Annotated in this window: 52 protein-coding genes (2 of these 52 running past the window's edge); 24 read left to right on the top strand and 28 right to left on the bottom strand. The window is 69.3% G+C overall.

What is annotated here, in order from left to right; translation table 11 throughout:
• Window positions 1–412: the 5' portion of an ABC transporter ATP-binding protein gene (locus ACFSKW_RS33430; protein WP_379576612.1), read on the bottom strand. Its footprint begins 320 nt before the window's first position; only the first 412 of its 732 coding nucleotides appear in the window; the start codon lies at window positions 410–412; its stop codon lies off the left edge, out of view.
• A gap of 98 nt (window positions 413–510) precedes the next feature.
• Between ACFSKW_RS33430 and ACFSKW_RS33435 the strand changes: the two genes are divergently transcribed.
• On the top strand, window positions 511–1119 hold the full coding sequence (locus ACFSKW_RS33435) for a response regulator transcription factor (RefSeq protein ID WP_379576614.1): 609 nt from the start codon (window positions 511–513) through the stop codon (window positions 1117–1119).
• Between the two features lie 3 nt (window positions 1120–1122).
• Here ACFSKW_RS33435 and ACFSKW_RS33440 read toward each other — a convergent pair whose 3' ends face one another.
• Window positions 1123–3129 (bottom strand): sensor histidine kinase, encoded by a 2007-nt coding sequence (locus tag ACFSKW_RS33440; protein ID WP_379576615.1) that lies wholly within the window; start codon window positions 3127–3129, stop codon window positions 1123–1125.
• Window positions 3130–3138: 9 nt separating this feature from the next.
• Complete coding sequence (locus ACFSKW_RS33445) at window positions 3139–3936, bottom strand: universal stress protein (RefSeq protein ID WP_379576617.1); 798 nt, start codon at window positions 3934–3936, stop codon at window positions 3139–3141.
• 73 nt (window positions 3937–4009) lie between these two features.
• Here ACFSKW_RS33445 and ACFSKW_RS33450 point away from each other — a divergent pair, with 73 nt between their 5' ends.
• Window positions 4010–4327 carry a hypothetical protein gene (locus ACFSKW_RS33450; RefSeq protein ID WP_379576619.1) on the top strand — a complete coding sequence of 106 codons (318 nt, stop codon included), beginning with the start codon at window positions 4010–4012 and terminating at the stop codon, window positions 4325–4327.
• A gap of 87 nt (window positions 4328–4414) precedes the next feature.
• On the top strand, window positions 4415–4993 hold the full coding sequence (locus tag ACFSKW_RS33455; RefSeq protein ID WP_379576620.1) for a phosphatase PAP2 family protein: 579 nt from the start codon (window positions 4415–4417) through the stop codon (window positions 4991–4993).
• On the opposite strand, the gene pip is transcribed toward ACFSKW_RS33455, so the two are convergent.
• The gene (pip, locus tag ACFSKW_RS33460) at window positions 4917–5888 is read right to left on the bottom strand and encodes a prolyl aminopeptidase (RefSeq protein ID WP_379576622.1); all 972 of its coding nucleotides are present in this window, start codon (window positions 5886–5888) and stop codon (window positions 4917–4919) included. The genes ACFSKW_RS33455 and pip overlap by 77 nt on opposite strands.
• A gap of 103 nt (window positions 5889–5991) precedes the next feature.
• Here pip and ACFSKW_RS33465 point away from each other — a divergent pair, with 103 nt between their 5' ends.
• Entirely contained in the window at window positions 5992–6888 is an 897-nt protein-coding gene (locus ACFSKW_RS33465) for a threonine ammonia-lyase (protein WP_379576623.1), read from the top strand.
• On the opposite strand, the gene ACFSKW_RS33470 is transcribed toward ACFSKW_RS33465, so the two are convergent.
• The 5 genes from ACFSKW_RS33470 to ACFSKW_RS33490 form a co-directional block, all read right to left on the bottom strand.
• Window positions 6885–7472, bottom strand: coding sequence for a hypothetical protein (locus tag ACFSKW_RS33470; RefSeq protein ID WP_379576625.1), 588 nt, complete (start codon window positions 7470–7472; stop codon window positions 6885–6887). The two genes, ACFSKW_RS33465 and ACFSKW_RS33470, sit on opposite strands and share 4 nt — an antisense overlap.
• A gap of 31 nt (window positions 7473–7503) precedes the next feature.
• Window positions 7504–7926: a large conductance mechanosensitive channel protein MscL gene (gene mscL / locus ACFSKW_RS33475; protein ID WP_379576627.1), complete on the bottom strand. Its 423-nt coding sequence runs from the start codon at window positions 7924–7926 to the stop codon at window positions 7504–7506.
• 36 nt (window positions 7927–7962) lie between these two features.
• Window positions 7963–8151, bottom strand: coding sequence for a DUF397 domain-containing protein (locus ACFSKW_RS33480; RefSeq protein WP_379576629.1), 189 nt, complete (start codon window positions 8149–8151; stop codon window positions 7963–7965).
• Window positions 8152–8248: 97 nt separating this feature from the next.
• A complete protein-coding gene (locus tag ACFSKW_RS33485; RefSeq protein ID WP_379576631.1) occupies window positions 8249–8440 on the bottom strand; it encodes a DUF397 domain-containing protein in 192 nt (63 codons plus the stop codon).
• A 125-nt stretch (window positions 8441–8565) separates the two neighbouring features.
• Window positions 8566–9420 (bottom strand): helix-turn-helix domain-containing protein, encoded by an 855-nt coding sequence (locus ACFSKW_RS33490; protein ID WP_379576633.1) that lies wholly within the window; start codon window positions 9418–9420, stop codon window positions 8566–8568.
• Window positions 9421–9540: 120 nt separating this feature from the next.
• Here ACFSKW_RS33490 and ACFSKW_RS33495 point away from each other — a divergent pair, with 120 nt between their 5' ends.
• The 8 genes from ACFSKW_RS33495 (at window position 9541) to ACFSKW_RS33530 (ending at window position 21401) form a co-directional block, all read left to right on the top strand.
• Entirely contained in the window at window positions 9541–9819 is a 279-nt protein-coding gene (locus tag ACFSKW_RS33495) for a hypothetical protein (RefSeq protein ID WP_379576635.1), read from the top strand.
• 93 nt (window positions 9820–9912) lie between these two features.
• Complete coding sequence (glgX, locus tag ACFSKW_RS33500) at window positions 9913–11943, top strand: glycogen debranching protein GlgX (RefSeq protein ID WP_379576637.1); 2031 nt, start codon at window positions 9913–9915, stop codon at window positions 11941–11943.
• Entirely contained in the window at window positions 11936–13996 is a 2061-nt protein-coding gene (gene treY / locus ACFSKW_RS33505) for a malto-oligosyltrehalose synthase (RefSeq protein ID WP_379576639.1), read from the top strand. The genes glgX and treY overlap by 8 nt, the downstream gene beginning before the upstream one ends.
• The gene (gene treZ, locus ACFSKW_RS33510) at window positions 13986–15707 is read left to right on the top strand and encodes a malto-oligosyltrehalose trehalohydrolase (RefSeq protein ID WP_379576641.1); all 1722 of its coding nucleotides are present in this window, start codon (window positions 13986–13988) and stop codon (window positions 15705–15707) included. The genes treY and treZ overlap by 11 nt, the downstream gene beginning before the upstream one ends.
• Window positions 15708–15833: 126 nt before the next feature.
• Window positions 15834–16811 carry an ABC transporter permease gene (locus ACFSKW_RS33515; protein WP_379576643.1) on the top strand — a complete coding sequence of 326 codons (978 nt, stop codon included), beginning with the start codon at window positions 15834–15836 and terminating at the stop codon, window positions 16809–16811.
• A 2-nt stretch (window positions 16812–16813) separates the two neighbouring features.
• Complete coding sequence (locus ACFSKW_RS33520) at window positions 16814–17656, top strand: ABC transporter permease (RefSeq protein ID WP_379576645.1); 843 nt, start codon at window positions 16814–16816, stop codon at window positions 17654–17656.
• Entirely contained in the window at window positions 17653–19692 is a 2040-nt protein-coding gene (locus ACFSKW_RS33525; RefSeq protein WP_379576647.1) for an ABC transporter ATP-binding protein, read from the top strand. The genes ACFSKW_RS33520 and ACFSKW_RS33525 overlap by 4 nt, the downstream gene beginning before the upstream one ends.
• Window positions 19689–21401: an ABC transporter family substrate-binding protein gene (locus ACFSKW_RS33530; RefSeq protein ID WP_379576649.1), complete on the top strand. Its 1713-nt coding sequence runs from the start codon at window positions 19689–19691 to the stop codon at window positions 21399–21401. Before ACFSKW_RS33525 ends, ACFSKW_RS33530 begins: the two co-directional genes overlap by 4 nt.
• Window positions 21402–21568: 167 nt before the next feature.
• Here ACFSKW_RS33530 and ACFSKW_RS33535 read toward each other — a convergent pair whose 3' ends face one another.
• The 6 genes from ACFSKW_RS33535 to ACFSKW_RS33560 all read right to left on the bottom strand — a co-directional run bounded on the left by ACFSKW_RS33535 (window position 21569) and on the right by ACFSKW_RS33560 (window position 29533).
• Window positions 21569–22561, bottom strand: coding sequence for an ABC transporter ATP-binding protein (locus ACFSKW_RS33535; protein ID WP_379576651.1), 993 nt, complete (start codon window positions 22559–22561; stop codon window positions 21569–21571).
• Entirely contained in the window at window positions 22558–23631 is a 1074-nt protein-coding gene (locus tag ACFSKW_RS33540) for an ABC transporter ATP-binding protein (protein ID WP_379576653.1), read from the bottom strand. Before ACFSKW_RS33540 ends, ACFSKW_RS33535 begins: the two co-directional genes overlap by 4 nt.
• Window positions 23631–24605, bottom strand: a complete 975-nt coding sequence (locus ACFSKW_RS33545) for an ABC transporter permease (RefSeq protein ID WP_379576655.1) — start codon at window positions 24603–24605, stop codon at window positions 23631–23633. Before ACFSKW_RS33545 ends, ACFSKW_RS33540 begins: the two co-directional genes overlap by 1 nt.
• A gap of 14 nt (window positions 24606–24619) precedes the next feature.
• Entirely contained in the window at window positions 24620–26128 is a 1509-nt protein-coding gene (locus ACFSKW_RS33550; RefSeq protein ID WP_379576657.1) for an ABC transporter permease, read from the bottom strand.
• 196 nt (window positions 26129–26324) lie between these two features.
• Entirely contained in the window at window positions 26325–28073 is a 1749-nt protein-coding gene (locus ACFSKW_RS33555) for an ABC transporter family substrate-binding protein (protein ID WP_379576659.1), read from the bottom strand.
• Between the two features lie 1250 nt (window positions 28074–29323).
• Entirely contained in the window at window positions 29324–29533 is a 210-nt protein-coding gene (locus ACFSKW_RS33560) for a hypothetical protein (RefSeq protein WP_379576661.1), read from the bottom strand.
• A gap of 481 nt (window positions 29534–30014) precedes the next feature.
• On the opposite strand from ACFSKW_RS33560, the gene ACFSKW_RS33565 reads away from it, so the two are divergent.
• The 3 genes from ACFSKW_RS33565 to ACFSKW_RS33575 all read left to right on the top strand — a co-directional run bounded on the left by ACFSKW_RS33565 (window position 30015) and on the right by ACFSKW_RS33575 (window position 32395).
• A complete protein-coding gene (locus ACFSKW_RS33565; protein ID WP_379576663.1) occupies window positions 30015–30167 on the top strand; it encodes a hypothetical protein in 153 nt (50 codons plus the stop codon).
• A gap of 397 nt (window positions 30168–30564) precedes the next feature.
• Window positions 30565–31344, top strand: a complete 780-nt coding sequence (locus tag ACFSKW_RS33570; RefSeq protein ID WP_379576665.1) for an enoyl-CoA hydratase/isomerase family protein — start codon at window positions 30565–30567, stop codon at window positions 31342–31344.
• A gap of 106 nt (window positions 31345–31450) precedes the next feature.
• Window positions 31451–32395: a hypothetical protein gene (locus ACFSKW_RS33575; protein WP_379576666.1), complete on the top strand. Its 945-nt coding sequence runs from the start codon at window positions 31451–31453 to the stop codon at window positions 32393–32395.
• A gap of 365 nt (window positions 32396–32760) precedes the next feature.
• On the opposite strand, the gene ACFSKW_RS33580 is transcribed toward ACFSKW_RS33575, so the two are convergent.
• Window positions 32761–33633 carry a winged helix-turn-helix transcriptional regulator gene (locus ACFSKW_RS33580; RefSeq protein WP_379576668.1) on the bottom strand — a complete coding sequence of 291 codons (873 nt, stop codon included), beginning with the start codon at window positions 33631–33633 and terminating at the stop codon, window positions 32761–32763.
• Window positions 33634–33661: 28 nt separating this feature from the next.
• Window positions 33662–35227, bottom strand: a complete 1566-nt coding sequence (locus ACFSKW_RS33585; protein WP_379576670.1) for an FAD-dependent monooxygenase — start codon at window positions 35225–35227, stop codon at window positions 33662–33664.
• A gap of 118 nt (window positions 35228–35345) precedes the next feature.
• On the opposite strand from ACFSKW_RS33585, the gene ACFSKW_RS33590 reads away from it, so the two are divergent.
• Both ACFSKW_RS33590 and ACFSKW_RS33595 read left to right on the top strand, forming a co-directional pair.
• Complete coding sequence (locus tag ACFSKW_RS33590; RefSeq protein ID WP_379576672.1) at window positions 35346–36242, top strand: zinc-binding dehydrogenase; 897 nt, start codon at window positions 35346–35348, stop codon at window positions 36240–36242.
• Between the two features lie 79 nt (window positions 36243–36321).
• Window positions 36322–36675: a MerR family transcriptional regulator gene (locus tag ACFSKW_RS33595; RefSeq protein ID WP_379576674.1), complete on the top strand. Its 354-nt coding sequence runs from the start codon at window positions 36322–36324 to the stop codon at window positions 36673–36675.
• Window positions 36676–36806: 131 nt separating this feature from the next.
• On the opposite strand, the gene ACFSKW_RS33600 is transcribed toward ACFSKW_RS33595, so the two are convergent.
• Together ACFSKW_RS33600 and ACFSKW_RS33605 are read right to left on the bottom strand one after the other, a co-directional pair.
• On the bottom strand, window positions 36807–37100 hold the full coding sequence (locus ACFSKW_RS33600) for an MTH1187 family thiamine-binding protein (RefSeq protein WP_379576676.1): 294 nt from the start codon (window positions 37098–37100) through the stop codon (window positions 36807–36809).
• Window positions 37101–37118: 18 nt separating this feature from the next.
• A complete protein-coding gene (locus ACFSKW_RS33605; protein WP_379576678.1) occupies window positions 37119–37544 on the bottom strand; it encodes a MarR family winged helix-turn-helix transcriptional regulator in 426 nt (141 codons plus the stop codon).
• Window positions 37545–37610: 66 nt separating this feature from the next.
• Between ACFSKW_RS33605 and ACFSKW_RS33610 the strand changes: the two genes are divergently transcribed.
• Window positions 37611–38216 (top strand): NmrA family NAD(P)-binding protein, encoded by a 606-nt coding sequence (locus ACFSKW_RS33610; RefSeq protein WP_379576680.1) that lies wholly within the window; start codon window positions 37611–37613, stop codon window positions 38214–38216.
• A 38-nt stretch (window positions 38217–38254) separates the two neighbouring features.
• Here the strand turns inward: ACFSKW_RS33610 and ACFSKW_RS33615 are convergent, their stop codons facing one another.
• The 7 genes from ACFSKW_RS33615 to ACFSKW_RS33645 all read right to left on the bottom strand — a co-directional run bounded on the left by ACFSKW_RS33615 (window position 38255) and on the right by ACFSKW_RS33645 (window position 45708).
• Window positions 38255–38584, bottom strand: a complete 330-nt coding sequence (locus ACFSKW_RS33615; protein ID WP_358131482.1) for a hypothetical protein — start codon at window positions 38582–38584, stop codon at window positions 38255–38257.
• An 11-nt stretch (window positions 38585–38595) separates the two neighbouring features.
• Complete coding sequence (locus ACFSKW_RS33620; RefSeq protein ID WP_379576682.1) at window positions 38596–39273, bottom strand: uracil-DNA glycosylase; 678 nt, start codon at window positions 39271–39273, stop codon at window positions 38596–38598.
• A gap of 53 nt (window positions 39274–39326) precedes the next feature.
• Window positions 39327–40703 carry a M1 family metallopeptidase gene (locus ACFSKW_RS33625; RefSeq protein ID WP_379576684.1) on the bottom strand — a complete coding sequence of 459 codons (1377 nt, stop codon included), beginning with the start codon at window positions 40701–40703 and terminating at the stop codon, window positions 39327–39329.
• A 70-nt stretch (window positions 40704–40773) separates the two neighbouring features.
• Window positions 40774–41649 carry a carbohydrate ABC transporter permease gene (locus tag ACFSKW_RS33630; RefSeq protein WP_379576686.1) on the bottom strand — a complete coding sequence of 292 codons (876 nt, stop codon included), beginning with the start codon at window positions 41647–41649 and terminating at the stop codon, window positions 40774–40776.
• Window positions 41649–43166: an ABC transporter permease gene (locus ACFSKW_RS33635; protein ID WP_379576688.1), complete on the bottom strand. Its 1518-nt coding sequence runs from the start codon at window positions 43164–43166 to the stop codon at window positions 41649–41651. The genes ACFSKW_RS33630 and ACFSKW_RS33635 overlap by 1 nt, the downstream gene beginning before the upstream one ends.
• A 12-nt stretch (window positions 43167–43178) precedes the next feature.
• Window positions 43179–44495, bottom strand: coding sequence for an ABC transporter substrate-binding protein (locus tag ACFSKW_RS33640; protein WP_379576690.1), 1317 nt, complete (start codon window positions 44493–44495; stop codon window positions 43179–43181).
• 16 nt (window positions 44496–44511) lie between these two features.
• Entirely contained in the window at window positions 44512–45708 is a 1197-nt protein-coding gene (locus ACFSKW_RS33645; protein WP_379576692.1) for an ABC transporter substrate-binding protein, read from the bottom strand.
• Window positions 45709–45852: 144 nt separating this feature from the next.
• On the opposite strand from ACFSKW_RS33645, the gene ACFSKW_RS33650 reads away from it, so the two are divergent.
• From ACFSKW_RS33650 to ACFSKW_RS33660, 3 genes are read left to right on the top strand one after another with little or no spacing between them, the layout of a single operon-like run.
• On the top strand, window positions 45853–46359 hold the full coding sequence (locus tag ACFSKW_RS33650) for a PadR family transcriptional regulator (protein ID WP_379576694.1): 507 nt from the start codon (window positions 45853–45855) through the stop codon (window positions 46357–46359).
• The gene (locus ACFSKW_RS33655; protein WP_379576696.1) at window positions 46356–47090 is read left to right on the top strand and encodes an ABC transporter ATP-binding protein; all 735 of its coding nucleotides are present in this window, start codon (window positions 46356–46358) and stop codon (window positions 47088–47090) included. The genes ACFSKW_RS33650 and ACFSKW_RS33655 overlap by 4 nt, the downstream gene beginning before the upstream one ends.
• Window positions 47087–49348 carry an ABC transporter permease gene (locus ACFSKW_RS33660; RefSeq protein WP_379576698.1) on the top strand — a complete coding sequence of 754 codons (2262 nt, stop codon included), beginning with the start codon at window positions 47087–47089 and terminating at the stop codon, window positions 49346–49348. Before ACFSKW_RS33655 ends, ACFSKW_RS33660 begins: the two co-directional genes overlap by 4 nt.
• Window positions 49349–49403: 55 nt before the next feature.
• Here ACFSKW_RS33660 and treS read toward each other — a convergent pair whose 3' ends face one another.
• Both treS and ACFSKW_RS33670 read right to left on the bottom strand, forming a co-directional pair.
• A complete protein-coding gene (treS, locus tag ACFSKW_RS33665) occupies window positions 49404–51080 on the bottom strand; it encodes a maltose alpha-D-glucosyltransferase (RefSeq protein ID WP_379576700.1) in 1677 nt (558 codons plus the stop codon).
• Between the two features lie 343 nt (window positions 51081–51423).
• Window positions 51424–53067: an asparagine synthetase B family protein gene (locus ACFSKW_RS33670; protein ID WP_379576702.1), complete on the bottom strand. Its 1644-nt coding sequence runs from the start codon at window positions 53065–53067 to the stop codon at window positions 51424–51426.
• 70 nt (window positions 53068–53137) lie between these two features.
• On the opposite strand from ACFSKW_RS33670, the gene ACFSKW_RS33675 reads away from it, so the two are divergent.
• The 3 genes from ACFSKW_RS33675 to lysA form a co-directional block, all read left to right on the top strand.
• Window positions 53138–54982, top strand: a complete 1845-nt coding sequence (locus tag ACFSKW_RS33675) for a hypothetical protein (protein ID WP_379576704.1) — start codon at window positions 53138–53140, stop codon at window positions 54980–54982.
• 47 nt (window positions 54983–55029) lie between these two features.
• Window positions 55030–55653, top strand: coding sequence for an anticodon-binding protein (locus ACFSKW_RS33680; protein ID WP_379576706.1), 624 nt, complete (start codon window positions 55030–55032; stop codon window positions 55651–55653).
• A 127-nt stretch (window positions 55654–55780) separates the two neighbouring features.
• Window positions 55781–56584 carry the 5' portion of a diaminopimelate decarboxylase gene (gene lysA, locus ACFSKW_RS33685; protein WP_379576708.1) on the top strand. The gene runs 579 nt beyond the window's last position, so the window shows 804 of its 1383 coding nt (coding positions 1–804); the start codon lies at window positions 55781–55783; its stop codon lies off the right edge, out of view.

A 56584-nucleotide genomic window follows, 5' to 3' on the forward strand; every position in this document is an offset into this window, starting at 1 on the left:
GTCCCGTCCGGCCCTCGAGGCCGACCCGGCGCACGATCTCGGCGAGCCACGCCTGATCCGCCTTCACCCCCGCCAGGCGCAGCGGCAGCGTGATGTTCTCGATCACCGTGAGCGCCGAGACCAGGTTGAAGGACTGGAAGACGAAGCCGACGCGCTGCCTGCGCAGTTCGGTCAGCGCCGTCTCGTTCATGCGGGCCAGCTCGGTGTCGCCGAGCCGTACCGAACCGGAGGAGGGCACGTCCAGGCCCGCCGCGCAGTGCAGGAACGTGCTCTTGCCCGAGCCCGACGGGCCCATCACGGCGGTGAAGGTGCCGCGCGGGATACCCACCGACACCTCGCGCAGGGCCGCCACCGCTCCTTGCCCCCTGCCGTAGATCTTGCTCACCGCGTCCAACCGCACCACGTCTGTCATGGGGAACAGCCTGCTGACCTGAGGATTCATCGGCCAGAGACGCCGTCATGAGCCGGGTATGACGTCGTCATGATCCGGACACTGGTAGACATATCCCTGTGATTCGTGTGCTTTTGGCCGAGGACCAGCACGTCATCAGGGGCGCCCTGGTCGCGCTGCTCGGCCTCGAAGAGGACATCGAGGTCGTCGCCGCCGTCGAGTCGGGCGACGCCGTCCTCGCCGCCGCGCTGGCGCACCGGCCGGACGTCGCGGTCCTCGACATCGACATGCCCGGCACGATCGACGGCCTGGAGGCGGCGGGCGAGCTGCGCGCCAAGCTCCCCGCCTGCCGCACGCTCATGCTCACCGCGTACGGCAAGCCCGGCCACCTGCGGCGCGCGCTGGGCGCGCAGGTCGACGGGTTCGTGCTGAAGACCGCGCCGCCCGAGGAGCTGACCGCGGCGATCCGCAAGGTGGCAGGGGGACAGCGGGTGCTGGATCCCTCTCTCGCGGTCACCGCGTGGGACCTGGCCGACAACCCGCTCACCCCGCGCGAGGCCGACGTGCTGCGCATGGCGGCCGGCGGGGCGGAGGCGCCGGAGATCGCGGCCCAGCTGTACCTGAGCGCGGGAACCGTGCGCAACTACCTGACCACGATCGTCGCCAAGCTCAACGCCCGCAACCGCACCGACGCCGCGCGCATCGCCAGGGAGTCGGGCTGGATCTGACGGTCAGCCGGCCCTGACGGGAACCCACGCCAGGGTGGGCGCCTGCGCGACCAGCTCGAACCAGCCGTCCTCGTGGCAGGTGGTGAGGCGTCCGTCCAGCGCGGCCAGCCTCGTGGTGAGGTTGCCGAGCCCTGACGAGCCGCGCCGCCGCTCCGGCGACGCGGTCCGCACGCCGTCGTTGCGGACGCGCAGCCGTACGACGCCGTCCTCGTGGGCGGTCTCGATCAGGCACCGGCGGGCCGAGCTGTGCCTGAGCACGTTCGTCACCGACTCCCTGAGCGCGGTGCTCAGCACGGTCTCCACCTGCTCGCCGAGGTCGCCGTGGTCCAGGTCGAGGGTGACCTCGATGGCGGCGGCGGCCAGCACCGAGCGCGCCGACTCCGCCTCGGCCGCCAGCGACATCGTCAGGTCACCGCCGGAGACCGCCCGCAGGTCGGCCTCTGCCCGCTCGACCATCGTCAGCACGTCGTCGAGCTCGGCCCTGGCCCGCTCGGGGTCCAGACGGCGGGCCAGCTCGCACTTGAGCAGGATCGCCGCCAGGTTGTGGCCGAGCAGGTCGTGCAGGTCGCGGGCGGCCCTGAGGCGTTCCTCGACCACCGCGGCACGTGCCAGGCCGTGGCGCGAGTCCTGCAGCTCCTTGATCACCTGCGCCAGCCTGACCAGGCCGTAGACGACCAGGCCGGTGACCACCGTGCTCACCGCGTAGTTGACGGTCAGCGCCACGGGCAGGGCCAGCAGCACGCCCGCGACCGCGACGCTCGCCACCACGGCGGCCACCAGCGGCAGCGCCAGCGCCCACGGGAAGGCGAGCAGGACAGGCCCCGCGAGGAACCCGGCGACTCCCAGCCACGCCCTGCCGAAGAAGGGGATGGGCGCGTACGTCAGCAGCGCCATGACCCCGAGGGCGACCATGTGGCGGCCGGTCACCGAGCGCAGCTGCATGACGAAGATCACGGCGAGGATCGCGGCCGCCGCCCACACCGGCTCCGCCAGCAACAGCGCCTTCAGCGAGAACCCCGCGAGGACGGTGGCCAGCAGCGCGACGGACAGCGCGTACGCCCCCCTGTCGTGCTCCGGCTCGGCGGAAGGGCGCGTGTCCGGCAGCACGGCCTCGACGGTCAGCCTGCCTTCGGCGGTCAGCTCCGCGGTGAGCGTGCCGCCCGCCGTCTCCACCTGCGGCAGCAACGCGCCCATGCTCTCGTCGTCGGCGGTGCGTGCGCCGTCGTTGGTGACGCGCAGCCGTATCCTGCCCTCCTCGGCGGAGGTCTCGATGAGGCAGATGGTGGCGGCGCGCCGCCGGACGACCTCGGTCACGGCCTCGCGGAGCAGCGCCGCCAGCAGGGCGCCCGCGGGACCGAGCGGCTCGGTGTGCCCCATGCGGACCTCGACCGCCACTCCCTCCGCGGCCAGCATCGCCCTGGCGGTGGTGATCTCGGGCGTCAGCGACATCGCCCGGTAGCCGGACGCGGCCGACCTGGCGTCGGCCAGCGCCTTCCGTGCCGTGGCGACGTCGGGGCTGCCCGTGCGTGCGCCCGCGGCGATCACCGTCAGCGCCTTGCCCAGCCCCTCGTTCAGCTCGGCGGCGATGCGCAGCCGCTCCTCGGCGGTCGCGGACATCGCGAGGGCGAGCCTGGTGGCGTGGACCTCGTCGACCCGCTCGGTCAGCCGGGTCAGGCCGTAGATGACCAGCGAGATCAGCACCGCGCTGATCGTGGCGTCCGCCGTGCCGAGCGCGGCGGCGCTCACCGCGACACCGGCCGCCAGCGGCCACAGCGGCGTGAGCAGCAGCGAGCCGCCCACGAAGCCGAGGATGCCGACCGAGCTGCCCGCGACCAGCACCGAGGCGTAGGCCGCGACCGTCACGACGACCGGCTGCCACCACCCGCGCCGGACCGTGAAAAGCGCCTGCGCGCCGAACACCACCAGCGCCAGCGGGGAGCCGGCCACCAGGTAGATGCTCGCGAAGCTCCCGAGCACCACGAAGACGATCACTCGGGCTCTGTGCGGCACGCCAGCAGCTTAGGAGAAGCCCCTCGGCAGCACGGCGACGGGGCAGGCCGACGCCTTCAGCGCCTTCATCGCCACCTCGCCGAGGAACACCCTGTGCGGCTGGGCGTCCTCGCTGGCCGCGCAGATCAGGAGGTCGCCCGGCGGCCACTCCACGCTGGCCAGCGCGGCGGCCACATCGTGCCCCTCCGCCGTCTCGGCCTCCGCCTCGATGCCGGTGCTCTCCCATGCCAGCCGTACGGCCAGCGCCAGGTCGTCACGCAGCCGCCCCGCGTCCTCGGTGCGCAGGTCGAAGGTGATGAGCCGCATGGGCACGCCGAGCCGCAGCGCGGCCTGCGCCACCCGCTCGACCGCCTCGTCGGCCTGCGGCCTGTGCACGTAGGCCAGCGTCAGGCGGCTCGGCGCCTCCGGCGGTTCGTAGCCCGCGGGCGCGAGCATGACCGCCTCGGGCGCCAGGTGCAGGAGGTGGTCTCCCGTGCTGCCGATCGCGATGCGGCCGCGCTGCCCGCCCTGGGCCGAGCCCACCACGATCAGGTCCGCCCTGATCCTGCTGGCCAGCACCGACAGGCCCCTGCCCGAACCGCGGCTCTCGAAGGCCAGGTACTCGGCGGGGACCTCGCCGAGCGCCTCCGCCGCGTGCGCGAGATTGGCCTGGGCCTCGACGGCGAGCCCGGGACTGCCAGGGGGATAGATCGTGGCCACGGTCAGCTCCCCGCCGGTGACCCGCGTGATGGCGGCCCCGAGCGCGAGAGCGTCATGTCCACCCGGGTCGTTCGTGTATCCGACGACGACGTGCTCTCCGATCACCATGCGCCCGTACCCCGCTTGACCTGGGAATATTCGTGTTACGCCGGGGGTTGTGGGTAAGGGGGCTACTGAGAAGGTGAGGACGACGAAGATCACGCTTGACACCTGTTTCAACGGCGCTCTCGGCCCGGTCACGCTACGCGAGGCGGTGCGCAGGCTGAGAGCGAGAGAGCTGGCCTGCACCGTCGAACCCGAACTGGTCGAAGGCAAGGTCAACGTGTTCTGCGACTGCGTCGAGCGCGGTTTCACGCCGCTCCGCAGCGAGATCATGGCCGCCTACTACGTGGCGGAACGCGACGCGACGATCGAGGCCTACGACCGAGGCCTCATCACCGAAGGCGAGCTCAGGCAGAAATACCTCGATCTCGACCGTTTGGTGCTGACACGGGCCTGAGATCGACCGAAAGGTCGAGGCGAACCGGTCGTGATCCCTCTACGGTGACATGTTCATCGATCCTTCACCGATTGGACATGACGCCACGTGTACGGGGACATCGTCGGCTTCGCCATGAGCACGCCCGCATGGGTGCACGCCCTCGCCGAGACCGGCACGGACGCAGGTCTCCTGCTGTTCGCCGCGCTCTTCGCCCTGTCCGTCTGGCGGTCGAGAGCGGCTTCCGATCGCGACCTGGCCCTCACACTCGCGGGCCCCGTCGCGGTGGTCGGCGCCTACGCCCTCAGCGAGGGCGTCAAGCTCCTCATCAGGGAGGAACGGCCGTGCAGGGGAGGGATCGCCACCATCGCGGCATGCCCGCCTGTCGGTGACTGGTCCTTCCCCAGCAACCACTCCGTGATCGCCGCCGCCTCGGCGGGCGCGCTGGTCCTGGCCTGGCGGCGGCTGGCCTGGCTGGTGCTGCCGCTGGCCGCGTTGATGGCCTTCTCCCGGGTGTTCGTGGGGGTCCACTACCCCCACGACGTCGCGATCGGCTACCTGTTCGGCGTGCTCATGGCACCCCTCCTGGCGTTGATGACGGTCGGCGCCTTCACTCCTGTCGTACGGCGGGCCCGCGAAAGGAGTCCGTGGTTTCGACCAGCCGAGCCGCGATCCCGGGCTCGGTGAAGGCGTGTCCCGCGTCGTCGACGACGTGGAAGTCCGCCTCGGGCCACGCCTTGTGCAGGTCCCACGCGGTAGCCATCGGCGTGCAGGCGTCGTAGCGGCCCTGCACGATGACCGCGGGGATGTGCCTGATCTTGTCCACGTCGCGGATGAGCTGGCCCGGCTCGAAGAATCCGCCGTTGACGAAGTAGTGGTTCTCGATCCTGGCGAAGGAGACGGCCTTGGCCGGCTCCTCGAACTCGGCGACGTGCTCGGGATCGGGCAGCAGCGTGATCGTGGCCGCCTCCCACTGCGCCCAGGCGCGGGCGGCGGCCACCCGCACCTCGTCGTCGGCGCTGCCGAGCCGCCGCGAGAACGCGGCGATCAGGTCGCCACGCTCCTCCTCGGGAATGGGCGCCAGGTACGACTCCCACAGGTCGGGGAAGAGGAACGACGCGCCCTCCTGGTAGAACCAGCGCAGCTCGTGCTTCCTGAGCGTGAAGATGCCGCGCAGGATCAGCTCGCTCACCCTGTCGGGGTGGGTCTGCGCGTAGGCGAGCGCGAGCGCGCTGCCCCACGACCCGCCGAACACCTGCCACACGTCGATCCCGAGATGCTCGCGCAGCCGTTCGATGTCGCGCACGAGGTTCCAGGTGGTGTTGGCCGCCAGTGACACGCCGGGGTCGCTCGCGTGCGGCCTGCTGCGGCCGCAGTTGCGCTGGTCGAACAGCACGATCCGGTACGCCTCGGGGTCCCACTGGCGGCGGTGCTTGGCCGAGCAGCCGCTGCCGGGCCCGCCGTGGAGCATGACCGCGGGCTTGCCTTCGGGATTGCCGCAGACCTCCCAGTAGATCTCGTCGCCGTGGCCGACGTCGAGCATTCCGGAGTCGTAGGGCTCAATGGCTGGATAGAGGCTCATGGACTCCTGTCTTACCGGAACCGGCCGGTCGCGGCGAACGACCGCGTGATCTCGCCGCCGTCGCCGGGCGTCCCCTGGCGCGCGCGGCGAGGACAATGGGCTCATGGAGCTCGTCTCGATCGATGACATCCGAGCCGCCGCCGACCGCGTCGCGCCCCATGTGCTGCGCACCCCGCTCATCCAGGCCGACGACCTCTGGGTCAAGCCGGAGAGTCTCCAGCGCGTGGGCTCCTTCAAGATCCGGGGAGCGACCAACGCGGTCGCCGTCCTCGACCCCCAGGGCGTGGTCACCCACTCCTCCGGCAACCACGGGCAGGCCCTCGCCTACGCCGCCCGGCTCAAGGGCATCCCGTGCGTCGTGGTCGTCCCCGAGGGCGCCCCGAAGGTCAAGACCGACGCGATCTGGGCGTGGGGAGCCGAGCTGGTCGTCGTCCCCCCGGCACAGCGGGTGGTCGCGGCGGAGAAGCTCGCCGCCGAGCGCGGGCTGACGCTGGTCCCGCCGTACGACCATCCGGCGGTCATCGCGGGCCAGGGCACCATCGGGCTGGAGGTCATGGCGGACCTGCCCGGCGTCGAGGTCGTCCTCGTCCCGGTGAGCGGGGGCGGCCTGATCTCGGGGATCGCGTCGGCGGTCAAGGCCCTCGACCCCTCCGTGCGGGTGATCGGCGTCGAACCCGAGCTCGCCGCCGACGCGGCGGAGAGCGTGGCCGCGGGGCGGCGCGTCACGTGGGAGCCGGAGCGGACCTTTCGCACCATCGCCGACGGGCTTCGCGCGGACCTGTCCGAGCTGACGTTCGCGCACGTAAGGGCGCGGGTGGACGCCATCGTGACCGTCACGGAGGACGAGATCCGCGACGCGATGCGCTATCTGGCCGCCCGCGCGCGGCTGGTGGCCGAGCCGAGCGGGGCGGTCGCGACCGCGGCCTACCTGGCGGGCAGGACGGCACCCGGCCGTACGGTGGCCATCCTGTCGGGCGGCAACCTCGATCCGTCGGCCTAGTCGGAGGTCCACTCGAAGCGGTCGAGGAAGCCGCGCTCGCCCCTGGCGTACTCGTCGAAGGCCCGCCGCACCTCTTCCAGGCGGGTCACGAGCGTCGTGCGGAGCGTGCCCTCCTTGTACTCCAGCTCGTAACCCGGCGAGACCTGGATGAAGTGGTGGCCGAAGGTCACCAGGACGGCGAAGGGGTTCTGCGGGGACAGCGTGCCGAGCACGTCACGCACGAGCCCCAGGTCGGGGTTGACGACCATCATGCCGTCGCCGGTGTGCAGCTGGGTCGCGGGGTCGACGCCGAGCGGCGACAGGTTGTGCACGAGGTCGCGCTGGGGGTCGTAGCAGACCAGGCCGTGCTGCCTGGCCAGGGCGAACGCGGCGTTGGACACCTCGTCGAGCTCCTCGGGCGCCATGGTGATCAACGCGTGTCCCGGATAGGAGACGGCGTGGCCCGGCAACTCCTTGACCAGGGCCGCGACCTCGGCCACCTCGGACTCGGCAGGACGGTCGGCACGGGCCGCCCGGTAGGCGGCCGCGGCCTGCTCCCTGGTGATCGGCTCGCTCTCGCGCCAGACCATCAACTCCACGCTCATGCCCCTATCTTGCAGGGCCCGCCCGGTCGGCTCAGACCTGGGGCTTCTCGGAGTCGGGGACGAGCTCGACCGTGCAGTGCGCGCACCGCCTGGCCTCGGCGGGGATCTCGCTGAGGCATTCGGGGCACTGCTTCACCGTGGCCGCCTTGTCGCCCTCGAACAGGCCGATCAGCCTGGTCATCGGCATCACGATCAGCCAGTAGACCACCGCCGCGATGATCAGGAAGCTGATCAGGTGGTTGAGGAAGTCGCCGTACTTGAACTCGCTGCCGTTGACGGTGAAGGAGTACTGCGCGAAGTCGGGTTCCCTGCCGCCGGTGACGGCCCCGATCAACGGCGTGACGAGGTCGGCGACCAGCGCCTGCACGAGCCCGCTGAACGTCGCGCCGACGATGACGGCGACGGCGAGCTCGACGATGTTGCCCCGCAGTAAGAACTTCTTGAATCCACCCATGGCGGACGCACATTGCCATGGGGGAGCGACGCAAACCTAGATGCCGTCGAAACGGCCCTGTTTTACGGCGTCGCGGAAGCTCTCCCACTCCTGGAGCGAGAATCGCAGAACGGCCCCGTCGGCATCCTTGCCGTCGCGAATGAGGACCCTGTCGGCGTGCTTGGCCACCTGAACGCATTGACCGTTGTTGCAGGAATGCCAGGACAGATTCTGGGGGGAGCTCATGCGCTACCTCTCAGCGGTTGCCTGCAGGATGTCGTGCGCAGGGCAATCGTAACCCGGAGGTATCTCGCGAAGGGCGCGAGAGACGCACGTGTGGCGCTCAGTCGCGCTTGACGCGAATGACGAACTCGTGCCATTCCTGTGCGGAGAACCGCAGGACAGGGCCGTCGGCCTGCTTGTTGTCGCGCACGCCTATCTGCGCCCCGGGCAACGCGGCGACCTCGACGCAACTGCCGTTGTTGCAGTGCGGGGAGGACTTCCACCGGGGCTCGGCCTGGCGCGGTGACGTCATCTTGTCTCTCCTGGAGACTCGAAGTGGGACGGGTGAACCATCCGTCGTCACCTGCCAGGTGCGCGGTGTGGTTCCCGAATCGTAACTCGCTCTGGCACTTGCCGAAGGTAATTTCCGGCCCTAATTCATGGAGTGAAGTACCGAATGCCATCCTCTATCCGGATGGCGGAGTCCTGAGGGCTCAGTGCCACGGCGCGCAGATAGTTGAGCACCTCCCGGAACCGGTCGAGCTGGGCGGGCTTCTCGATGTAGAAGGTGCCGGCGAGCGTCTCCATGTAGACGGTGTCGCGGATCTCGGTGTCGTTGGCGAACTCCATGAGCCTGAAGGCGGCGTCGAATCCCATGTGCGCGCCCGCGCTGTACGGGATCACCTGGACCGTGAGGTTGGGCAGGTCGGCCCGCTCTCTCAGCCGGACCAGCTGTCCGCGCATGACCTCGCGCCCGCCCACGTGGCGGTGCAGGGCCGACTCGTCGAGCAGCACCCAGTAGCGGGGGGCCTGGGCCTTCGACAGGATCTCCTGGCGCTTCATCCTGACCCGAAGGCGCTCCTCCAGCACCTCGGGATCGATGAGCGGAAGGTAGCCGCGGATGACGGCGCGCGTGTAGTCGGGGGTCTGCAGCAGGCCGGGGACGGTCGTCGTCTCGTACTCGGAGATCGCGACGGCCTCGCTCTCCAGCCCGACCAGCGGGCGGAAGTCGACGTCCTCGGCCTTCAGCCACCACTCGTCCTGCCTGGACTCCCTGGCCAGGACCATGAGCCGCTCGACCTCGCCGGCGTCGGTCAGGCCGTACATGGCGCACAGGTCGCGCACGTCCCGCAGGCTCGCCCTGCGGCGCGCGGTCTCCAGCCTGCTGATCTTCGCGGGGGAGCAGAGCAGGCGCTCGGCGACGTCGGCGATGCTCAACCCCGACTCCTGGCGCAGCTCCCGCAGGCGCTTGGCCAGCTGCCGCTGGCGGAGGGTGGAGTTGGCGCTCTCCATGCGGTGATCGTACCTCCCGAGGAAGATTGCCGGAGGCACGTGAGATAGGTAAACGTCACCGGCATATTCCTTTGGCAATTGCCAAAGCGGGTAAATCCGCGACAAAGAACGGAGTGCCCGATGGAGATCAGCGATCTGAACCTCAGGGCGGCGATGACCTCGCCGTTCAGGAACCTGTTCGAACTGCTCGACATCTGGACGTTCGCCCGGTGGGACAGGAGGGCCGAGGCGCAGGGATGGACGGTGGTCAAGCCCCAGCCGCTGGTCCACGTCTACCGCCACTCCGGCTTCGCCTCCATGGTCACGTGCGGCGGCTGCGGCGGGGAAGGAGTCACCAGAAAGGGCGCGTGCCACACCTGCCTGGGTTCGGGCAGGCAGCGGCCCGAACCCGATCGATGACGGGCGCGGGGTTATCGGTGGCTTCTGAGCGGGCATCTAGGCAGCCGCTGCCTCCTGGGCGAACATGGGGGCCAGAGCGTAAGGGGAGCCTCGATGATCGAGATCTGGCCGGGAGACCCGTATCCTCTCGGTGCCACCTACGACGGCGCGGGCACCAACTTCGCGCTGTTCACCGAGGCGGCGGATCGCGTCGAGCTCTGCCTGTTCGACGAGGACGGCAAGGAGTCCAGGGTCCCCTTCACCGAATGCGAGGGGTTCATCTGGCACGGCTACCTGCCCGGCGTAGGCCCCGGCCAGCGGTACGGCTACCGCGTGCACGGACCCTACGACCCCGCGCGCGGCCTTCGCTGCAACCCCCACAAGCTCCTGCTCGACCCGTACGCCAAGGCGATCGAGGGCGGCGTCACCTGGAACAAGGCGCTCTACGACGGCGACATGCCCAACCTCGAGGACTCCGCCCCCTTCATGCCGCGCTCGATCGTCATCAACCCGTTCTTCGGCTGGGGGCACGACAGGCCGCCCGCCACGCCGTACCACGACACGGTGATCTACGAGGCGCACGTGCGCGGGCTGACGATCGCCAACCCCAAGATCCCTGAGCGCATCCGCGGCAGCTACGCCGCGCTCGGCCACCCGGAGATCATCGACCACCTCACCAAGCTCGGCGTGACCGCGCTGGAGCTGATGCCCGTCCACCAGTTCGTCACCGACCAGCACCTGGAGGAGAAGGGGCTGACCAACTACTGGGGCTACAACACCAGCGGCTACTTCGCCCCGCACAACCGCTACTCCAGCCAGGGGCAGCGAGGCGGGCAGGTGCTGGAGTTCAAGGCGATGGTCAGGAACCTGCACGAGGCGGGCATCGAGGTCATCCTCGACGTCGTCTACAACCACACCGCCGAGGGCAACCACCTGGGGCCGACGCTGGGCCTGAAGGGCATCGACAACCCGACCTACTACCGCCTGGTCGACGGCGACCCCCAGCACTACATGGACACCACGGGCACCGGCAACAGCCTGTTCATGCGCAGCCCCCAGGTCCTCCAGATGATCATGGACTCGCTGCGCTACTGGGTCATGGAGATGCACGTCGACGGCTTCCGCTTCGACCTGGCCGCCACCCTGGCTCGCGAGCTGCACGAGGTCGACCGGCTGTCGGCCTTCTTCGACCTGGTGCAGCAGGACCCCGTGCTGTCGCAGGTCAAGCTGATCGCCGAGCCGTGGGACGTCGGCCCCGGCGGTTACCAGGTCGGCAACTTCCCCGCCAGGTGGACCGAGTGGAACGGCAAGTACCGCGACACGATCAGGGACCTCTGGCGTGGCGAACCGGCCACGCTGCCCGAGTTCGGCTCCCGCTTCACCGGCTCGGGCGACCTCTACCAGAGCGACAGCCGCCGCCCCGTCGCCTCCGTCAACTTCGTGACCTGCCACGACGGCTTCACCCTGCACGACCTGGTCTCCTACAACGAGAAACACAACGAGGCCAACGGCGAGGACAACAGGGACGGCACCGACGACAACCGCTCGTGGGACGCGGGAACGGAGGCGCTGCGGGAGCAGCAGAAACGCAACTTCCTGACCACGCTCTTCCTGTCGCAGGGCGTGCCCATGCTCTCCCACGGCGACGAACTCGGCCGCACCCAGCAGGGCAACAACAACGGCTACTGCCAGGACAACGAGCTGACCTGGGTCGACTGGTCCGACGTGCGCAACAAGTGGCTGCTGCTGGAGTTCACGCAGCGGCTGGCCAAGCTGCGTCGCGAGCACCCCGTCTTCCGCCGCAGGCGCTTCAACTACGACATGGCATGGCTCACCCCCTCGGGCGAGGAGATGACCGTCGCCGACTGGAACGTGGGCTACGCCAAGTCGCTGGCCGTCTACCTCAACGGCAAGGCGATCACCGAACCGGACAGGAGGGGCAGGCCCATCGTCGACGACTCCTTTCTCGTGCTGTTCAACGCCCACCACGACACCATCAGGTTCACGATCCCGAAGGACTACGGCGAGATGTGGCTGACCGAGATCGACACCGCGATGCCGATCATGCTCGACACCAGGGTCAAGAGAGCAGGGGAGCGGTTGCAGGTGCCGGGACGCTCGATGAGGGTGTTGCGCGGTGTCTAGACCCGTCTCGACCTACCGCGTCCAGCTGACACCCGGCTTCGGTTTCGCCGAGGTCGCCGGCATCGCGCCCTACCTGCGCGACCTGGGCGTCAGCCACGTCTACCTGTCACCCGTCCTGCAGGCGGTGCCCGATTCGCTGCACGGCTACGACGTCATCGACCACTCCAGGATCAGGGAGGAGTTCGGCGGGGCCAAGGGGTTCCGCGAGATGGCGGAGGTGCTGGCCTCCCACGACCTGGCCATCGTGATCGACATCGTGCCCAACCACATGAACACGGCCAACGAGCAGTTCAGGTCCGTGCTCAGCGAGGGCCTGGACTCGCCGTACGCGCACTGGTTCGACATCGAGTGGCGCGATGGCAGGGTGGCGGTGCACTCCTTCGCCGAGGACCTGCCCGCGTCGGAGTACTACCACATCATCGACTGGCGAGAGGGGCCGGGCTACCGGCGCTTCTTCGACGTCTCCTCGCTGATCGGGCTGCGCGTGGAGGAGCCCTCCGTCCTGTTCGCCACGCACGAGGTGATCTTCTGGCTGCTCGACGAGGGTCTCGTGGAGGGCCTGCGGATCGACCATCCCGACGGGCTCGCCGACCCGCGCGACTACTTGGACAAGCTGCGCGCCAGGACCGGCGGGGTGTGGACGGTCGTCGAGAAGATCCTCATCGGCGACGAGCGGCTGCCCGAGGACTGGGCCTGCGACGGCACCACCGGCTACGACGTGCTCAACCGCGTCAACGGCCTGTTCGTCGACCCCGAGGGCAAGGCGCCGCTGGTCGAGCTGTTCACCCGCATGACCGGGCAGGACGCCCACTACCCGAGCGTGATGACGCGCGCCAAGCGCGAGGTCGTCGAGCTGTTCTTCGGCGGCGAGGTGGACCGGCTGTCCCGCGTCACCGGCGTGTCTCCGGCCGACCTCACCGAGCTGCTGGTCGCCATGCCGGTCTACCGGGCCTACGTCACCCCAGGCGAGCCGGTCGAGCCGCCGGCCAGGCAGATCGTGGAAGCCGCCGCGCCCGACCCCGAGACCGCCCGAGCGGTCCTGGAGGGCACGCCGGAGGCGATCGTCCGCTTCCAGCAGACCTGCGGCCCCGTCATGGCCAAGGGCGTGGAGGACACCGCGCTCTACAGGTGGTTCCCGCTGGCCTGCCTGAACGAGGTGGGCGGCGAGCCGGACCACTTCGGGACGTCCGTCGAGGACTTCCACGCCTACTGCGGGCAGATGCGGCCCTTCACGATGACCACGCTGTCCACGCACGACACCAAGCGCTCCGAGGACGTCCGCGCCCGCCTTCAGGTGCTGTCGGAGCTGCCCACGGAGTGGGAGCGGGCCGTGGACGGCTGGGCGGGACAGCTCGCCTTCGACCCCGGCCTCGACTACCTGGCGTGGCAGACCCTGATGGCCGCCTGGCCGATCTCGGCCGACAGGTTCACCGACTACCTGCTCAAGGCCGCCCGCGAGGCCAAGACCGCCACCTCGTGGATCGCCCCCGACCCCGCGTACGAGGAGGGGCTGCGCGCCTTCGCCCGCAAGGCGGTCGAACTGCCGATCGGCGACTTCACCGCGCAGGTCGACCGCTACGCCGTCGCCAACTCGCTCGGCCAGAAGCTGGTGCAGCTCATGATGCCGGGCGTGCCCGACGTCTACCAGGGCAACGAGCGCACCGACTTCTCCCTCGTCGACCCCGACAACCGGCGGCCCGTCACCTTCCCGTGCGCCGCCGAGTCGGCGTGGGACGCGGCCAAGCTGCTGGTCACCACCCAGGCACTGCGCCTGCGTCGAAGGCTCGGGCCTGCCGCGCCGTACGAGCCGATGGCCGCGTCAGGGGAGGCCGCCGAGCACGCGGTCGTCTTCGGCAGGGGACGCGCCGTCGCGGTCGCGACCCGCCTGCCCGTACGGCTGGCCAGGCGCGGCGGCTGGGGCGCGACCTCGATCACGCTGCCCCAGGGGCGCTGGCGCGACCTGCTCACCCGCCAGCTGTACACCGGCCGCACTCCTGTCGGCCACCTGCTCAGCCGCTATCCCGTCGCACTCCTGGAGAGACATGATCTTTGAGGTGTGGGCACCGCAGGCGACCTCTGTCGAGATCGAGACCATGGGCGGGCGGCAGCCGCTGCGGCCGGACTCGTCGAGCGGATGGTGGTCGGTGGACGTGCCGGCGGCCGGGCACGGCACCGACTACCGCTACCTCGTCGACGGTGCGGGGCCCTACCCCGACCCGCGCTCCCGCAGGCAGCCCGAGGGCATCTTCGGGCCGAGCAGGGTCTACGACCACGCCCGCTTCACCTGGAGCGATCACGAATGGAAGGGCCGCGACCTGCGCGGCTCGGTCATCTACGAGCTCCACATCGGCACCTTCACGACCGAGGGCACGTTCACGGCCGCGCTCGAACGGCTGGACCACCTCGTCGAGCTCGGCGTCGACTTCGTGGAGGTCATGCCGGTCGCTCCCGTGCCCGGCGGGCGCAACTGGGGCTACGACGGGGTCGACCTCTACGCCGTGAACGAGACCTACGGGGGACCCGACGGGCTGAAGGAGTTCGTCGACGGCTGCCACCGGGCGGGCCTCGGCGTGCTGCTCGACGTCGTCTACAACCATCTCGGCCCCTCGGGCAACTTCCTGCATCCCTTCGGCCCCTACTTCGCCGGCTACAGCGGCAGCTTCTGGGGCGAGGCGGTCAACCTCGACGGCCCCGGCTCCGACGAGGTGAGGCGCTACTTCGTCGACAACGCGCTGCAGTGGCTGCGCGACTTCCACATCGACGGGCTGCGGCTCGACGCCGTCCACGCCCTGCACGACAGGCGGGCCACCCACCTGCTGGCCGAACTGGCCCAGGAGGTGGACGCGCTGGCCTGCTCCGTGGGCAGGCCGCTGACGCTGATCGCCGAGTCCGACCTCAACGACCCGCGCATGATCATGCCGCTGGAGGCGGGCGGTCTCGGCATGACCGCCCAGTGGAACGATGACGTCCACCACGCGCTGCACACCGCGGTGTCGGGCGAACGGCATGGCTACTACGAGGACTTCGCCTCGATGCGGTCCCTCGCGAAGGCCATGACGTCCGGGTTCGTCCATGACGGCGGCTACTCGAGCTTCCGCGGGCGCTCGCACGGCGCACCGCTGGCCGGCGTGCCCGGCTACCGGCTGGTGTGCTGCCTGCAGAACCACGACCAGATCGGCAACCGGCCCGCGGGCGACCGCCTGACCGCGACCGCGCTCAAGCTGGGCGCCGGACTGCTGCTCACCTCGCCCTTCACGCCCATGCTGTTCATGGGTGAGGAGTGGGGGGCCCGCACGCCGTTCCTGTTCTTCACCGACCACGTCGAGCCCGCGCTCCGCGAGGGAGAGGGCGAGCGCAGGGCCCGCGAGTTCGAGGGGTTCGGCTACGAATGGGTGGCGCCCGATCCCTCGGCCGAGGACACCTTCCAGCGCAGCAAGCTCGACTGGAGCGAGATCAAGGAGGAGGAGCACTGGTCGGTGCTGTGCTGGTACCGCGACCTGATCGCGTTGCGCAAGGCGCTGCCGGAGCTGACCGACCCCCGCCTGGATCGGGTCGAGGCCGAGTACGACGAGCAGGCCAAATGGCTGATGGTCAAGCGTTCGTCACTGAGCGTCATGGTAAATTTTTGTCCGGATCCTGTGACGTTGCCCATGTCGGTGGGGTCCGTTCTGCTGTCCTCTGAGGAGGGTGTTTTCGCTGCTCGTGACGGGCTCACGGTGCCCGGGCAGACCCTTGTGATCTATCGGTCCGATGTGAATCCGTAATACGGACAGCCCGATAACCTGCGACGAGCCGTCAAGTCCCTGTCAAGGGATGGTCACGGCCTTCTCGTCGCGGGGGCGACCCTGGAGCTCAGGCTGCACGGCCCCCGTTCGTCCGAACGGAGGGCAATGGGCAAGTACCTGCTGCGCAGGCTGCTGTCGAGCGTCATCCTGGTCGCCATCGCCGCGAGCCTCGCGTACCTGCTGGCGGCCAGCAGCCTCAACCCTCGTGCCAACTACGAGGGACGCCAGCCGCCCATCCCCGCAGGGGTCGTCGACAGCACGCTGAACGAGTACAACCTCAACGACAAGACGCCCCTGCTCGAGCGCTACGGCACCTGGGTGTCCGGCCTGGTCAAAGGCGACTTCGGCAAGACATGGGACGGCGGCTCGGTCAACGACCAGATGGTCCGGCGGATCGGCGTCAGCCTCCGCCTGCTGCTGATCGGCACCATCCTCGGCTCCGCCCTCGGCGTCGCCGTCGGCGCGTTCGCCGCGATCAGGCAGTACCGCTTCAGCGACAGGGCGATAGGCATCGCCTCGTTCGTCATCATGGCCGTGCCCGTCTTCGTCCTGGCCACCCTGCTGACGATGGGCGCCACGGGGATCAACACCGCGCTCGGGCACACGCTCATCGAGTACACCGGCGAGTACAACCCCGCGCTCAGCGGCACCGACCAGCTCCTCAACAGGCTCAACCACCTGATCCTGCCGACATTGTCGCTGTGCCTGGGCCAGATCGCCTTCTACAGCCGCATCCAGCGCAACATGATGCTCGACGTGCTCGGCCAGGACTTCGTCCGTACGGCACAGGCCAAGGGACTGTCCCGCAGGACCGCGCTCTACAAACACGCCCTGCGCACCGCGCTCATCCCCGCGGCGACCTACTTCGCCTTCGCCTTCGGCACCATGCTGACCGGCGCCACCTTCACCGAGAAGATCTTCGGCTGGCACGGCATGGGCGCGTGGCTGGTGGAGTCGATCCAGCACAACGACACCAACTCCGTCGCCGCCGTCGCCCTGTTCGCCGCCGTCTGCGTCCTGGTCGCGGGACTGCTGTCCGACCTGCTCGTCGCGGCGCTCGACCCGAGAGTGCGGGTGAGCTAGAGATGCGTTCCAAGGTCGTCCTGCGCAGGGTCATCGCCAAACCGCAGGTCATCTTCGGCCTGGCGGGAGTCATCCTGCTGCTCGTGCTGGCCTACCTCGGGCCGCTGGTCTCGCCGTACGGGTTCGAGGACAAGGACTTCACCGCCTTCAGGACCCCGCCCGGCGCCGACCACTGGTGGGGAACCACCCAGATCGGCCAGGACGTGTTCGCGGTGACGCTGCGCGCCATGCAGAAGTCGATCCTCATCGGCTTCCTCGTCGCGCTCATCTCCACCGGCGTGGCCGCCGTCGTCGGCGCGTTCGCCGGCTACTTCGGCGGCTGGCTGGACAAGGCCCTGATGTGGGGCGCCGACCTGCTGCTGGTGCTGCCCAGCTTCCTGATCATCGCGGTCCTGTCGCCGCGGCTGAAGGGCGCCACCTGGCTGTGGTTCGTGGTGCTGCTCGCGGCCTTCTCCTGGATGATCACCTCCAGGGTGGTCAGGAGCATGACACTCTCCCTGCGCGAGCGGGAGTACGTCCTGGCCGCCCGCTACATGGGCATCAGCGACTGGAAGATCATCTTCCGGCACATCGTGCCCAACCTGTCGTCGCTGCTCATCATCGACGCCACCATGAACGTCAGCGGCGCCATCATCGGCGAGACCGCGCTGTCCTACTTCGGGTTCGGCGTGCAGCCACCGGACGTCTCACTCGGCACGCTCATCTCCGCCGCGGGCGGCAGCGAGGCGATCAGCTACCCGTGGCTGTTCCTGTTCCCCGCCGGCCTGCTCATCCTGCTCGTCCTGTGCATCAACCTCATCGGCGACGGACTGCGCGACGCCCTCGACCCGGGGAGCCACTCATGACGATCCTCGAGGTGACCGACCTCAACGTGACCTTCCGCGGCGGCGTCCAAGCCGTCAGAGGCGTCTCCTACCAGGTCGGCAGGGGCGAGGTGCTCGGCATCGTCGGCGAGTCCGGCTCCGGCAAGTCCGTGACGTCGCTGGCCGTCATGGGCCTGCTGCCCCCCGGCGCCCAGGTGAGCGGCTCGGTCAAACTGCACGGCCACGAGCTGCTCGGCATGCGCGAGCAGGAGATCCTCAAGCGCCGCGGCAAGTCGATCAGCATGATCTTCCAGGACCCGCTGTCGGCCTTCACACCCGTCTACACCATCGGCGACCAGATCGCCGAGGCGGTCCGCGTCCACCAGAAGGTCACCAAGGAGCGGGCCGCCAAGCAGGCCGTCGAACTGCTCGACCTCGTCGGCATCCCGCACCCCGACGTGCGCGCCAAGGCCTTCCCCCATGAGTTCTCCGGCGGCATGCGGCAGCGCGCGATGATCGCGATGGCCATCGCCAACGATCCCGACGTGCTGATCTGCGACGAACCCACGACCGCGCTCGACGTCACCATCCAGGCCCAGGTCCTCGAAGTGCTGAAGGCCGCGCAGAAGGAGACCGGCGCCGGTATCGTCATGATCACCCACGACCTGGGGGTGGTCGCGGGGCTTGCCGACAGGGTGCTGGTGATGTACGCCGGCAAGCCGGTCGAGCAGGGCACCGTCGAAGAGATCTACTACGAGCCTCGCATGCCGTACACGATGGGGTTGCTCGCCTCCATTCCCCGGCTGGACCAGGACAACCAGCGCCTGGTGCCGATCGAGGGCACGCCGCCCTCGCCCGCCGCGCTGCCGCCCGGCTGCCCCTTCGCGCCCCGCTGCCCGCTCAAGGTGGCCGCGTGCGACGACGCCGAGCCCGATCTCGTCCAGGTCGGCGAGCGCAAGGTCGCCTGCATCCGCTCCCATGAGATCGAGCTGAAGAAGCTCAGGGGCGCCGACGTCTTCCCCGCACCCGAGGCCGTCGACGAGCCCGCCGCCCTGCGGACGCCACGCGGCCTGCGCGACAAGGTGCTCGAACTCGACGACCTCGTCAGGCACTACCCGCTGATGAAGGGTGCCGTCTTCAAGCGCCGCGTCGGCACCGTGCACGCGGTCGACGGCATCAGCCTCGACATCGCCTCGGGCGAGACCCTCGCCCTGGTCGGCGAGTCAGGCTGCGGCAAGACCACCACCCTCCAGCAGATCATGCAGCTGGAGGCCGCCCAGGGCGGCAAGGTCGTGGTCTTCGGCAAGGACAGCGCCGCGCTGACCAAGAGCGAGCGCAGGACGCTCCGCCGCGACCTGCAGATCGTCTTCCAGGACCCGATGGCCGCGCTCGACCCGCGCATGCCGGTCGGCGACATCCTCGCCGAACCGCTGCGCGCCCACGGCCACAAGGACATCGGCAAGCGCGTGGCCGAGCTGCTCGACCTCGTCGGCCTCGACCCGTCCTACGCCGAGCGCTACCCGCAGCACTTCTCCGGCGGGCAGCGCCAGCGCATCGGCATCGCCCGCGCGCTGGCCCTGGAGCCCAAACTGATCGTCCTCGACGAGCCCGTCTCCGCGCTCGACGTGTCCATCCAGGCCGGCGTCATCAACCTGCTGGAGGACCTCAAGGCCAGGCTCGGCCTGTCCTACCTGTTCGTGGCCCACGACCTGTCCGTCGTCCGCCACCTGGCCGACCGCGTCGCGGTCATGTACCTCGGCAAGATCGTAGAGATCGGCACCGTCACCGAGGTGTACGGCACGCCCGCCCACCCCTACACCAGGGCGCTCATGTCGGCCATCCCGCTACCCGACCCCGCGCTGGAGCGATCGCGCAAGAGGATCATCCTCGAAGGCGACCTGCCCAGCCCCGCGCAGCCCCCGACCGGCTGCCGCTTCCACACCCGCTGCCCCAAGCGCGCCCTGCTCCCCGAGCCCGAGCGCGCGCGGTGTGTGTCCGATGAACCCCCTGTTGTACGGCTCACGCACGCCGACGATCACGGCGCCGCCTGCCACTATCCCGAAGTGAGGAACTCGTGAAGGTCGCTGGCTACAAGGCCGCCGCTGGCGCGGCGCTGCTGGCTCTCGCCCTCGCCGCCTGCGGTGGCGGCGCCGACAAGCCCGCCACAGGTTCGAAGGAGGCGGTCAAGCAGGCACAGGAGCAGGCCGCCGCGCTGCCCGGCAGCTCCATCAACCCTGTCGCCTACGAGCAGGTCAAGGACGGCGGGACCATCACCCTCGCGCTGACCCAGTGGCAGCAGCAGTGGAACTACAACCAGGTGAACGGCACCCACGCGACCGTCTCCGACGTCTACGACGCCAGCATGCCCAGCATGGGCAAGGCTGACGACAAGGCCGAGCTGGTCAACAACCCCGACTACGTCACCGAGTGGAAGATGGAGCTGAAGGGCGACAAGCAGGTCGTCACCTACAAGCTCAACGACAAGGCCAAGTGGTCCGACGGCGAGCCGATCACCTACAAGGACTTCGTCGCCCAGTGGAGGGCGCTCAACGGCACCGAGAAGAAGTACCAGGTCAGCTCCACCGACGGCTACGACCGCGTCTCCTCGGTGGAGAAGGGCGCGACCGACTACGACGTCGTCGTCACCTTCTCCAAGCAGTACCCCGACTGGAAGGGCATGTTCTCCCCGCTCCTTCCCGCGGCCACCAACTCCGACCCCGCCGCGTTCAACAAGGGCTGGATCGACAAGATCCCCGTGACGGCGGGCCCGTTCAAGGTCGACTCGCTCGACCAGACCGGCAAGACCGTCACCCTCGTGCGTGACGACAACTGGTGGGGTCGCAAGGCCAAGCTCGACAAGGTCATCTTCCGCGCCCTCGACTCCGGCGCCACCGTCAACGCCTTCGCCAACGGCGAGCTCGACGTGATGGAGGTCAACCCCATCGCCGCCGACCTCAAGCGCGCCAAGGACGTCCCGAACGTCGACATCCGCAAGGCCGCGGCCCCCAACTGGCGCCACATCACCGTCAACGGCTCCGCGCCCAACCTCACCGACAAGTCGGTCCGGCAGGCCGTCCAGCTCGGCATCAACCGCGAGGCCATCACCCAGTCCGACCTCAAGGACCTCGACTGGCCCGTGCAGGTGCTCAACAACCACCTGTACATGAACACCCACAAGGGTTACGTCGACAACTCCGGCGAGCTCGGCACGTACAACCCCGAGAAGGCCAAGCAGCTGCTCGACGCGGCCGGCTGGAAGATGGAGGGCGAGTACCGCAAGAAGGACGGCAAGGAGCTCGAGCTGCGCTTCATCGTCCCGGCCGCCTACCCGCTGGCCAAGCAGGAGGGCGAGCTGACCCAGGCGATGCTCAAGGACGTCGGCGTCAAGATCAAGGTCGAGCCGGTTCCCGACGACAAGTTCTTCGACGACTACATCATCCCCGGCAACTTCGACCTGGTGCCGTTCTCGTGGCTCGGCACGCCCTTCCCGAACGGGGCGCTGCCGCAGATCTACAAGCAGCCCACCGGCAAGGACAACTTCGGCAGCAACTTCCCGCGCATCGGGTCGGCGGAACTGGACACGCTGATCGAGAAGGCGGCAGGGGAGATGGACCCCGCCAAGTACATCGAGTACGGCAACCAGGCCGACAAGCTGATCTGGGACGAGGTGCACACGATCCCGCTGTACCAGCGGCCCAGCATCTTCGCGGCGAAGAAGACCGTGGCGAACTACGGGGCGTTCGGCTTCGCGACCAAGGACTGGTCGTCGATCGGCTTCACCCAGTAACCCCGCCTACCAGGGCCCCCGCTGTCTCCTTCCGGCGGGGGCCTTCCCATTCCCGCGTCTCCTGTTCCCGCGCCCCTGTTCCCGCGGCCCCGCTTCCGCGGTCCCGGACAGGCCCCGGACAGCGGACAGGCCCCCGCCCACCAGAGCGGGGGCCTGCCGACAAAGGGTCAGACGACCTTGGTGTTCACCTCAGCGAAGTGGCACGCCACCGGATGCCCGTTCCCACGGTCCACCAGCGCCGGCTCCTCGGTCGCGCAGATCTCCTGCGCCTTCCAGCACCGCGTCCTGAACCGGCACCCGCTGGGCGGGTCCATCGGCGAAGGCACGTCACCCGTCAGGATGATCCGCTCCCTGCGCCGCTCCTCCTCCGGGTTCGCCGTCGGAGCCGCCGACAGCAGCGCCTGCGTGTAGGGGTGCGCGGGCCGGTCGTACAGGTCGTCCCTGGGCCCGGTCTCCACGACCTTCCCCAGGTACATCACCGCCACCCGGTCGGAGATGTGCCGCACCACCGACAGGTCGTGCGCGATGAACATGTACGCGAGCCCCAGCGAGTCCTGCAGGTCCTCCAGCAGATTCACCACGCCCGCCTGGACCGACACGTCCAGCGCCGACACCGGCTCGTCCAGGATCAGCAGCTTCGGCTCCAGCGCCAGCGCCCGCGCGATGCCGACGCGCTGCCGCTGACCGCCGGAGAACTCGTGCGGGTAGCGGTTGCCGTGTTCCGGCGACAGGCCCACCAGCGACAGCAGCTCCGCCACCCGCTTGGGCCCGTTCTTGTCCCACCGGCCGTGCACCTTCAGCGGCTCGGCGATGATGTCGTTGACCGGCATCTTGGGGTTCAGCGACGCGTAGGGGTCCTGGAAGACGATCTGCATGTCCTGCCGTACGGCCTGCATCTGCCGGTTCGGCAGCCCCGTCAGCTCCTTGCCGCCGAACTTCACCGAGCCGGCGGTCGGCTTGTGCAGCTGCAGGATGGCGCGGCCCGTCGTCGACTTGCCGCAGCCGGACTCACCCACCACGCCCAGCGTCTCGCCCTTGTCGACGTGCAGGGACACGCCGCTGACCGCCTGTACCTGCGCGACGACGCGGCGCATGAGGCCGGTTCCCCTGACGGGGAAGTTCATGACGAGGTCGGTCACCTCGAGCAGTTTCTCGGTCATGACGTGGTCTCGCTGTTCGTGCGGAAGATGGCGGTCGGATCTGCCTTTTCAGCAAGTTGAGGCCAGTGGTGGCAGGCGGCGTAGTGCGCGCCGCCGTCCGTCTCCTCCAGCGAGGGCTCCGTGGTGGTGCACTCGGGGGTGGCCATGGGGCACCGCGGCGAGAACGGGCAGCCCACGGGCAGGTTGATCAGGGACGGCGGGGTGCCCTTGATCGGCCGCAGCCTGTTGCCCGAGGTCTCGAGCGACGGGATGGAGCCGAGCAGGCCCGCCGTGTACGGCATGCGCGGCGTGTTGAACACCGTGTCGACGTCGCCGATCTCGACCGGCTTGCCCGCGTACATGACCAGCACCCTGTGCGCCATGCCCGCGATGACGCCCAGGTCGTGCGTGATGAGCACGACCGCGGCGTCGACCGCGTCCTTCACCTCGAGCAGCTTCTCCAGGATCTGCGCCTGCACGGTCACGTCGAGCGCCGTCGTCGGCTCGTCGGCGATGATGACGTCGGGGTTGTTGATGATCGCCATGGCGATCATCGCGCGCTGCCGCATGCCGCCGGAGAACTCGTGCGGGTAGGACTTGAGCCTGGCCGCCGCCTGCGGGATGCCGACCAGGTCGAGCATCTCCTTGGCGCGGGCCTGGGCCTGCTTGTACGGCACGAGCTCGTGCGCCAGCACGGCCTCGGCCAGCTGGTCGCCGATGGTGTGGACGGGGTTGAGCGCCGTCATCGGGTCCTGGAAGACCATCGCGATCTTCCTGCCCCGCAGGCTCCGCCGCTTGCGCTCGGACATCTTGAGCATGTCGTCGCCGCGGTAGGAGATGCTGCCGGTGATCCTGGCGCTCTTGGGCAGCAGGCCCATGACCGCCATCGAGGAGACCGACTTGCCCGAGCCCGACTCGCCGACGATGCCGAGCACCTCGCGCTCGTGCACCGTGTAGGACACGCCGCGCACGGCCTGGACCACGCCGTCGTCGGTGGGGAAGTTGACCTGAAGGTTCTCGACCTTGAGCACCTCGGTGGTGCCGGGACGCGTCGCCTCGGACAGGCGCTTGGCGATGTGTACGGAGCTCATCAGTCGCGCACCCTGTTCTGTCGAGGGTCGAAGGCGTCTCTCAGGCCGTCACCGATGAAGTTGACCGACAGCGCGATCGCGATGATGAACAGGCCTGGCCACCAGAACAACCACGGCCGGGTGATCATCGCGCTCTTGTAGTCGCTGATCAGCAGGCCGAGCGAGGTGTCAGGGCTCTTGACACCGAAGCCGAGGAAGGACAGGGCGGTCTCCAGCAGGATGCCCGAGGAGATGGCCAGCGTGGCGGAGACGATGATCACGCCCAGCGTGTTCGGCAGGATGTGCCGGAAGATGATCCGGAAGGAGGAGGTGCCGATCGCCCTCGCCGCCTCGACGAACTCCTTCTCACGGAGCGAGAGGAACTCGCCGCGCACCAGGCGCGTGACACTGGTCCAGGTGGTGAGTCCCAGGAACAGGGCCATGAAGTAGGGGCCCATGTTGCCCGTCGCGCTGCCGACCACCGCGGCGATCACCAGCACCGGGATGGTGATCATGATGTCGGTGAAGCGCATGATGACCGACTCCACCTTGCCGCGGAAGAACCCGGCGGCGGCGCCGAGCACGGTGCCGACGGCGGTGGAGACCAGTCCGATGGTCAGCGCGACGATGATGGAGATCTGCGCGCCCCGCATGGTGAGCGCGAAGTAGTCCTTGCCGATGTTGTCCTGGCCGAAGGGGTGCTCGCCCAGGTGGACGCCCGAGCCGCCGAGGAACTCGGGGATGACGCTGAGCGTCGGGCGGCCCCTGTCCACGACGGTGCCCGAACCCGTCCACGGCTGGTGCCACCAGCCGGGGATCGGGCCGAAACCGATCGAGCTGAAGGCCAGCACGAAGACGATCGCGAACAGGATCATGCCGACGAGCGCGCCGCGGTGCCGGAAGAACCTGCGCCTGACGAGCTGGCCCTGGGTACGGGCGACGATCGTCATGCCCTGCGCGGCGCTGGACGTGGTCTCGTCCGTCTTGATGGTCATCTCGGTCTTCTCCGTCATGACAGCCTGATCCGCGGGTCGAGGTAGGCGTAGGCGATGTCGGCGAGCATGTTCCACACGACGATCGAGGTGCCGGTGATCAGGAAGAAGCCCATGACCGGCATGGGGTCGACCTCTCTCAGCGCGATGCTGAACATCGCGCCCATACCCTTCCACCCGAAGACGGCCTCGGTGATGACCGCGCCGCTGAACACGCCGGCGAAGTCGAGGGCCAGGATCGTGGTGATCGGGATCATGCCGTTGCGGAAGGCGTGCTTGATGATGACCGTCCGCTCGGGCAGGCCCTTGGCGCGTGCCGTACGGACGTAGTCCTGGTTCATCACCTCGAGCATGCTGGCGCGGCTGTAGCGGGAGTGGCCCGCGAGGCCGACGAGGATCAGCGCCAGCGTGGGCAGCAGCAGGTGCATGCCGGAGTCGAGGGTGTTCTGCCAGAAGTTGCCGATGAAGTTCGGGGTCTCGGAGCCGATGGTGGCGACGGGGCGGCCCCTGAGCGCTCGCGCGTAGCCGTCCCATGCCTCGAGCAGGCGGTCCATGAACATCATCGCGGCGACGAACAGGCCGCTGAAGACCGCCAGCGGGATCGCCTGGCGGCGCAGCAGCCCGCCGAACTGCCAGCCGATCGCCGCGCTGACCAGGCCCGCGACCACGAACAGGCCGAGCAGGGTCAGGAGCGAGGGGGAGACCAGCATCGGCTGGAGCGGGTAGTAGAGCAGCGCGCCGACGCCCGCGGCGCCCAGCGCGGCGTACATCGGCTGCAGGTGGTCGACGCCCGCGATCAGCGCCGAGACGCCCGCGGCGGTGGCCAGGCCCACGACCAGGATGAACGGGAAGCCCAGACCCGGGTCTGCGAACCAGCGGCTCGCCGACAGCGCGAACAGGATCACGGCGGTCACGGCGACGCCGATGCCGAAGGCGATCAGCTTGCCCTTCCTGTCGCCGTTGTAGACCGAGGCCCACACCAGGCCGGCGAACACCGCGACGATCAAGATGACCGGAAGCGGGATGAAGGGGTCGCGCAGCCAGTTGTTGAACTCGATCGCGACGAACTGCTTCAGCAGCGTGGCGATCCAGAAAATCGGTAGCGAGAAGCAGATGAAGGCTGCGAAAGTGATCCCGTGATCGAAGCTGCTGTACTGGCGCAGCGCGGAGATGATGCCGATCGTGATACCGATCACCGCGCCCAGCACGGTGGCCACGACCACCAGCTTGAGCGTCGACTCCATGGCCGCGCCGGTCAACGAGGAGACCGTGGTGCCCGCCTTGTTGACGCCCAGGTCGCCCTGGAAGATACCGGCCAGCCAGGACAGGTAACGGACGGGGATCGGCTCGTTCAGATGCATGGCCGCGATGCGCGCCTCCATCAACCTGGGAGCCTCTGGCGCTGAGCTCTCGCGCAGGTCGGCGAGAGGGTCTCCCGACAGCGCCACCAGGAAGAACATGATGAAAGTGGCGCCGAGCAGCGTCAGACTCGAGATCGCGAGCCTACGCGCGATGAATACAAGCAATTCCCCGACCTCCTGCAGGTGACGGCTTCCGGGGCCACAGCGGGGGGTGGCCGGGCTCAGGGCCGGAAACCGGGCCCGCCACGGTGCCTCGTGAGCGCGGCTTCGGCGGGCTGATGGTGTTGACGACTTGGGTTGTACAGCTCTGACGCGGGGTCGGTCTGGTGACCGGCCCCGCGTCAGTGACGGCTAGGCCGTTCTACTGGGCAGCCCACTGGTGCATGTTCCAGGTGATGGAGGCCTGGCTCGGGTTGGGCTGAATGTTCTGGAGGCTCGAGCTCCAGGCGGACAGCGCCGGCTGCGAGTACAGCGGGATCGTCGCCAGGTCGTCCCAGAGGATCTTCTCGACCTGCTGGATCAGCGGGCCGACCTTGGTCTGGTCGGTCTCGCCGAGGATCTGGTCGGCGAGCTTGTCGTACTCCTTGTTGGAGTAGCAGCCCTTGTTGTTGCCCTTGGCCGACGGGGTGCACTTCGTGGGCGTCTTGTAGGTGGAGGTCCAGCCGCTGTTCAGCGACGAACCGGCCCAACCGAACAGGGCGATGTCGAAGTTGCCGTTGGCCAGGTCGCCGGCGTCGTCGAAGAACTTCTCGCTGCCGGTGTCGGTGATCTCGAAGCCCACCGGGTCACAGGAGGCCTTGATCAGCTCCACGACCTGGGTACGACGCGGGTTCGGCTGGTTGTAGCCGATGTTGACCTTGATCGGGGTCTTGACGCCCGAGTCGGCCACCAGCTTCTTGGCGCCCTCGATGTCGACCTTGTTGTACTTGTCGGAACCCGCGAAGGTGACGGCCTCGGCGTAGCCCGGCTGGAACGGCGCGATGTTGCGGACGTTCATCGGGGCGGCGTTCGGGTTCTGCGGCTTGATCAGGTTGTCGACGATCTGCTGACGCGGAGCGCAGAGCGCGATGGCCTGACGCAGCTTGGCGTCCTTGAACGGGCCCTTGTTGAAGTTGAAGTCCAGGTGGTCGTAGAGGAACTGCTCACCGGTCTTGACGGTGACGTCCTGCAGCGCCTGCACCTGGGCGAGCACGTCCGGGTTCGACTGCGGCTCGATGATGTTCGTCTCGCCGTTCTGCAGCGCCTGGACCTGCTGGTCCTGGGCGATGAAGCGGATGACGACCTTCTCGGCCTTGGCCTTCTCGCCCCAGAACTTCTCGTTGCGGGCCAGGGTGATCGACTGGCCGGGCGAGAAGGAGTCGAGCACGTACTGACCGGACGACGGGATGAGCGCCTTGTCCGGGAGCTTGCCGTTGAAGATCCAGCCCTTGCTGAAGAACTCGGCGGCCTTCTTGAGCTTGGCGTGGTCGCCCGCCTTGATGGCGTCGAACATCTCCTGGTCGCTGAGCCCGCCCTGCTGCGCGACGATGTGCGCCGGCAGCTGGATGACGGAGGTGGCCGCCCAGTCACCGTACGACTTGGTGTAGTTGAGCGTCACATCCTTGTCGCCGATCGCGCAGTCGGGCATCTTGATCTTGTCCCACGTGTCCGTGCTGATGTAGCTGAACTCGGGGAACTTGCCGGACGCGACGGCGTAGGTGAGCATCACGTCGTCACAGGCGATCGCGTTGCCGTCAGACCAGACCGCGTTCGGGTTGATGGTGTACTTCACCGTCAGCGGGTCGTCAGAGGTCTTCTCATACGTGCCCATGTCCTTGTCCGGCTGGACGGAGCCGTCCGCGCCGAAGTACCAGAAGTCCGTCAGGACCCGGTTGAGGACGATGTGGTTCTTCGAGGAGTACTCCTCGGCCGTCTGGGCGTTGTACGAGCTGATCTCCTGCTCGAACGTGTGCGTGATCGTCGACGCGTTCGCGCCGCCGCTGGCCGGGGCGGAGGGCGCGGTCGACGGGTCCGCGGCGGGCGCGTTGTCAGTAGCGCCGCAGGCCGTCAGCAGGATCGCTGCTCCCGTCGCCGCTGCCAGGAACCTGCCGGCCCTGCGTGCAGATGACACGGACATACTCCTTGGGGGTTGAAACTTAACAAGCCACTCTTGCGAAGAAATGAAGCATTACTTCGCAGTAAGAGGTAAGGGGTCACAGCAGAGTGTTGCAGACCTGATGCCGTCAACGGCATGTTCCGTAACAAAGACGGGGCGAATAGGTGCAAATCACCACATAAGCGTTACCCAGTGTGATCGGGTGCCAGAGAGCGTTCTCCGGTTGTCCACAGCGTCGCTGACCCGTCCACAGAATCCGGTTCGCCGTAGCTCGTCAAGCCTGTCATTCCCCATCCTGAGATCCCCGACCCCCGCCGCTGGAGGATCCCGATGGAGCATTCCCCACCTGTCACTCCGGTACACGGCCGTTCCGGACCGGCTGTCGACCCCTCCCGAGGGGCGAGCCGGACAAGACGGACAGGCGAGGCGATGGGGAGCGGTCGACCGGACGGCACCCGGCGCCGCCCCCCGAGCGATGCGCCGCCCCCGGCACCGTGGCGTCGCCCGGTCCCGGCCCGCCTCGCGGTGGTTCGGAGGAATCGGGTCGTTGGCGTGCCGCCTCATCCGGTTCGTGTCCGGCTTGCGGTGGTTCGGAGAAGTCGGGTCGTTGGTGCGCCACCTCATCCGGTTCGTGTCCGGCTTGCGGTGGTTCGGAGGAATCGGGTCGTTGGTGCGCCACCTCATCCGGTTCGTGTCCGGCTTGCGGTGGTTCGGAGGAATCGGGTCGTTGGCGTGCCGCCTCATCCGGTTCGTGTCCGCCTCGCGGTGGTTCGGAGAAGTCGGGTCGTTGGTGCGCCGCCTCATCCGGTTCGTGTCCGGCTCGCGACGACCTGGGAGCGGGATGGCCGGGCGAGTAACCCGCGAGCCGCGGCGCTCGGGAAGGATCGACCAGGCGAAGGGCGAGGCCCGGTGGCCCGGGGCGGCCGAACGGGAGATGCACGGCTCGCGGTGATCTGGACGAAACGCGCCGGCGGAGCCCTCCCCGCCGTCATCTGGACCAGACGCCCGCTGTCACCCCCGAGAACGCGCGCGTCGCTCAGTGCCGAGCGCTCCGCGACCGCCGGAACGAGACGACCTTCCAGCGCGTCAGGCGGCCTGATGCACACCCGTCCGCTGCCTGCCGGCTGGCCGAGGCGATGTGGGCCCGCCGCGCGCCTGCCGTCCCGGGTGGCGTGAGGAAGACCCGGCGGCTGTCCGTCACCTCACAGGCCGTGCGCCTGGCCGGCACGTCGCGTGCGAGTCGGACCGGCAGGCTTAGGGGAGCATCACCTGGTGAGACCCGGACGGGGCGTCCCGATGGCGCGCCTGCGCGTGGGCCCGCTGCGCTGCGCCTGGCGGAGGGCGTACTTCGAGCGGAGGGCGTTCGCCGAGCGGAGGGTGTTCGCCGGGCGGAGGGCGTCCATCGAGCGGAGGGTGTTCGCCGGGCGGAGGGCGTCCATCGAGCGGAGGGTGTTCGCCGGGCGGAGGGCGTCCATCGAGCGGAGGGTGTTCGCCGGGCGGCGGCTGTCTCCGTCGGTGCGGTGGTCATCCCCTTCCCTGCCCGGGGGGCGGACACTCTGCGGAGGTCACAGGAACCCGACGGTTTCCCGCCCACCCCGCCGGAGCCAAGCCGAGGCCCTTTCTGTGGGCAGCGGCCACCCACGCGTGGGCGCACCCGGAAGTCGAACGGCTGGCCGCATGAATCCCCGTCAAATCAGGCGATATGCGGATGTTACGGGCTGGTACGCTGGCCGCGCGGACGTCGATGATCCCTTGTCGCGCGAGGGATCCTCACCCGGCGAGGGAGGTACGCGATGCGGCGGCGGCGATTCGTTCACGGGCACGCGTGCCCGGTCACCCGTCAGTACGCGATGTCCCAGGCCGGCGCCTTCGCGTGGATTCCGGCGGAAGAACAGGAAACAGCCGGCAGGCGGGCAGGGGTTGAGCGAGAACGCTCCCCAGGGCATTGATGGAACCATGCGCGATGTCGCGCGAATGCATGACGACATGCTCGGCGGCAAGCAAGGTATTTCCTCGAGCAGGCTCGTCTCGATTCGCGCCGCCATCTCTGCGTTGCGCTTGTCCGGCCGATCCAGCGTGATCGTCGCGATCTCACTGTCCACCTCGTAGCGCAGTCCGCCTCCTCGAAGGGGACGCTGCGAACCTCGGCCCTGCGAGCGGGCCGTGCGGAACCTCGCAGCTGACCTTTCAACGGGTCGCCGGCAAACCGTCACCGCCATCTCCTCAACGCCGGCACCCTCGGCGGCGCTACCGCTCGTCACGACCCGCTGACCCGGCCGGGGCGCTCTTCTCCCGAACGTGACCCCAGACATCCGAGCACGTTGTGGTGTCAATCGGCGGATGCTGGACGAGGTGGAAACGCGACGAAGGCGGCCCTGTGTGATGATGGTGCAGGTGTTCTGATCTTGCTGGTGCGGGATGCTGGCGTGGTTGAAACGGCCGGCACGGAGGAGGCCGCCCCGCCCGTCCGCGGGTTGGATCGAGCCGAAGCGCTGGAGGGAACGCGGTGATCGAGGTCGACGTGGTGGACGGCATCGCGGTCGTACGGCTGGCCCACGGCAAGGTCAACGCCCTGGACCTGGAGCTGTGCCGGGCGATCGAGCGGACGATGCGGGGTCTGGACGACAAGGAGGGACCCGTTCAGGCCGTGGTGGTGACCGGCGCTGGACGGGCGTTCTCGGCGGGTGTCGACCTCAAGCGTGTCGTGGACGGCGGCGCCGCGTACGTGGCGGAGTTCCTGCCCGCGCTCAGCGGCGCCTTCCGATCCGTCTTCAACCTCGGCAAGCCGGTGGTCGCCGCGGTCAACGGGCACGCGATCGCCGGTGGCTGTGTGCTCGCCGCGGCCTGCGACCATCGGATCATGGCCTCGGGGACCGGCAGGATCGGGGTTCCGGAGTTGCGCGTCGGGGTGCCGTTCCCGTACACGGCGTTGGAGATCATGCGGTTCGCGCTGGGACCCGTCGGCGCCCGCCACGCGATCTTCGACGGTGCCAACCACGAACCGGAGGCGGCCCTGGCACTGGGGCTGATCGACGAGCTGAGCGACCCGGAAACCCTGCTGGACCAAGCGGTGGCCGTCGCCCGCAGAATGGCCACCGATATCGCGGCCGACGCCTTCCGCTACACCAAGGCGCAGCTCCGGCATGAGGTGAACGAGCGGCTCGACCGTGTCGCCGAGCCGGAAACCGTGCGCCTGTGGACGACGGCGGCGACCGACGGTCGGATCCGGGCCTTCATGGACCGGACGGTAGGTTCCGGAGCGCCGACCCAGCCCGAAGCTCCCTAGCTCGGCTTCCGCCGACGCCCTGGTGGTCCCCGTGAGCACGGCTTCAGTGGGTGGGCGGGGTCGGGTGGAGGGGAACGATCGTGGGTGTGGCTTCGTCGTAGCCGTTATGACGGATTTCGCGGGTATCGACGAGCAACTCCGAGTGGCGAAGGAGCGGGTACGGCGCTTCGACCAGCTGACCCGGCAGCGGGGCGCGGTCACACGTCAGCTTGGTCCGGTGCGTCAGGCGGTGGCCGCCCTCCAGGAACAGCTGGTCGACGAGGAAGGCGACGTGACGCGGCTGGAGAGCGGTTTCGCCGGATTCGTCGCCAAGCTACTGGGGTCGAAGGAGGAGCGCCTGACGCAGGAGCGGGCCGAGGTGGAGGCCGCGCGGCAGCGGCTGGACGGCCAGCGCACCCGGGTGGCGTCGCTGGAGGGCGACATCACAGGCATCGACGGTGAGCTGGCGCGGCTCGGACCGGTTCGCGAGGAGTACGCGACGCTGCTCGCCGAGAAGGAACGGATGCTGATCGAGCTGGCCGACCCTCGGGGGAGGGAACTGGCCGACCTGGCGGAACGTCTCGGCGATCTGGCCGCCGATCTGCGCGAGCACGACGAGGCGCACAGGGCGGGCGTCGCCGCTGGGCGCGAGCTCGACCTCGTGCTCGACCGGCTGAACGCCGCGAGCGGGGCGTCGACGTGGGACGTGCTCGGCGGCGGTTACGTCGCCGACTCGGTCGAGCGCACGCGGTTGGAGGAGGCCGACCAGGCCGCGTGGCGGGCGCAGCGGCAACTTGACGTGTTCTCGCGGGAACTGGCGGACGTCGGGGTGGCGGCCGGACCCCAGCTGCCCGAGGTGGACACGCGGTGGTTCGTGGACACCTTCTTCGACAACATCGTCACTGACGTGTTGAAGCACCAGCGGATCAGCGGCACGCGTGACGCGGTCGCGGAGGTGGCGCGGTGGGCCGGAACGACGGTCGCGGCCGTCGCGCGGCGGAGCGCCGAGCTGGCGGCTGAGCGCGCCGCTCTGCTGGCCCGCCGAGACGAACTGCTCACGCCCCACCCCTGACCGGCCACCCTGCGTATGGCCGGGAGGGCGTCGCCGGCCGTCCTGCCGTATGGCTGGGAGACTGTTGCCGACCGGCTGTCCTGCCGTAGGACGAGGGGTGTTGCCGGCCGGTCGTCCGCACAGCAAGGAGCAGAGGGCGTCGCTGCTGATCAGTCGTCCTGGCGCGGAGATGTGGAGGGAGCCCGCTCCCTGTCGGCTCCCCTGAGCGATGACCCAAGGGGCGGGCGGCCCTGGTCGGTCACCCAGTCGGGCGGCCAGGACGGGAGGGCGGTCCTTGCTGGTCAGCCGGGCGCGCGGGGGTCTCGGGTACGAGGGCGGTCCTTGCTGGTCAGCCGGGCGCGCGGGGGTCTCGGGTGCGAGGGCGGTCAGGAGGGGGTCAGGGCGCGGGCGAGTTCGTGAGCCTCGGTGACGCCGGCGGGGATGTCCAGCACGGGGAAGATCGCGTGCCGGACCACCCGCAGTTCGTCCACCACCAGGATCGAGCGCTTGAGCCGTACCAGCTGCCCCGATCGGAACGTCGGCAGTCGAAGCGCCGCCGCCAGCCGTAGCTCGGTGTCCGAGAGGAGCGGAAACGGGATCCCCTCCATCTCGGCGAAGACCGCCTGCTCGTCGGGACGCTGCGTGCTCACCCCGCGTATCGTGATCCCGTCGCCGGTGAACGCCGGCTCCATCTCCTTGAACAGCCTGTTCTCCAGCGTGCAGCCTTTCGCGCCGGGGACCTCGCTCCACCCGGGTGGCAGCGGCGAAGGGACTCCGGTGGCCGGGTAGGTGAAGAGCACCGTGGGCCCATCGACCACGTCGACGAGCCCGGTCGAGCTCTCGAGCTGCAGCGGCGCGGGGATCGGCGTTCCGACGAGGGCGTGGACCCTGCGCGCCTCGGCGGTGCCGGGCATGGCGATTCCTGTCAGGGTTCCGTCGCCGGCGAGCCACCGGTCGCCCCAGTCCTGCATCGAGATCAGTACCGGCGCCAGCGCCCACCCCACGTCGGTGAGCGCGTATTCGTGGCGGACCGGCCCCGACTGGTACGGCCTGCGCTCCAGCACTCCGTGCCCGACCAGGTGCCTGAGCCGTTCGGTCAGGATCTTGCGGGAGATGCCCAGCTCTCTGAGCAGTTCTTCGAAACGCCGGTGCCCCCGAGCGGTCTCGCGCACGATCAGCAGGCTCCACCAGTCGCCGATCACGGACGCGGCCTGCGCGATGGCGCACTGGACGTCGCGTTCGCGTGCCTCTCTCGTCATGTCATACGACTGTACACCTGCTAAGTCTCTAAAGGAGACTGAGGATGCGCACCAGTGCGTTCTCCAGCGTGCCCGCCGCGTCGAGGTCGGCGCCGGTGCTGCGCCAGGCGACGTACCCGTCGGGCCGCACGAGGACCGCGCCGCTCTTGCCCACGCCGTACCGCTCCGGCCAGACCCCCTCGACGTCCAGCAGTTCGCCGCCGATGCGGTGCGGCGCGAGCCGCACGCCGAGCTGGTCGCGGACCGCACGGCCCGCGTCCACCCAGCTCTGCCCGTACGGCCCGGCGAGCAGCACGAACCCCGACCCGAACAGGTCCAGCGTCGAGATCGTGCGCCCGTCCCAGTCGAGCACCACGTGCGGGGCGCGGCTGCCGGGCCGTCCTGTGGGCACGCGGGGGTCCTCCAGCGGCGAGCCGTCGTCGTCCGGCTCGGACAGGATCGCGGCGGAGCGGTACCGGATGCCGAGGATGGCGGCGAAGGGGTCCTCGATCGGCTCTGGGTAGTCCATGCGCTCGGCGGGCGGCATGCGGAAGCCGAGGTTGGCGAGCTGGGCGTCGGCGACGAGTTCGCCGACGGGACGGCGTTCGGCGTCGTAGGAGTCGAGGAAGGAGGGGTCGGCCTGGCCCGAGACGACCAGCCACAGCCGCCACGCGATGTCACAGCCGTCCTGCAGCGCCGTGCTCCCGCCCTGACCGCCGGTCGGCGGCATGGTGTGGGCGGCGTCGCCGGCCAGGAAGACCCGTCCCACCCGGTAGGTGTCGGCCAGGACGTGCGCCGTGGTGAAGGTGGTGGTGTCGAGGATGGTGACGTCGAGGTCGGGCACGCCCACGCCGTGCCGTACCATCTCGACGGCGTCGAAGTCGGGCGACCCACCGTCGTAGTTGACGCCGAGCACGTGCGCGCCGACCCCGGTCCCGGTGACGAAGACGCCGGTGAACGTGTCGTTCTGCAGGTACCAGAGAGTGACCTCGCGCTCGTTGACCAGGCCGCTGAGATCGGCGTCGAACATGATCGCGTACAGCTGGCTCAGCACGCCCTTGCCGGAGGTCGGGATCTTCAGCGCGTCCCTGATCGGGCTGCGGTAGCCGTCGGCGGCGATGACGTAGTCGGCGCGGACGGTCGATTCGACGCCGTCGGCGCGGATCAGCGCGGTCACGCCCTCGTCGTCCTGCTCCAGCGAGACGAGTTCGGTGGAGAAGCGCAGGTCGGCGCCCAGTTCCTCGGCCTTGCGGCGCAGGACCCGCTCCACCTCCGACTGGGGCGCGCCCAGGTCGGGGGCGGGGGACAGGTGGGTGGGGAAGGGCGCGGTGCTGGTGTCGAAGAGGATTTCGGGCTCGGGGTCGGTGAGGCTGGACGCGATCGCGATGCGCATGTTCTCGCCGATGCCCTGCCAGATGCCGTCCAGCTCTTCCTCGAGGCCGGGCACGGGACGCAGCAGCTCGACGGCGCGCGTGTTGACGCCGAACGCCTTGGGCTGGATGGAGGTGCTCGCGTGCCGTTCGACCAGCATGACGTCGACGCCGCGCCAGGCCAGCAGAGCCGCGGCGCTGAGCCCGGCGTAGCCGCCGCCGACGATCAGAACGGGTACTCTCATCGTTCGCTCCTTCGAGACATATCGCGTTTGTGAGAGTTAAGATATGACTCGATTGCTCGATGGTCAAGATATATCTCGATTTGCGCTTCACGTATACGTCAACACCTACGGTGCCGCCATGAGAGAAGTACGGCTCGCCGCTCCACTCGCCATCGTCGACGCCCCCCTCCAGCAGCCAGGCCCCGGCCAGGTCCTGATCCGCAACCGCCACCTCGCCCTCCGCGCCGCCATGGGCCTGCTGATGACGGGACGCGACGACCTGCCCATGCCCGCCTACCGGCACGGCGAGGTGATGTGGGGGCCGGCCGTCGGCGAGGTCGTCGCCGGAGACCTGCCGCCCGGCACGCTCGTCGCCCACCACCTCGGCTGGCGGGAGTACGCGCTGCTCGACGCCACCGCCGTCACGCCGATCAGCGGAGACCCCCTCGCCCACCTCGCCCAGGCCGAGACCGCTTACGTCGGGCTCGTCGCCGCAGCCGAGCTCAGGGAGGGCGACACCGTCCTCGTCTCCAGCGCGGCCGGATCGATCGGCACGATGGCGGGACAGATCGCCAGGCTGAAGGGCGCGAAGCGGGTGATCGGCAGTGTCGGTTCGCCGGCCAAGGCCGCATGGCTCGTCGACGAGCTCGGCTTCGACGCCGCCTACGACTATCACGAGGAGGCGGTCGAAGAGGGCATCGATGTCTACTTCGACAGCGTCGGCGGCACGCAGCTCGCCACGGCCGTCGAAGTCGCCAACCCCGGTGCCAGGTTCGCGCTGTGCGGGGCGCTGTCCGGGCAGACCGTCGCGCTCGACACGATGACCGTCATCGGCAGGCGGATCTCGCTGCGCGGCTTCACCGCCGCCGACCATCCAGGTGTGGTGGCGCGGGCACGCGAGGAGATCGTCGCGTGGAGGCGAGAGGGGCTGCTCGCCGTACCGGTGACCAGGTACGACGGTCTCGACCAGGCGCCGGGAGCGCTGGCCGACCTGCTGGCCGGACGGCTCACGGGTACCGTGATCGTGGACCTGTGACGGGAGGCGCGATGAGGATCAGAAGAGCCGCCGCCGCTCGCGTGCTGCATCACGGCGAGGGACGGGGGCGGCTGCCGGTATGAGGATCGGCGAGGCGGCGGCCGCCGCGGGGACCACCACCCGCGCGCTGCGCTACTACGAGGAGCAGGGGCTGCTGTCGGCGGCGCGGACGGCGCGGGGCCACCGCGACTACGACCAGCGGGCGGTACGGCGGGTGCGCAACATCCGCGAACTGCTGGCCGTCGGATTCACCGTGGAGGACGTGCGCGCTTTCGCCGACCTGCTGGACAGGGACCTGCCCGACCGGTTCGCCGTCATCGACGACCGGTGTGTGGTCGCGATGCGGGTCGCCCTCGACCGGCTGCAGCTGCTGGACGAGCGCATCGCCCGTCTCACCGACCTCCGCGCCCGGCTCTCCGCCCGGCTGCGGTGACCCGTCCCCTCCGTACGGCCGGCACCCGGGAAGACACCCCCGGTCACGGGTGGGGGACGCCCCTCGCAGGCCCGGCGTGAGCGGGGACGCCTCACAGCCGCCCCTTCAGGGACCCCGGAAGCCGGGCGGCGTCAGTCGCGCAGGTGCTCCTCCAGCCGTTCGACCTTGCTCGTCATGGCGTCGGTGACGCCTGGCCGTACATCCGCCTTGAGCACCAGGCTCACCCGGGGAGCGACCTCGCCCACGGCCTCCACCGCCCGCTTGACCACGTCCATCACCTCGTCCCACTCGCCCTCGACGGTGGTGAACATGGCGTCGGTGTGGTTGGGCAGCCCGCTCTCGCGCACCACCTTCACCGCGCGCGCGACAGGTTCGGACACGCCCTCGCCGACACCGAGCGGCGTGATGGAGAATGCGACGATCATGCGTTCGATCCTAGACGCCTAGCACTGCCCCGCCTCGCCGAGGAACTTCTCCAGCAGGTGGGCGAGCTGGCGCTGCTCCTCGCGGGTGAGGTTGGCGAAGAGGTCCGCGCTGATCTCGGCCTGGAGCATCTTCATCCGGTCGACCGAGCGGTGCCCTGACTCGGTGAAGCGCAGCATCACCTCGCGCCTGTCCTCCTGGCTGTGCTCACGTTCGACCAGGCCGTCGTTCTCCAGTCCGTCGGCGAGCGAGGTCACCGCGCGCCGGGTCACGCCGAGCTCGTCGGCGGCCGTGCTCATGGTGGGCCGGCGGTACATGTCGATGATCCGCATGAGCCTGACCCGGGCGGGCGTGTAGCCGTGCTCGCCGAAGGCGGCCATTCCGCGCTGGGAGAAATGCCTGGATGCGGCCATGAGGAGCTCGCCCAGCCTGATTGGTTCCGTCATGAATCGCTCGCTTCCGGGGTAGTTTGAAGGAAAGATAGTGAACTATGTAATTATCACAGCCACATAATGGGCATCAGGCAGGAACGAAGGAGCCCCCACCACAAGGGGGAGGTCGTCCAGGGCACCACGCTCGCCGACGCGGCTGTGCGGGCAGGGGTGCGGCACCTCGTCTACACCAGCGTGGGCGGCGTCGAGCGGGTGCGCGGCATCCCGCACTTCGACACCAAGTGGGAGATCGAACAGCACGTCAGACGCGTCGGCCTGCCGTACACCTTCCTGCGCCCCACCACCTTCACCGACGTGTTCACGGCCAAGGGGGCCGTCCTCAGACTGGGGATGATGGGCGCGGTGCTCGGTAGGGACAAGCCGCTGCAGATGGTGGCGGTCCGCGACATCGGCGTGTTCGCCCGCATGGCGTTCGCGGATCCCGGGCGTTACCTCGGCAAGGAGATCGAGCTGGCCGGCGACGAGCTGACCGTGCCGGAGATCGCCGAGCTGCTGGGGATGCGGCGGTATCCCAAGGTGCCGAAGGCGGTGCTGCGCCTGTTCGGGAAGGAGAGCAGGATGCTGTTCTGGTTCGGGGAGTCGGGCTACCGGGCCGATGTGGAAGCCCTTCGCGCGCTCCACCCTGGGCTGCTCACGCTGAAGGAATGGCTGGCGCTGAGCCGGTGAAGCGGTGGGTGGGAGCGGTGGCTCCCACCCACGGAGCCTCAGTGGTCGTGACCGGCGTGGTCGTCGTCCTCGTCCTCGTCGCTGGGGCCCTCGGAAGGCTCGACGCCCAGAACGGCCTCGCGAGGCTCGACCTCCTGGACGTGCTCGATCAGCGAGAGCACGTGGTCGGGCTCGATGAGCCACTGCAGCGCGGTCGCGCCGGTCTCGTCGGAGCTGACCAGCTCCGCCTGCTCCTTGCGCTCGTCCTCGTCGAGGTCGGCTTCAGGGTGCCGGATCTCGGCGAGGGCGGCCGCCTGCAGGGCGGCGACGTCCAGCACCTCGACGGTCAGCTCGACCGTGAGGCGAAGGAACTTTTCTTCATCACTCATGGCAGAAGAGCCTATGGCAGCTTCCACTCCACAGGGGTCGCGCCTTGCTGGACGAGCAGCTCGTTGGCGCGGCTGAAGGGGCGCGAGCCGAAGAAGCCGCTGCGCGCCGACAGGGGGGAGGGGTGGGCGGACTCGATGCGGGGCACCCGGCCGAGCATGGGGGCGAGGTTGCGGGCGTCGCGGCCCCACAGGATCGCCACCATGGGCGTGTCGCGGGCGACCAGGGCGTGGATGGCCTGCTCGGTGACCTCTTCCCAGCCCTTGCCGCGGTGGGAGGCCGGCTTGCCCGGCATGACGGTCAGCACCCTGTTGAGGAGCAGGACGCCCTGGTCGGCCCACGGGGTCAGATCGCCGTTGGACGGCATCGGCAGGCCGAGGTCGGTCTCCATCTCCTTGTAGATGTTGCGCAGACTGCCCGGGAGCGGGCGCACGTCGGGGGCCACGGAGAAGGACAGCCCGACGGGGTGCCCAGGCGTGGGATAGGGGTCCTGGCCCACGATCAGCACCTTGACCTCGTCGAAGGGCTGGTTGAAGGCACGCAGGACATTGGATCCCGAGGGGAGGTACTGCCTGCCCTCGGTGATCTCGTTGCGGAGGAACTCGCCCATCTCCGAGATCCGTTCGGAGACGGGCTCGAGGGCGCTAGCCCATCCTGATTCGACTACTTCGTGTAGGGGACGACCGGCCATGGTCATGAACCTTATCCACCCGGAAGACCAGGGCGCATGCCGTACAGAAAAGATCACAAAGCGGGTTTGCCCGGCTTGACCAGCCAGGCGTCGAAGAGGGCGTCGAGCGGCTTGCCGGAGATCTTCTTCGACAGGGCGACGAAGTCGGCGGTGGAGGCGTTGCCGTACTTGTGGTCGGCGACCCAGGTGCGCAGGATCGTGAAGAACGCCTTATCGCCGACCTCCTTGCGCAGGACGTGGAGGGTCATGGCGCCGCGGACGTAGACGGCGTCCTTGAAGAGCTGCTTCGCGTTGCCGGGGTCGGCGGGCGGAATCTGCCAGAACCGGTCGTCCGCGGTCCTCGCGTAAGCCCGGGAGAAGGCCGTCGACAGGGGGGTGGCGCCGCGCTTGTCGGCCCACATCCACTCGGCGTAGGTGGCGAAGCCCTCGTTGAGCCAGATGTCCTTCCAGCGCTCGGGGGTGACCGCGTCGCCGAACCACTGGTGGGCCAGCTCGTGCGAGAGCAGGACCTCATCGGGGACCTTCGGGTAGATCGGCCTGGTCTGCGACTCCAACGCGTAGCCCACGCCTGGCGCGTTGTCGACGATCGCGCCGGTGGTGGAGAACGGGTAGGGGCCGAACAGTCCGCTGAAGTAGGCGAGGACGGGACCGTGCCGCTGGGCCAGGTTCTTGGCCGCCGCGGCGTGCTCGGGGTCGACGGCGACGATCGTGCGCAGGCCGCCGACCGTGGTGTCGGTGAGCGTGAAGTCGCCGATGGAGACGGTCGTCAGGTAGCTGGCCATCGGCTCCTTGGCGACCCAGACGTAGGTCGTCCTGCCCATGGCGGTGTTCTGCGAGACGAGCGAGCCGTTGGCCACCGCGACGCGGTCGCTCGGCACCGTCACCGTGAACCGGTAGCCGGCCTTGTCGGTCAGGTGGTGGTTGCCGGGGTACCAGCTCTTGGCGCCCTCCGGCTCGTTGGCGTTGAACACGCCGTCAGGGGTGCGGATCCAGCCCTCTTTCGAGCCGTCGGGGTCGACGATGTGGGTGGGCTTGCCGGCGTAGGCCACCGCGACGGTGAACGGCTTCCCCGCTGCGATCGCGGAGGCGGGGGAGACGGCCAGTTCGTCGCCCTCGTGCGTGAACCGCGCGGCCGTGCCGTCGACGGTGACGGACGCGACGGTCAGGGTCTTGGACAGGTCGAGGTTGAAGCGGCTGAGCGCCTGGGTGCTGCGCGCGCTGATGGTCGCCGTGCCCTTCAGCACGCGGGTGCCGGGGTCGTAGTCGAGCGTCAGGTCGTAGTGGCGGGCGTCGTAGCCGCCGTTGCCCTGCAACGGGAAGTACGGATCGCCCGCGCCCTGGGAGCCGGGGGAGTCGGGGGAGTCGGCGGCGGCGGGGGTGAACGGAAGGGCGATCGCGATGGCGGTGGTCAGCGCGAGAAGACGCTTCATAGGCCGATTCTCGCGCAACCCCGCAGGCGCCCGCCCGGCTGCCCCTGGAAGCCGGGCGGGCGCCCGTGGATCACTTCACCGAGCCGGCCATCATGCCCTGAACGAAGTACCGCTGGAAGGCGAAGAACAGCACCAGCGGAATGATCAGTGACAGGAAGGCGCCAGGCGCGATGATGTCGACGTTGGTCCCGAACTGCCGCATCTGCGACTGCAGGGCCTTGGTCATCGGCTGCGACGCGGTGTCGGCGAAGACCAGCGCGATGAGCAGGTCGTTCCACACCCACAGGAACTGGAAGATCCCCAGCGAGGCGATCGCGGGCTTGCCCAGCGGGAACACCACGGTCGCGAAGATCTTCCACTCCGACGCGCCGTCCATCCTGGCCGCCTCCAGCAGCGAGGCAGGGATGCCGACGAAGAAGTTGCGCAGCAGGAAGATCGCGAAGGGGAGTCCGAACGCGACGTGGAACAGGACCACGCCGGGGATCGTGCCGAAGATGCCCACCTGGCCGTACAGCGTGGCGATCGGGATCAGCGCGATCTGGATCGGCACGATCAGCAGGCCGACGACGACCAGGAAGAGCGTGTCACGCCCGCGGAACTCCATCCACGCGAAGGCGTAGGCCGCCATCGCGGCGATGCCGATCACCAGCAGCGTGGTCGGCACCGTGATGAGCACGGTGTTCCAGAACGACGCGGTGAAGCCGGTGGCCAGCAGGTTGGAGTAGCTGCTGATCGTCAGCTCGGCGGGCTTGGTGAAGATCGTCCACCAGCCCTCGGAGTTGTTGACCGTCTCGTCGCGCAGTGACACGACGAGCAGGCCGAGGGTCGGGACCAGCCAGAACAGCCCGATGAGGATCATCACGACCTGGACGGCGCCGCCGCCGAGGCGGTCGACGATCCTGGCGACGGGACCTCGCCGTACGGCTCCCGCCTGAACGTGAGCCATCACTGCTCCCTCCTGAACCGGCGGATGTTCATGACCATGAACGGCAGGACCAGGACGAGCAGGAAGATCGCGAGCGCGCTGCCCAGTCCCTGGTTGTTGCCGCCGCCGAAGGAGACTCGCCACATCTCCAGCGCGATCACGTTCGCGTTCGGCTGCACCGAGCCTGGCGCGATGATGAAGACGAGGTCGAAGACCTTGAGTGTATTGATGATCATCGTGACGAACACGACGAGCAGCACGGGCGACAGCAGCGGCACGGTGATCTTCCTGAACACCTGCCACTCGGTGGCGCCATCGATGCGCGCGGCCTCGAGCGCGTCACGCGGGATCCCCGCCAGGCCCGCCGCGATCAGCACCATCGCGAAGCCCGCCCACACCCAGACGAACGCGCCGATGATGGCGGGCGTGATCAGGGTCGGGCCGAGCCAGGTCAGGCCGTTGAAGGGCGCCTCGAAGTTCGACTGCGGCAGCCGCACGGTGTAGGAGCCGGGGGCGAGGCCCTCGAAGCGGAAGGTACCGTCGGGGCCCGTCGTGGTGGTGGCCGCGACGTCGCCGCCGCTGACCGCCTCGACTGTCACGCCGGGCAGGCCCTTCTCCGAGCCGTCGACCTCGCCGGCCTTGCCGCCGCCTCCTGGCGTGAAGTCCAGCCAGATGGTGCCGGTCAGGCCCTGTCCGGTGGCCGCCACGGCCGGCTTGGCGTCGGCGGGAACGGCCTCGGGCTTGAGTCCGACCAGCGGGATCAGCACCGGCTGACCGGCCTGGACGGGCTGCTTGGTGACGACGGCGCCGCCCTGCTCGGCGACCGGCGAGGTGTCGTTCTCCCTCGGCCGGGCCCCCTCCAGGCCGCCACCGCTGGAGAACACGCCCGAGACCGTCGACATGAGCGCGTTGGCCACGCCGCGGTCCGGAGCCTCCTCGTAGACCAGGCGGAAGATGACTCCGGCGGCCATCAGCGAGACGGCCATCGGCATGAACACGATCAGCTTGAACGCGGTGGACCATCTGATCCGCTCGGTCAGCACGGCGAAGATCAGGCCGAGCGTGGTGACCACGATCGGGGCCACGACCACCCAGATCAGGTTGTTCCTGATGGTGGTGAGCGTGCCGGAGTCGGTGAAGATCGTGCCGTAGTTCTGCAGGCCGACGAACTGGCTGCCGGTCGCGTCGTAGAGGCTGCGGAAGATCGAGTAGATGATCGGGTAGATGACCCAGATCCCCAGCAGGAGCATGGCGGGGAGGACGAAGAACCAGGCCACGACGGCCGAGGGGCCCAGCCTGCCGCGGCTGGGCTTCGCGGGGGTCACCGTCGCGGTCGGTGCGGTGCTGGCCGCGCTCTCCGCCGTGGCGGCGGCCGGGGAGGCCTCGCCGTCGCCGGAGACGCGGGGGTGGGCGGGGTCGGGGTTCTCAGCGGTCGAGGTGCCCGGCTGCGCCTTCTGGGGGGTGGGGTCCGGCCCGGGGGTGGACCCGCGCGACGAGGTGTCGCGCGGGTCGGTCGGGCCGTTCAACCTGTCGGTCACGGCCTCGCCCCTTTACTTCCAGGCCTTGGCGGCCTCGGTCTCAAGGGCCTTGGCAGCCGCCTTGGCGTCCGCGGGGTTGCGCAGGAAGTCCTGCAGCACCTTCCACTCGCCCTTGCCGTCGGTCCCGCCGAAGGCGCTCGGCGCGAGGTCGGACATGTCGTACCGGACGCTCTCACCAGCGGAGATGATCGTCTGCGCGAGCTGCTTGGTCAGGTCGCTCGGGTAGTTGTCGGGGGAGACGTTGCGGTTCGGCGACAGGTAGCCGGGCAGCTTCGCCCACACCTCGCCGCCTTCCTTGGAGGCCAGGTACTCCAGCAGCGCCATGGCGCCGGGGGACTCCTTCAGCGCCACCGCGATGTCACCGCCGAGCACGACCGGCGCGGTCTCGCCGACCTTCGGGAAGGGGAACACCTTGGCGGACTCGCCGATCTTGGCGCCGGACTGGGTGGCCGAGGCGGCCACGAAGTCGGCCTCGATGACCATCGCACCCTTGTCCTGGCCGTACACCTGGGTGACGCAGGTCGGGAAGTCGGTCTGCAGGGCGCCGGTGTTGCCGCCGACCATGTAGTCCTTCTTGCCGAAGATGCCGGCCATCTTCTCCAGCGCGGTCACGACGGAGGCGTCGGTCCACGGGATCTCGTGCTTGGCGAGCTGGTCGTACTTCTCGGGACCGGCGCTCGAGAGGTAGACGTTCTCGAACAGGTCGGTGAGCGTCCAGCCGGAGGCGCCGCACAGCGAGAACGGCGGGGTGCCGGAGTCGGAGACCGCCTGGGCGGTCTTCAGCAGCTCGTCCCACGTGGTCGGGGCCTGCACGCCGGCGTCGGTGAACGCGGCGTCGCGGTACCAGATGATCGACTTGTGCGCGGCCTTGACGAGCACGCCGTACACCTGGCCGTCCGCGGAGCCGAGCTCCTTCCAGTACGGGGTGTAGTTGTCGTCGATCTGCTTCTGGACCTCGGCGCTGAGGGGCTTGAGCGCCTTCTGGTCGGCGTACTGCTTCACCAGACCCGGCTGCGGGAGGACCGCGATGTCGGGCGGGCTGCCGCCCTGGATGCGCGGGCCGAGGTAGGCGCCGGTGTCCTCACCCGTGGAGGCGTAGGTGACCTTGGCGCCGGTCTTGTCCTGGAAGGCCTTCAGCACGGCCTCGAAGTTGGCCTGCTCCTCACCGGTCCACTTGGCGGCGATCTCGATGTTCACCCCCTCGAGCGGCTTGGCGGCGGCGGCCGGCGCGGAGCTGGCCGCTCCGGACTGCTGGGGGGTCGTTGTTGGGGCGTTGCCGCAGGCGGCGACGGCTACCGCGAGCCCCGCCAGAACAACTGCTTTGCGCATGATGCCTGACCTCGAATCACTGGGTTGCGATGATCTCTGCTAGCTCTGCCTTCATGGAGGCAGCCACGTCATCGGTTGGTTGGTCGTACGGCGGGCTGAACGCCTTGGAGACCGCGCTGGCGATCACCAGGCTCAGCTGGTTGTAGTTCGCGCTGACCGGTCGCGGCTTGGCCGCGAGGATGCTCTCCTTCAGCACGGGCAGATAGGGGAAGCGCTTGATCAGCGACGGGTCGTCATAGAGCTCGGCCCAGACCGGGGGGAAGGAACCCTCTGTCAGGACACGCCGCTCGTTCTCCAGACTGGTGAAGTACTTGATGAACTCCTGCGCGGTGTTCTGCCGCTTGGAGTAGGCGCTGATGGCCAGGTTGGCACCGCCGAGCGAGCTCGATCCGGGCCCTTCGGGTCCGGGGAGCCTGGTCACCGCGAACTTTCCCGCCACCTTCGACTGGGTGGCGGGGCCGTACGCGTGGGGCCAGTTGCGGGCGAAGACCAGCTGGCCGTTCTGGAAGGCCAGCCTGGACTCCTCCTCCTTGTAGTTCAGCGCCTGCGGAGGGATCCATCCCTCGCGCAGGCCCCGGGTGAAGAAGTCGAGCGCCTGCTTCGCCTTGGCCTGGTCCAGGTCGAGCAGGGTCCCGCCCGCTGACTGGACCGCCTCGGCGAAGTTGACCGTCAGTCCCTCATAGGCGGCGAGCTGTCCCGCGTAGCCGCCGATGTCGTGTTTTCTGGTGATGGCAAGGGCCTGTGCTCGAAGGGAAGCCCAGGTCGTGGGCGGCTTCTTGACCAGGTCCTTGCGGTAGTAGAGGAGCCCGGCGTTGCTCGTGTACGGCACCGCCCAGAGCTTGCCCCTGTAGACCGCGGTGTCCACGACGGGCGGCAGGAACCTGTCGAGCGGGAAGAGCCCGCGCTCCAGGGGGATGATCCAGCCGTTGTCGGCGAACTCCGCCGTCCACACCACATCGAGTCCGAGCACGTCGTAGCGGTCGCTCCTGGCCTGCAGGTTCGACACCAGTTGTGCGCGCTGCTCGTCGGCCGCCTCCGGCAGTTCGAGCAGCGTCACCTTCTGCGCGGGGTGCGCCTTGTTCCACCGGTCCAGCAGGGGTTGTAGATAGCCGGTGGTGTCGCGTCCCGTGGCGAAGGTGATCGGGCCGTTGGGGTCTTCCCCGCCCTCTTCCGTCGCCGCCGCGCATCCGGCCACCAGGAGCGCGATCAGCATCACGGAAAGGGGACGGAACACGCATGACCTCCAAATTTCGACCGGATTACATTCGTGTTAGGTAGATGCATTCATGTTATGCACAGCGCTAATCTGAACGTCAACGGATATGTCCGTAACGAGCGCGTAACGAGGAGGTGGGGCGTGCGGTTGCACCTGCTGGCGCTCCTCGCGAAGGAACCCGCACACGGGTACGAGCTCAAGCAGGCTCTGGAGCAAACCTTCGGCACTGCGTATCCCTCACCCAACATCGGCCAGATATACGTGACACTAGGCCGTCTGGAGAAGGATGGCCTGGTCAGGGCCGTTGACGTCGAGCAGTCCAACCGACCCAACAAGAAGGTCTACTACCTGACGGCCAAGGGCCGCGACGCGCTCACCGACTGGGTGGACGAGCCGACGGAGGGCCCGCGGGTGCGTGACGAGTTCTTCATGAAGCTCGTGCTCGCCCCGTTGACCGGCATCGCCGACCGCATGGCGTTGATCAACCGGCAGCGCCGCCACTACCTTGCGTTGATGCGCGATCTCAACGAGCTGGCCGAGCGGACCGACCAGGGGAACCAGGTCGCGCTCCTGCTGATCGAGGGCGCCATGCTGCACCTGCAGGCCGATCTCGACTGGCTCGAACGCTGCCAGGAGGACCTGACGTGACAGTGCTCAAGACCGTCAACCTGGTGAAGATCTACCAGAACAAACACGTGCCCGTGCCGGCGGTGCGCGGCGTGGATCTGCAGGTGGACGAGGGTGAGTTCGTCGCGATCATGGGCCCTTCCGGCTCGGGCAAGTCGACGCTCGTGCACATGCTCGGCGGACTCGACACCCGCACGAGCGGCGAGATCTGGCTGGACGGCAAGCGCGCCGACACGCTCTCCGAGAGCGCGTGGGCGCTGCTGCGCCGCAAGAAGATCGGGTTCGTCTTCCAGTTCTTCAACCTGGTCGCCAGCATGACCGTGGCCGACAACGTGGAGCTTCCCGCCCTGCTTGCGGGAGCCTCGCCCAAGGTGGCGCGCGAGCGCAGGGAATACCTCCTCGACGCGCTCGGCCTCACCGAGCGGGTCGAGGCCGCGCCCGCCCAGCTGTCGGGCGGTGAGCAGCAGCGGGTGGCGCTGGCCCGCGCGCTGGCCAACAAGCCGAGCCTGCTGCTGGCCGACGAGCCCACGGGCAACCTCGACAGCCGCAACACCCGCGACGTGCTGCGCCTGCTGGGCGAGGTGCACCGCGACGGGCAGACGATCGTCCTGGTCACCCACGACGCCAGGGTGGCCAGCCTCGCCGACAGGGTCGTCTCGCTGCTCGACGGGCAGATCGTCGACGACGGCAAGATCGCCCGCAGGCGTCCCAGCAGAGGCGGCGGCGCGGGAGAGGTCATCGACCTTCGATGAGAGCCGGCGCCCGATGGATCAAGGCGGACCTGCGCGCCAGGCGCGGCCAGGCCGTACTGACCGTGCTGACGATCGCGGGGATCGTGGCCGCGCTGATCACCGCGGCCACCCTGCTCGAGGACGGCACCAACCCATGGCGCGGCCTGTTCGCCCAGACCAACGGCGCCCACCTGTGGATCCACACCAAGGACAGGCCGCAGGTCGTCGCGCTCAAGGCCATCGACGGAGTGACGCAGGCGTCGGGGCCGTACCGCACGGCGCCCGTGACCGTGCTGCAGGAGCGCAGGAAGGCCCCCGCCGCGCTGCGCGCCATGCCGGTCGCCGCGCCCGAGGTGGCGCGGCCCGTGGTCGCCGACGGCGGCTGGCTCAACCCCGCCCAGCCCGACGGCGTCGTCGTCGAACGTTCCTTCGCCAGGACGCTGGGGCTGCGCCTGGGCAGCGCGGTCACCGTGACCGCGCTGAGCGGCGCCCGCCACGTGCTCTACGTGCGCGGCATCGCCGACTCCGCCGACCAGGGCTTCTACCCCGAATGGACACCCGGCCTGATCTGGGTGCTGCCGGAGAAGCTCGACAGGGTCGAGCCCGAGCTCGGGCGCAGCGAGTGGGTGACGGGCCTGCGCCTCGACGACCCCGAGGCCACGCAGTTCGTCTCCCAGCGCGTGGTGGTGATGCTGGACGAGGAGGTCCAGCGCGTCTACACCTGGCGTGAGGTGCGCGCCGCGATGGAGCTCGACAACCGCCTGCTCGGCACGCTGCTCGCGCTGTTCGGCATCGTCGGCCTGGTGGCCGCCGTGCTCGCGCTGGCCAACGCCGCGGGCGGGCGCGTGCTGTCCCAGCTGCGCGACCTGGCGACGCTGAAGTCCATGGGTTTCACCAGGGGCCAGCTCGCGAGCCTGCTGCTGGTCGAGCACGGCGCGCTCGGCCTGCTCGGCATCGCGCTCGGCGTGCTGCCCGGCTGGCTGGTGACCTGGCTGGTGCTCGACACGAGCTCCGTCGCGCTCGTGCCGCTTCTGGCCATCGTCGCGGGCACCGCGCTGGTCGTGCTGGTGGCCGTGGGCGTGCCCGCGTGGCGCGGCAGCCGTACCCCGCCCATCCCCGCCGCGCCCTCGGCGCCGCCGCGCGGCCGCCTGTCACGGCTGGCCAGGCTCGCCCTCCTGGTACGGCTGCCGCCCGCGCTCGTGCTGGGCGCCCGCGACGCCTTCAGCCGGCGGGTGCCCGCCTTCCTGACGATGTTCGGCCTCGCCGTGCCGATGATGATGATCACCATCGGGCTCGGTGTCTGGGCCACGCTCGACGACTTCCTCGCCCACCCCGAGCAGGTGGGCCAGCACGCCCGGCTGCTGGTGCGCCCGGACAAGCTGACCTCCGAGGAGGCCAAGGGCCTCGCCCAGCGCGACCCCGCCGTCCAGCAGGTCTACCCGGGCGCCGAGGTCGACGCGCTGGTGCCAGGCGAGGCCAGGTCGATCAGGGTGCGCGCGATCGGCGGCTCCGCCTCGCCGTACCCCTTCCCCGTGGTCGAGGGCCGCATGTACGCCGACAGGGGCGAGGCCGTCGCCGGGCAGGGGCTGCTCGACCTGCTGCGGGTCAAGATCGGCGACAGGGTGTGGCTGTCGGTCGGCGGTACCCCGCTGATCGTCCGGATCGTCGGCAGGACCGTCGAACCCGACCTCGACGGACAGGTGCTCTCGCTCGGCGTGGACAGCCTGGCGGCCAAGGACGTGGTGCCGCCCGAGTTCTGGGGCCTGGCGCTGAAGAAGGGGGCCGACCCCGCGGAGGTGCGCGACAGGCTGCTGGTGGCATCGGGAGAGGGCCTGGAGATCCAGCGCGTGGTCAACCCCGCCGAACGGCTGGCGGTCATCCGCGTGGTCATCGTGGCGCTCGTCGGCGTGCTCGCGCTGATCGGCCTTGCCAACCTGCTGACGGCCAGCGCGCTCGGCCTGCGCGACCACGCCTACGATCTGGCGGTGCTGAAGGCGATGGGGCTCACCCCGCGGCAGGTCATGGCCACGCTGGTGATGGGGACGGGGCTGCTGGTCGTCCTCGGCGTCGTCGTGGGCACGGCCGCGGGCTCGTTCGTCGTGAAGGGGCTGATCGACCTTCAGGGCCACACCAGCGGCGTGGGCGCGGGCATCGCCCGTCCACCCTCGCCCTTCATGCTGGTCGTGGCCGTCCTGGCGGCCGTGGGGGCGGCGCTGGCCGTCGCGCTGATCCCCGCCCGCCGCGCCGCCCGCGCGCAGGTGCCCGTCACCGCCAGGTGAGCGCCGAAAGGGTGTCTGCCGTCGGCAGACACCCTCGGGGACTCTCGGGTCGGAGCTATTCGGCCTTCAGGGCGAACCAGAAGAAGCCGTGCCCCGGCAGCGACAGCATGTACGGCGACTCGCCGATCCTGGGGAAGCGGACGCCACCCCTGGCCTCGACGGGCACCATGCCCTCGAAGCGCCGCAGGTCGAGCTCGACGGGCTGCGGGAACTTCGACAGGTTGTTGACGCACAGCATCAGGTCGTCGCCCTCCTCGCGCATGAACGTGAGGACCGACGGGTTCGACGACCACATCTCGGTGTAGGCGCCGGTGCCGAAGACCGGGTGCTGGCGGCGGATCTGCAGCATCTTGCGGGTGAAGTGCAGCAGCGAGGACTCGGTCTTCTGCTGCGCCTCCACGTTGACCGCCTGGAAGCCGTAGATCGGGTCCATGACCGTCGGCAGGTAGAGCCTGCCGGGGTCGGCCGTCGAGAAGCCCGCGTTGCGGTCGGGGCTCCACTGCATCGGCGTGCGGACCGAGTCGCGGTCCTCCAGCCAGATGTTGTCGCCCATGCCGATCTCGTCGCCGTAGTACATCACCGGGGAGCCGGGGAGGCTGAGCAGCAGCGCCGTGAACAGCTCGATCAGGTCGCGGTTGTTGTCGAGCAGCGGCGCCAGGCGCCGCCTGATGCCGAGGTAGGCCCGCATGCGCGGGTCCTTGGCGTACTCGGCGTGCATGTAGTCGCGTTCTTCCTCGGTCACCGTCTCGAGCGTCAGCTCGTCGTGGTTGCGGAGGAAGATGCCCCACTGGGCGTTGTCGGGGAGCTTGGGGGTGCGCGACATGATCTCCGAGATCGGCTCGCGCGTCTCCTTCTTCACCGCCATGTAGATGCGCGGCATCAGCGGGAAGTGGAAGGCCATGTGGCACTCGTCGCCGCCCGTGGTGGGGTCGCCGAAGTACTCGACCACGTCCTCCGGCCAGCCGTTCGCCTCGGCCAGCAGCACCCTGTCGGGGTAGAGGCGGTCGACCTCCGCACGCACCTTCCTCAGGTACGCGTGGGTCTCGGGCAGCCCGCTGCAGTCGGTGCCCTCCCTCTCGAACAGGTACGGCACGGCGTCCAGCCTGAACCCGTCGATCCCGAGGTCCAGCCAGAACCTCAGAACCTCCAGCATCGCCTCCTGGACGGCCGGGTTGTCGTAGTTGAGGTCGGGCTGGTGGTGGAAGAAGCGGTGCCAGTAGTACTGCTTGCGCACCGGGTCATAGGTCCAGTTGGACTCCTCGGCGCCGATGAAGATGATCGGCGCGTCGGGGAACCCGGTCGGCTCGTCCGCCCACACGTAGAAGTCGCCATAGGGCCCCTCGGGGTCATGGCGCGAAGCCTGGAACCACGGGTGCTTGTCGCTCGTGTGGTTCATCACCAGGTCGGTGATGATACGGATCCCGCGCGCGTGCGCGGACTCGATGAGCTGCACGAAGTCACCGAGGTCACCGAAGTCGGGGAGGATCTTCCCGTAGTCGGAGATGTCGTAGCCGCCATCGCGCAGCGGCGACTCGTACAGCGGCAGCAGCCACAGGCAGTCGACGCCGAGCCATTGAAGGTAGTCGAGCTTCTCGATGAGACCACGCAGGTCTCCGGTCCCGTCGCCGTTGGAGTCCTTGAACCCCCGGACGAGCACCTCGTAGAACACCGCCCGCTTGTACCATCGTGGATCGGCCGAGACGAAGGTCTCGGAGACCGATGGGTTGTTCATATGACGCTCACAGAAGGAGATGTGGGCAGGACGAAGTCACCGGTTTCCCCGGCGTGTTTTGTGGTGACCGCGCCGCCTGGAGTCGTCATCCCTGCGAACCCCATGCCCTGCCGGGCCCAGATTTGTGATCTGGTGCCCGGTATCTTGCGGCGCTTCCCCATCAAGATCGTGCAGCGGGGACGCCCTTAAGGGGCGATTTTGCGCACGTTCTTCATGGGTACGGGCCGAACACTACCAGCCCTTCGGCCCTCCGGAACCCGCTTTGTTGTGCCGCTTGTAATACCCGCGAGATCCGTATGTAACCACGCTGTTACCCTCCGTTCTCTCGCGGAAGATCCGCAGCTCAGAAGGGGGGCGTCAGCTCGGCGAGGTCGTTCTCGTAGTCGGTCAGCCAGGCGCCGAACAGCACCAGGCCGCGCACCCAGAACCGGTCGTTCCATCCGCTGAACCGGGTGAGCGCGTCGGGCCCCGAGCCGATCACCTCATGCAGCCCGTCGGACAGCAGGCTCGGCACCCTGTCGGCCACCTTCACCAGCATCCGGTGGGAGTAGTCGCGGGCGGGAGCGGCGGTCGAGCGCAGCGGCACCCGCTGGAGTGGCTGCTTGACCACGTTCGTCGACGGCAGCGCCGCCACCCTGGGGTTGGCGGCGTGCAGCAGCTCGCGGTAGAAGCGGCCCTTGTCCTTGCGCGCCACGCCGACCGACAGGGCGGCGTCGAAGAAGGCGGGATGGATGAACGGGCCCGCGAACGACGCCTCAGGCCCGACCAGGTTGACCGCCGAGCGGGCGATGCCGCGCACGGTGCGGGTGTGCAGCACCGACAGCGGCAGCTCCGCCCGGTGCCCGTGGAGCATGGAGGTGGAGGCGTCGAACTGCTCGCGCACGACCTCGCCGATCCACGCCTGCGCCGCCTCCGAGAGGAAGGGCGCAGAGGGGGCGCCGAGCGACAGGGAGCTGAGCACGGCCGCCGAGCGCTCGGCCTGCGTCCTCGCCTCCAGTGCCGCGCCGCTGACCATGAAGTTCTTCAGCAGCGGGCCGCCGGCGAGACCGTCGATGAGCACTCGGCCCGAGCCGTGCACCTCCTTGGCGAAGGGCGCGTACCAGGCGTGGTGCGGGGTCATGAACTCCAGCCGCCGCGCCACCTCGAGCGCGTCGCCAGGGTAGGCGGCGGCGTCCTGGGTGATGACGCGGTGCCGCACGCCGAGCTCGCGGGTGATCGCGCGGGCGAACGCGATGTCGGTGTCGGTGCCGTCGTCGGGGCTGGTCGTCCACGACTCGACGTCGGCGCCCCTGGCCACCGCGACCGAGCACAGCAGCCGCGAGTCGTAGCCGCCGCTGACGGGCACCAGCAGCGGCCTGCCCTCGAAGTCGTCGTAGACCCCGTGCAGGACCTCCAGCAGCTCGCCCGCGCTGCGCCACGCCTCGTACGGCTCCTGCCGCAGCCAGCGCGGCAGCCGCCGCTCGGTCGACAGCCTCCCGTGGGCGTGGACCAGCGCGCTGGAGCCCGGCAGCCGCCTGATCCCCTGGTACGGCGTGGCGTCCCCGAGCGGGAAGGTCACCTGGATGATCGACGCCCAGGCCGCCCAGCCGATGCCGACGGGCACCAGCTCGAGCAGCGGCTTCAGCAGCGAGGAGAAGTAGATCGCCTCGCCCACGCGCACGTAGTAGACGTCGACCAGGCCGAGCGCGCCCGCGTGCAGCACCGTACGGGTGCCGTCGCTGATCAGCCCTGGCGTCTCGTAGGTCTCGGCGACCGTGATCCAGTCGGCGGCGCGCTCGGGCCTGCGCTCCCCCCACGAGAACGCGAACGTCTCGGCGGTGCGATGGTAGGGCGGCAGCGGCTGCGAGCTGAACAGCGCCGCCTCGGGCGTCTGCAGGGCGGGACGGACCTTCGGCCCCGATCCCGCGAGCTTTTCGAGCAGGCCCGTGTCGAGCCGGCCGAGGGCGCCGCACACGTACGGCCTCACATTGAACGCCGGCCACTGCACGCGATCTCACTCCTCAACGCCGATTCCAAGCGAAAGAGTATCCTTTGCCGGGCCAAGAGACGGAGGGCCTGTGAGTACTGAGCTGGAGAGCACGCGCCGCGCGCTGCGCGACGCCATCGCCGAGGCGGAGCACGCGGCGGAGCTGGCCAGGCTGCTGGACGCCGCCCAGGCCAGGCTCGCGGAGGCCGAGCGGGCCACCGAGGAGCTCAGGACGATGAACGAGCGCCTCACCGAGGCCGAGGCCGAGCTGGAGAGCGAGCGCACCGCGGCGGAGAAGCTGCGCAAGGAGCTGGCCGAGCAGCGCTACCAGGCCGAGGTCGCGCAGTGGAAGCTGTCCTCCATCAAGGTCGCCAGGTGGAACCGCATCGGTGATGCCATCAAGACGGGCAAGAGCAACCCCGTCCGCCTCGCCAAGGGGTTGAAGGGCGCGGCCAAGCCGGTCAAGCGGCCTGTGGCGCCCAAGCGCAAGCCCGTCGCCGTCGCCGCGCAGAAGGACGAGCGCCCTGGAGCGGCCTTCCAGGCCACCAGCACGACCAGGACGGTCGAGGGCAAGTCGGTGCGGCTCAAGCCGTACCGGATCCCGACCGGTCCCAACACCCGCCCGCACCTGACGGCGGCCGTGATCGCCGACCCGCACGCGGAGGCGCTGCTGCGTTACGAGTGGCGGCAGACGACCGGGTTCACGCCCCGTGACTTCGCCCGCGTCCTGGCCGGTGAGGTGCCGCACCTGCTGGTCGTCGAGTCGGTCACGCAGGGCCCGTGGGCCGCGGAGATCACCGGCGAGCCCGGCGAGGGGCTGCGCGAGCTGCTGGCCTGGTGCGCCGCCCGTGGCATCCGCACCGTCTTCTGGCACACGCAGGGCAGCGTGGCCGACTACGCGGCCGCGGCCGAGCTGTTCGACCACCGCTTCACGACCGATCTGGCCGCGGGCTGGCCGCGCCTGCCGTTCGCGATCCAGCCGCGCGTCCACAACCCGCTGCCGCTGTCGGGCGGGCGCTACGGCCGCGTGCTCACGCTCGACCAGCTCCTGCCCTCCCACCTCGGCTATCCCGACGTCCTCACCTCCTACCGCTGGCCCATCGCCGTCGAATGCCCGCCCGGCACTCCGCAGTGGCGGCTGGCCGAGCTGGCCGCCTGCGGCACCTCCATCGGTCCCGAGGGCGACTCCAGGCGCGCGCACGCCGCGCTGCGCAGGGCCTACAACATGGGCACCATGACCGAGCGCGTCGACGACCTGCTGGAGGCCATCGGGCTGCCGAGCGCCCGCGCGACGCTCGATGTCTCGGTCATCCTTCCTGTCTTCGACCCTTCGACGCTGGAGCACGGCCTGGCCCAGGTCGCCAGGCAGGCGGGCGTCACCCAGGTGGTCGTCTTCGGGCCCGAGGAGGCCGAGGAGCGGGCGCGCGAGGTGCTCGAGCCGCGCGAGGTCGTCTTCAGGGAGCTCGACCCCGCCCTGAGCACGGGCGCACTGCTCAACAGGGCGCTCGACCTGTGCGAGGCCGACCTGGTCGCGATCATGGACCCGCGCGACGTGTACGGCTCGCACTACCTGGCCGACCTCAGCCGCGCCTTCCTGTTCAGCACCGCGGACATCGTCGGGAAGGCCTCCTACTACGCCCACCTGCGCGGAGCGCACGCGACGTTGCTGAAGCAGCCGGAGGCGGAGTACACCTACACGCCGGAGGTCAACGGGGCGACGCTGCTCGCCAGAAGGAACGCGCTGCGGGCGATCGGGTTCGCGGATCTCACCGAGGGGTGGGACGAGGTGCTGATGCGGCAGTGCCGTACGGACGGGATCAAGGTGTTCTCGACGGACAGGTTCGGATACGTGCGGGTGCGCGACGAGGACCGGTGGCTGCTGGGCGCCGCCCATCTCGTCGAGTACGGCTCGGCCGAACCCCACGCGCTCATCTGAGCTCCACGGGGAGGGGCGCGGACCCCTGACCGGGATACGCTCGGGTCGTGCGACCCCGTCGGCTGGCCGAGGTGCTCGGCGACCCGCCGGCGCCCGAGGGCACATGGGAACACCGGGCGGTCTACCTCTCCGCCGCCGCCCTGCGTAGGGGGATCCCTCCTGAGCGGCTGGCGGCCGACGTCGGCGCCCTGCCTGGCGTGAGCGCGGTGTCGGTCACCGGCAGGGGGTTCCTGCACATCACCGTCGACACCCCGGGCGAGCTGCTCGACGAGCCGTTCGCGCGGGTCCCCTTCGAGGATCCGTGGCCCGACCTGCCCAGGACCTGGGACAACCCGGGCTTCGTCGTGAGATACGCCCATGCGAGGGCCGCGGCGGTCATCAGGTGGGCGGGTGAGCTCGACGTGCCGGGCGACGGCTTCAGGCCGGAGACGCTGACCGATCCGCGCGACAGGGCGGTGCTCAGACTGCTCGCCGAACTGCCCGGCCGCGAGGCGAGCCGCGACCCCGGGTGGCAGGCCTACCTGCCCAGGCTCGCCCTCGCCTACCACGAGGCCCACGAGAACGCGCCCGCCGTGCCCCGGGGGGACGAGAGACCCTCTCCCGTGCACACGGCCCGGGTACGGCTGGCGGCTGCCGTGCGAGCGGTGCTCCCCGGCCCCGAGCGAATCTGAAAATATCCAGATATATGGCGATTTTGGGCAAAGATTTCCTCTTGTTGCCACGATTTGTGGGCGCGTCACGTCTCGATACGTGGGCAGGCGTCCCATCGGCTGCATCACGTCCGATAGCCTCGATCGGGTGAGTCGATTCGCCCATCCAGCCGGGGACAGGCACGCTGAGATGCTGCCCCACGAGCGCCCGCCGCTGGCGCCCGCCGACCTCAACCGGATCAACCCCGCGATCTGGCCGCGAACGTCGACGCGAACGGATGGCGCGCTCACGATCGGCGGCGTCGACGTGCGCGACCTCGCCCAGGAGTACGGCACGCCGCTCTACGTCGTCGACGAGGACGACGTCCGCTCCCGCATGCGCGACTACGCCACCGCCTTCGCCGGGTCCGACGTGCACTACGCCGGCAAGGCGTTCCTGTGCAAGGAGCTCGTGCGCTGGCTGATGGACGAGGACCTGGGCCTGGACGTGGCCAGCGGCGGCGAGCTCGCGGTCGCGCTCAGCGTCGGCTTCCCTGCCTCGCGCATCACGCTCCACGGCAACAACAAGTCGGCGGCGGAGCTGTCGCGCGCGCTCGAGGTGGGCGTCGGCCACATCGTCGTCGACTCCTACGAGGAGATCGCCCGCCTCGGCTATCTCGCCGAGCAGATGGAGGTCAGGCCCCGCGTGATGGTCCGCGTGACCACCGGCGTCGAGGCGCACACCCACGAGTTCATCGCCACGGCGCACGACGACCAGAAGTTCGGCCTGTCGCTCAACACGGGCGCCGCGGCCGAGGCCGTACGCCGCATCCTGGCCCTGCCGCAGCTCGAACTCGTCGGACTGCACTCCCACATCGGCTCCCAGATCGTCGACACCGCGGGCTTCGAGGTGGCCGCCACGCGCCTGGCCACCCTGCTGGTGCAGATCAAGGACGAGCACGGCGTCGTGCTG

This window comes from Nonomuraea mangrovi, assembly GCF_042681425.1.
GTDB lineage: Bacteria > Actinomycetota > Actinomycetes > Streptosporangiales > Streptosporangiaceae > Nonomuraea > Nonomuraea mangrovi.

Excerpts from the sequence above, each read along its gene's own strand:
- ACFSKW_RS33610 (WP_379576680.1), top strand. The coding sequence starts at position 37,611 with ATGGGCATCAGGCAGGAACGAAGGAGCCCCCACCACAAGGGGGAGGTC.
- ACFSKW_RS33645 (WP_379576692.1), bottom strand. The coding sequence starts at position 45,708 with ATGCTGATCGCGCTCCTGGTGGCCGGATGCGCGGCGGCGACGGAAGAG.
- treZ (WP_379576641.1), top strand. The coding sequence starts at position 13,986 with ATGATCTTTGAGGTGTGGGCACCGCAGGCGACCTCTGTCGAGATCGAG.
- ACFSKW_RS33630 (WP_379576686.1), bottom strand. The coding sequence starts at position 41,649 with ATGGCTCACGTTCAGGCGGGAGCCGTACGGCGAGGTCCCGTCGCCAGG.
- ACFSKW_RS33605 (WP_379576678.1), bottom strand. The coding sequence starts at position 37,544 with ATGACGGAACCAATCAGGCTGGGCGAGCTCCTCATGGCCGCATCCAGG.
- ACFSKW_RS33620 (WP_379576682.1), bottom strand. The coding sequence starts at position 39,273 with ATGGCCGGTCGTCCCCTACACGAAGTAGTCGAATCAGGATGGGCTAGC.
- glgX (WP_379576637.1), top strand. The coding sequence starts at position 9,913 with ATGATCGAGATCTGGCCGGGAGACCCGTATCCTCTCGGTGCCACCTAC.
- ACFSKW_RS33495 (WP_379576635.1), top strand. The coding sequence starts at position 9,541 with ATGGAGATCAGCGATCTGAACCTCAGGGCGGCGATGACCTCGCCGTTC.
- ACFSKW_RS33545 (WP_379576655.1), bottom strand. The coding sequence starts at position 24,605 with ATGACCATCAAGACGGACGAGACCACGTCCAGCGCCGCGCAGGGCATG.
- ACFSKW_RS33560 (WP_379576661.1), bottom strand. The coding sequence starts at position 29,533 with ATGGACGCCCTCCGCCCGGCGAACACCCTCCGCTCGATGGACGCCCTC.
- ACFSKW_RS33660 (WP_379576698.1), top strand. The coding sequence starts at position 47,087 with ATGAGAGCCGGCGCCCGATGGATCAAGGCGGACCTGCGCGCCAGGCGC.
- ACFSKW_RS33590 (WP_379576672.1), top strand. The coding sequence starts at position 35,346 with ATGAGAGAAGTACGGCTCGCCGCTCCACTCGCCATCGTCGACGCCCCC.
- mscL (WP_379576627.1), bottom strand. The coding sequence starts at position 7,926 with ATGGGTGGATTCAAGAAGTTCTTACTGCGGGGCAACATCGTCGAGCTC.
- ACFSKW_RS33535 (WP_379576651.1), bottom strand. The coding sequence starts at position 22,561 with ATGACCGAGAAACTGCTCGAGGTGACCGACCTCGTCATGAACTTCCCC.
- ACFSKW_RS33540 (WP_379576653.1), bottom strand. The coding sequence starts at position 23,631 with ATGAGCTCCGTACACATCGCCAAGCGCCTGTCCGAGGCGACGCGTCCC.
- ACFSKW_RS33445 (WP_379576617.1), bottom strand. The coding sequence starts at position 3,936 with ATGGTGATCGGAGAGCACGTCGTCGTCGGATACACGAACGACCCGGGT.
- ACFSKW_RS33595 (WP_379576674.1), top strand. The coding sequence starts at position 36,322 with ATGAGGATCGGCGAGGCGGCGGCCGCCGCGGGGACCACCACCCGCGCG.
- ACFSKW_RS33465 (WP_379576623.1), top strand. The coding sequence starts at position 5,992 with ATGGAGCTCGTCTCGATCGATGACATCCGAGCCGCCGCCGACCGCGTC.
- ACFSKW_RS33565 (WP_379576663.1), top strand. The coding sequence starts at position 30,015 with ATGCGCGATGTCGCGCGAATGCATGACGACATGCTCGGCGGCAAGCAA.
- ACFSKW_RS33600 (WP_379576676.1), bottom strand. The coding sequence starts at position 37,100 with ATGATCGTCGCATTCTCCATCACGCCGCTCGGTGTCGGCGAGGGCGTG.
- ACFSKW_RS33490 (WP_379576633.1), bottom strand. The coding sequence starts at position 9,420 with ATGGAGAGCGCCAACTCCACCCTCCGCCAGCGGCAGCTGGCCAAGCGC.
- pip (WP_379576622.1), bottom strand. The coding sequence starts at position 5,888 with ATGAGCCTCTATCCAGCCATTGAGCCCTACGACTCCGGAATGCTCGAC.
- ACFSKW_RS33640 (WP_379576690.1), bottom strand. The coding sequence starts at position 44,495 with ATGCGCAAAGCAGTTGTTCTGGCGGGGCTCGCGGTAGCCGTCGCCGCC.
- ACFSKW_RS33615 (WP_358131482.1), bottom strand. The coding sequence starts at position 38,584 with ATGAGTGATGAAGAAAAGTTCCTTCGCCTCACGGTCGAGCTGACCGTC.
- ACFSKW_RS33575 (WP_379576666.1), top strand. The coding sequence starts at position 31,451 with ATGACGGATTTCGCGGGTATCGACGAGCAACTCCGAGTGGCGAAGGAG.
- ACFSKW_RS33480 (WP_379576629.1), bottom strand. The coding sequence starts at position 8,151 with ATGAGCTCCCCCCAGAATCTGTCCTGGCATTCCTGCAACAACGGTCAA.
- ACFSKW_RS33580 (WP_379576668.1), bottom strand. The coding sequence starts at position 33,633 with ATGACGAGAGAGGCACGCGAACGCGACGTCCAGTGCGCCATCGCGCAG.
- ACFSKW_RS33625 (WP_379576684.1), bottom strand. The coding sequence starts at position 40,703 with ATGAAGCGTCTTCTCGCGCTGACCACCGCCATCGCGATCGCCCTTCCG.
- treS (WP_379576700.1), bottom strand. The coding sequence starts at position 51,080 with ATGAACAACCCATCGGTCTCCGAGACCTTCGTCTCGGCCGATCCACGA.
- ACFSKW_RS33470 (WP_379576625.1), bottom strand. The coding sequence starts at position 7,472 with ATGAGCGTGGAGTTGATGGTCTGGCGCGAGAGCGAGCCGATCACCAGG.
- ACFSKW_RS33485 (WP_379576631.1), bottom strand. The coding sequence starts at position 8,440 with ATGACGTCACCGCGCCAGGCCGAGCCCCGGTGGAAGTCCTCCCCGCAC.
- ACFSKW_RS33515 (WP_379576643.1), top strand. The coding sequence starts at position 15,834 with ATGGGCAAGTACCTGCTGCGCAGGCTGCTGTCGAGCGTCATCCTGGTC.
- ACFSKW_RS33520 (WP_379576645.1), top strand. The coding sequence starts at position 16,814 with ATGCGTTCCAAGGTCGTCCTGCGCAGGGTCATCGCCAAACCGCAGGTC.
- ACFSKW_RS33525 (WP_379576647.1), top strand. The coding sequence starts at position 17,653 with ATGACGATCCTCGAGGTGACCGACCTCAACGTGACCTTCCGCGGCGGC.
- ACFSKW_RS33585 (WP_379576670.1), bottom strand. The coding sequence starts at position 35,227 with ATGAGAGTACCCGTTCTGATCGTCGGCGGCGGCTACGCCGGGCTCAGC.